Consider the following 57,546-nt stretch of genomic DNA (forward strand, 5'->3'; position numbering starts at 1 on the left):
AGTGCCCACACAGATTGCTTGATTCAAATTGTTAAAGAGCGTCACGCTTGTCGCGTTGAGGAGGCGCATATTACGCTCCTCACTTCGAAAGTCAAGCGATTGTTTTCGCTTTTCTTTCGGCGCCCACTTCACCAGGAAGCTGGCCCATCAGCTCGGCGTGTTCCGCCGTGCTGGTAGGGGCGCATTATAGGGAGCGGCGCTGCGATGACAAGACTTTTTTTGAAGAAAATCACGAAAATTTCAAATTATTCAATTAGAAACAGCTTATTCAGTGTATATATACAATGTTATCCACAGTCCGGTTATTTCACTCCCATTTTAGCGTCATTTATGTCGCCTTCAGTGACCTTGGGAATGCCATACTGGAGCCGATAACCTCTCCCGAGTGGTCCATGGTAGCGCCAATCAGGAAAGCTGGTTACCATGGAGGTGAATATAGTGTTGCACCTTTTTTGCTTTCATTTACAAAAGGTCTTTTAAGATGAATTTATCCAAGTTTCCCGTATATATGCAGGCCGCAATCCTTGCTCTGGTATTGGCAGTGGTTGGCTACCTGGTTGCCCAGGCCCTGCAGTTCTCTTTGAAAGCGGAAGTGATTTTTGCAGCAGGTCTGGCCATCGGCGGTTTCGTGGTACCGCTGTTCCTGAAGCGAACCCCGGCTAATGTCGCCGAGTCGATCGCCAATCAGGAGACTTGCACCTTATATGTAGGCAACCTGCCATATCGCGCCAATGAGATCGCAGTGCGCGAATTGTTTGCCGAACAGGGCCAGGTCATTTCCGTGCGGTTGATGAAGGACAAGGCAACCGGCAAGCGCAGAGGTTTCGGTTTCGTGGAGATGCCCGCCGCCGATGCCGCCAAAGCGATTGCCGCTTTGAATGATAAAGAGTACCAGCAGCGCACCCTCAAGGTGCGTGAAGCGAATGACAAACGTGATAAAGAGGAAAGAGAAGGTAGCGAAACTGACGCCTAACCGCTCGTCAGTACTTCACCTCTTCCAGTGATGACAGCCCCCATGCTTGCAAGGGGGCTGTCAGTTTTTGAGCCTCCCCATCCAGCCGGGTACAGTAAGCCCTGGCAATCACCTCTTCTATATGTACAGGCTGCACGGCAGAATGCCCGCCATTACTCAGCAACCAGGCCACCCGTTTGGCAACGGCACTGCCCGAGTCAACAAGCTGGCATTGCGGCATCAGTTGCCCAATCTCTTCATTGAGTAGCGGGAAGTGAGTGCAACCAAGCACCAGCGTGTCCGGCTTCTCTTCCCCCTCCAGCCAGTCGGCCAATACCTCGCGCAGCAGCGCAATATTGACCGGTAGGCCCGCCAGCTTGTGTTCGGCTTCTATGACCAGCTCGGTGGTGCCCTTGAGCAGCACCCGCTTGCCGGGAGCAAACTGGGCGATCAGTTCATGGGTATAGTCGCGGCTGACGGTGCCTGGAGTGGCCAGCAGACCGATACAACCGTTGCGAGTCTGTGCAGCGGCGGGCTTGATGGCTGGCACCACCCCCACCACGGGAATATCCAGTGCCTCGCGCAGGGCCGGCAGCGCTATGGTGCTGGCCGTGTTGCAGGCAATCACCACCAGATCGATATGATGACGGGCCACCATGGTGGTCACCAAGCGGGTGCAGGCAGCAATCAGGGCGGGCTCGCTCAATTCACCATAGGGGAAGTTGGCGTTGTCGAAGCAGTAGAAATAGTTGTGTGCCGGCAGAACGCGGCGGATCTCCCGGTAGATGGTCAGGCCACCCATACCGGAATCAAACACGAGAATATTGGCCACTTGAGCTCCCCTTTGGTGCAAGGCGGTGATCATACTCCCGCCTGCCGCCAATAGAAAAGGCCCTGCCAATGGCAGGGCCCCTGATTTTTCCGCTTGGCCGGGTCCGGCTTAGAGTGAGTAATCCATTGTCACGTAGTAAGCGCGCTCATCGGCAGGGTAACCCACCGCCGTCTGATAGTGCTTGTCCAGCAGGTTGTTGATCTTGCCCGATACCTTGAGTGCCGGCGTAACCTTGTAGCCGACCGCCAGATTCCACACGCTGTAGCCACCAAGTGTTGTGGTGTTGGCCACATCGCCATAGCGCTCACCCTGATAGATCCAGCTCAATGAACCATCAAACTGCTGCCACTGCGCCTGCGTCACCCACTTGGCCCCTTTGCGGGAGATCAGCTGCAACTGCTTGTCGGTTACCTTGTCTTTGGGATCCTTGTATTCGGCAGAGACCCTATGACTCACCCAGCCGGTATCAAACTCCCCTTCCAGCTCGATCCCTTCAATTCGCGCCTTGCCAACGTTCTGTGGTGTCCACATACCTTGGCTGTTGGGTGCCCACTGGATCATATGTTCGAAGTCGTTGCGATAACCGGTGGCTCGCCACTCCACGCCAGCGGTTTGACCGTCCAGCATCAGCTCGCTGCTCTTCGACTCTTCCGGCTTCAGGTTGGGATTGCCTGACCCCGGATAGTAGAGGTCGTTAAAGGAGGGGGCGCGGAAACCGGTGCCGTAGCGGGCACTCAGGCGGTAATCCTCGACAAAACGCCAGCCTGCGCCGGTCTGCCAGGTGTTGTGGCGGCCAAACTGCTCGTTGTCATCACTGCGGCCGCTCAGCTCGGCCTGCCAGGTCTGGTTGTCGAACTGGGCAAGGGCATAGAGGCCGGTATTGTCCCGCTCTTTGGCGTCGGCCGGATATGTGGCGCCGGAGGAGCGGGAGCGATCATCCAGTCGATCACTCTGCCAATCGGCCCCGCCTCCCAGCGTCCAGCTCTCGTTCAATTTCAAGCTGTTGACCCAGTTCAGGCTGTACTGGCGGGTGTAGGTTCGGTTATTGGCCTGATCACGGCCGCTATTGTCGAGATAGTCGTAGGCATCCTGTCTGGAGAAGGCGCCGCGCAGTTCGCTCAGATAGCGATCATCGTGATAGCGCGACCCCAGCTGATAGCTCTGGTTTTCAGTCCACGTTTCGGCTCGATGCGGCGCATAGTTTGTATCAGACCCCGCATACTGGGCCACATTGCGGAACCAGCGGGTCGTACCGAACAGATCCCAATTGCTGCCGAGCGCCTGCTGGTAGTCCAGCATGGCGTTGTAGCCCTGATGCCCGTGACGGTCACCATCGTTGATGCCGGGCAAGGGGTGTACGTTGTAACCCTCTTCATCATCAAAACCGCCAGCCACCTTGAGCTGACCCGCCTCACCTACCTGGCTGGCACTACTGAAAGCGGCCTGACGCTGTTGATGGGAACCAGCACCGATATTGAACTTGTGCTGATTTGTCCCCTTGTCGGGACGGGTAATGATGTTGATCACCCCACCGATAGCGTCGGAGCCGTAGATGGTGGCGCGCGGGCCGCGGATATACTCGATCCGCTCGACCTGATTGAGTGGCAGATTGTTCAGTTCGGTCATCCCGGCGGTCAAAGAGGCACTGCGCACCCCATCCACCAGCACCAGCGTCTGGGAAGAAGTGCCACCACGCACCCGCAGCGAGCTGAGCTGGCCTCGACCACCATTGCTGACCACTTCCACACCGGGCAGGGTCTTGACCACATCGGTCACGGTCTGGGCTTGCAGGCGATCGATCTCGTCCCGGGTCACCACATTGACCGGGGCAAGCACGCTGGAGGCAGGTTGGGCGACGCGGGTAGCGGTCACCACCATGGTGGGATTGACGGGAATGGTCAGCTGCTGGGCAAACGCTGCCGTCGGCAACAGGGCAGCCGCCAGAAATTTCTTCGACATGAGAGATCCTTAAGTTCGCGTAAGTATCTACTTCGTGGCCGGTTTCTCTCGGCCCGAAATACGAACTCTGGCAGGTCTTCGGGCTCGGGGGCTGATGGCCTACGGCGACGGCTTCCCGCCTGACGGCAGTGCCCTGATGTCGCTTCGTTCCCCCTTACCGCTGCGCGCCAGCTCCGGATTTTCACCGGATTCCCTATTAAGCATGATGCGCCAAAGCGGGAGGATTATAGGCAGAGCCAAGCTGGATGTATAGCCATCCAGATTTCTATTTCTTGCCAGCCAGCACCGTCAGCCGCAGCTGGGCCCCCTCCATTACCGCTTGTACCCCGGGATGGGAGAGATGGCGCCCTGCCGAGACCAGATAGTAAGAGAGTGTGACGTCGGTGAGGGTCGCAATCCGCTCCACTCCGTAGAGACGGCCAATCTCGTCAGCCATTGCCAGCGGTGCCGGGAAGATCCCCATCCCCGCCTTGCCGAACGACTTCATCAGGGTGGAATCATCAAACTGTCCCACCAGATGGGGATGAATACCCTGCTGGCGATACCACTCCAGCAGCCGATCGTGAGTGGCAGACTTCTCTCCGGGGATCAGCAGCGGCAAGCCCTCCAGCGAGGCGGGAAAACCGTCCCGCGCCCGCGCCGCCAACTCGGGGCTGGCAAACAGCGCCAGCGGGCTGCGCCCCAGCTCGTGGTTGTAGCCACGTACACCACTGTCGGGAGGAAGCGGGCGATCGATCAGCACCATATCCAGCTTGTGACGGGCCAGCTCGCTGAACAGCTGCTCGGCCCGCTCCTCGTGACACACCAGCCGCAGCGGCGTTGCCAGCGCCATAGCCGGAGCCAGCAGCTCGAACGCCAGGGTGCGGGGTACCGAATCGGCGATCCCCACCTGCATTGTCAGCTCCTGACTGGCGTGGCGCAGGGTGTGCTCCAGCTCGGCGCCGAGCGAGAAAATCGCCCCCGCCTGCTCCTGCGCCTGCCGACCCGCAGCGGTCAGCACCAGACGCCGCCCCACCCGGTTGAACAGCGCCACCCCGAGGGACTGCTCCAGCTCGGCCACCTGACCGCTGATGGTCTGCGGCGTGAGATGCAGCTGTTCGGCGGCCTGCGTCACGCTGCCGCAGCGCGCCACATGCCAGAAGTAGTAGAGCTGTTTGTAGTTGAGCATGCCGTTCCCTATCAGTTTTTACCGAACAACCATCAGCGAGAATCTGATTTTATCGAAACATTGCGGGCTCTAGCATGCAAACATTATCTGAACTGCCCTGCGAACCATCATGCTGGACGTTGTTGTACTCTTCTTTCTGTTTGGTCTGCTGGCCGGTTTGGTGCGCTCCGAGCTCAAGCTGCCGCCCGCCCTCTACGACACCCTCTCTCTCTTTCTGCTACTGGCCATCGGCCTCAAGGGCGGCGTCGGTCTGGCCCAGCAATCCCTGCAACCCCTGCTGCCGCAACTTGCGCTGGTGATCCTGCTCGGCGTGGTGCAGACCCTGCTCGGCTTTGCCGTGCTGCGCCTCAAGATGAACCGGGTGGATGCCGCCGCTACCGCCGCCCACTATGGTTCGGTCAGCGTCGCCACCTTTGCGGTCGGGGTGAACTGGCTCACCGAGCGGGGCATCAGCTTTGAATCCCAGCTCTCCATCTTCTTGGCTGTAATGGAGATCCCGGCCATTCTGGTGGGCATAGTGCTCGCCCGCGGCATCAGTCGCGAGACCCGCTGGCGCATGCTGGCCCACGAGACCTTCCTCGGCAAAGGGGTAACCCTGCTGCTCGGCGGCATGGCCATCGGCTATCTGGCCGGGCCGGACGGGATTGCCCCGCTCAAACCGCTGTTTGTCGACCTGTTCAAAGGGGCGCTGGCGCTGTTCCTGCTGGAGATGGGCCTTATTGTCGCCCGTCAGTGTCAGGACTTACGCAAGCATGGCTTCTTCCTGCTCGGCTTCGCCCTCTTGATGCCGCTCGCCTCGGCGGGACTGGGATTGGCAGCTGGCCAGCTGATGGGCCTCTCCCTCGGCGGACTAACCCTGCTGGCGACCCTGGCGGCCAGCGCCTCCTATATTGCCGTGCCGGCTACCATGCGCATCGCCGTGCCTCAGGCCAACCCGGGGCTGTCCCTCAGCGCCGTGCTGGGGGTCACCTTCCCGTTCAACATCATGCTGGGGATCCCGCTCTACCACAGCTGGGCCCGCCACTTCACGGAGTAGCCACATGCAGACCGAGACCCGCACCCTGCTGACCGTCATTACGGAAGCCAATCTGGAGCCGACCCTGCTGCGCACCCTCACCCGCGAGGGGCTGCGCGGCTACACCATCACAGATGCCCGCGGTCGTGGCGATCATGGCGAGCGCAACGCCAGCTGGAGCGAGAGCGGCAACATCCGGCTGGAGGCCATCTGCAGCCGGGAGCAGGCGGAGCGGCTGCTGGCCCATCTGCAGAGTCGTTACTACCCCGATTACGCCATGATCGCCTTTCTGCAACCGGTCGAAATCGTGCGACCCGAAAAATTCTGAGCCGGCTTGCCGGCTCTTTTTGTTTACCAAAAGCAAACGTTTAACAGCAAGGAACCAATACACATGAACACCCCTCCCCTGATCGGCTTGGTAATGGGCTCCGACTCCGACTGGCCCGTGCTGCAGGCCGCCGCCCGCATCCTCAAGGAGCACGGCGTGCCCTACGAGGCACAGGTGGTATCGGCCCATCGCACCCCGGATCTGCTGTTCGAGTATGCCGCCACTGCCCGCGAGCGCGGTCTGCGCGCCATCATCGCCGGGGCCGGTGGCGCCGCCCACCTGCCGGGTATGGTCGCCGCCAAGACCACATTGCCGGTGCTGGGGGTGCCCATCCCCTCCCGTCATCTCAAGGGGATGGACTCCCTGTTCTCCATCGTGCAGATGCCTAAAGGCGTGCCGGTCGCCACCTTCGCCATCGGCGAGGCGGGGGCTGCCAACGCCGCCCTGTTTGCGGTCTCCCTGCTCTCGGTCGCCCGGGATGACGACGCCCCCCACTACCGGCAGCAGCTCGACGACTTCCGCACCCGCGAGCGCGACCGGGTGCTTGCCCTCACGCTGGAGGAGCCGACATGATCCTGCCTCCCGCCACCCTCGGCATGCTGGGGGGCGGCCAGCTCGGCCGCTACTTCGTGATGGCCGCCCACCGCCTCGGCTACAAGGTGGTGGTGCTGGATCCCGATCCCGCCAGCATCGCCGGTGCCGCCGCCGATCATCATATTGTCGCCCCCTATGACGACACTGGGGCACTGGTCGAGTTGGCCAGCCGCTGCGAAGCCATTACCTGCGAGTTCGAGAACGTGCCCGCCGCCACCCTCGCGCTGCTCGAAAAACAAAAACCGGTACGCCCGGGCGCCAGCGCGGTGCGAATCTGTCAGGATCGCCGCGAGGAGAAAGCCTTTCTGCGCGGAGCTGACATCCCGGTCGCCCCCTATCTGGCGCTACTTCCGGAAGAGCCTATCCCCGCACAGGCCAGCGAACTCTTGCCCGCCATCCTCAAGACGGCCCGCGAAGGGTACGACGGCAAGGGACAGTGGCAGGTGAGTAATCTGGATGAGCTGGCGACGGCGCTGGCAGCTAGTGGCGTGCCCTGCGTGCTGGAACAACGGCTGGCGCTGGAGGGGGAGTTTGCCCTGACCCTGGCCCGCAGCCCGAGCGGCGCCATCAGCGCCCTGCCGCTGGTGCAGAACTGGCACAGCGGTGGCATTCTGGACCAGACCCGCTCCCCGGCCAATGTGCCAACGCTGGAGCGCGAGGCCAAAGGGATCGCTGAGCGACTGATTGCCGCCCTCGATTACGTCGGGGTACTGACGGTGGAGTTCTTTCTGGTGGAGGGGCGCCTGCTGGTCAACGAGCTGGCGCCCCGCCCCCACAACTCGGGTCATCCCAGCCTCGACAACGCCGCATGCAGCCAGTTCGAGTTGCAGGTGCGGGCCCTGTGCGATCTGCCGCTGCCGGAGCAAATCGCCGTGCGCCCCGCCCTGTTAATCAACCTGCTGGGGGATCTCTGGCAGAAGGGTACGCCAGACTGGGCCGCCCTGCTGGCGCTGCCCGGCCTGCATCTGCACCTCTACGGCAAGGGCGAACCCCGCCCCGGCCGCAAGATGGGCCATATCACGGTAACCGGTGATGAGTGGCCAACGGTGGAGGAGCGCTGCCGTCAGGCCCGCCAGCTGCTGGGGCTGGCGCCGTGCTGATCGACCATCGGAAATGCAAAGACCCGGGCATGGCCCGGGTCTCTGTTTTTGCTTGCTGTGGCAGGGAGACTTATCAGGCCCGCTCCACCGCTACCGGTGCCGGCAGGCGGATGGTGAGGGAGAGCACCAGCGCCACCACCAGCAACACCAGGATCAGGTGGAAGGTCGCCATAAAGCCGCCAAACAGGGAGGCCACGATGGAGCCGATGATGCTGCCCAGACCAAAGCCCAGATAGATGACGCCGTAGTTCTTGGTCAGGTTGTTGAGACCGAAGAAGTCGCTCACCAGCGAGGGGTAGACGGTGATGGTGCCACCGAAGCTGAACGCCACACAGGCCACCGCCACGAAGAAGAGGTTGGCATTGAGCGGCACGAACAGCAGCAGCGCCATGCCCGCCAGGGTAATCAGCTGGGCGATGGTGATGACCCGGATGCGGGACATCTTGTCGGAGAGGATCCCCAGCACCAGACGGCCACCCAGGTTGGCCATGGCGATGATGGCGACGGCATTGGCAGCGACCACGGCAGGCAGACCCACCATCTTCTCGCCGATATCCTTGGCCACGCCGATGACATAGAGGCCGCTCATGCAGGCGGTGAGGAACATCAGCGCCAGCATCCAGTACTGTGGTTTGCGCATCGCCTCGGCCAGAGTGAAGTCACGGCTCTCGCTCTGCTGCACGGAGGCGGCCTGCTTGGGCGCATCCTTCATCAGCATGCCGCCCACCAGCACCATGGACATCGCAATCAAGCCCCACAGCTGGAAGGTGGTCTCAAGGCCGGAGCTGGAGAGCAGCAGCAGGTTGATATATTTGAAACCGAGACTGCCGAGACCATAGGCACCGATGGAGCAGGCGGAGATCAGCCCCTTGCGCTCCGGGAACCACTTCACGCAGTTGGAGAGGGTCATCAGGTAGCCGGTACCGTCGGCAAAACCGACCAGAATGCCCGCGCAGAGGTAGAGCATGGCCAGATTGCTGGCATGGGCGGTGAGGAAGAAACCGATGCCGAGCAGCACGCCAGCCCCCAGGGTCACGTTGCGCACCCCGAACCGCTCCTGCAGTTTGCCCGCCATGGAGGAGGCGACCGCCAGCGACAGGCTGAGCAGGCCGAAGGCGAAAGCAACCTGACTCACCGGCTCGTCCAGCTTGTCGGAGAGCTGGGCGTTGAACAGGCTCCAGGTGTAGACAGAACCCAGTGCGAACTGGGTGATGATGGTACCGATCAGTGTCAGGTACCGGGTGCGGTTCATCTCTTTGGTCATGATGCGTCTCGGTCGATGGCCTTAAGGAAATTGAGGCCACTATAGGCAAGACGCAGTTCGCGCCGATCGATTAAGGCATGAAATGCAGATCGACGGGAATGAATGACAATCAGAGCCGCATCAGCTGACGGAACGCCTTGATGTTGCTGCGACTGACCGGCACCTCGAACGGCAGATCATGGAGCCGGATGAGATAGGTGCTGTTAAACCAGGGGACGATTTCGCGGATTTTGTTGATGTTGACGCAGTAGGAGCGGTGACAACGGAAGAAGCCCTCGGCAGGCAGGCGGCTGACAAACTCGCTGATGGTCATGGTCATCACGTAGCGATCATCGCGGGTGTAGACATAGGTGAGCTTCTCGTCGGCTTCCGCGTAGTAGATCTGCTCGCAGGGGGTGACGATGATGCGCTCCCCCTTCACCAGATTGACGGTGCGATTGTGCGGGCTGCTCCCCTCAGCGCCCGCCTCCCCCGTGGTGGCTGGTTGCGACTTGCCCGCATGCTCGAGCTTTTGCAGCAGATTGATGATGCGGGGCTCGTTGTAGGGCTTGAGGATGTAGTCGAACGCCTCCAGCTCGAACGCCTCCACCGCAAACTCCTTGTAGGCGGTGACGAAGACGATGTGGGGCGGATGACTCGACTTGTGCAGGTTCTTGGCCAGCAACAGGCCATCGATGGAGGGGATCTGGATATCCAGAAACACCACATCCACCTCATGATCCTGCAGGTATTTGAACGCCTCCAACCCATCCTCGAAGCTCGCAACTATCTCGATCTGGCTGTGCTGATTCACCAGATAGATCAACTCCTCGCGAGCCAGATATTCATCTTCGACAATAATGGCTTTCAGCATGACAACACCTCTCGCGGCACACACTTATCCTCAACCATGATGGCACTCAGCATGGCATCGACTCCTGATCCGGCAGATAGAAACTCACTTCGGTACCCGGCTCCAGCCGCTTGAGGTGCAGACCGTCGCCATAGAGCAGCTTGACCCGCTGATGCACGTTCATCAGACCGATGCTGCGGCTCTCCACCCGACCGGCGGCCACCCCGTCGATCACCGCCTGACTGATGCCGTAACCGGTGTCCCGCACCGCTACCCGGATGCCGCCCGCCAGCTGCTTCACCTCGATGGTGACCCGACCCGGCGCGCTGCGGGGCTGAATGCCGTGCAGGATGGCGTTTTCCACCAGCGGCTGCAACAGCAGGCTCGGCACCTGAATGTGTACATCGTCCACCTCGAACACCACCTCCAGCTTGTCGCCGAAGCGGGCCTGCTCGATGGCCACGTAGTCACGCACCTGCTGCAGCTCCTCCTGAATGTCGATGAGTTCATCCCCCTTGTTGAGGTTGTAGCGCAGGTAGTCTGCCAGATTGGCAATGAGCTGGCGCGCCTGCTGGGGGCGAATGCGGATCAAGGATGAGATGGCGTTGAGGGCATTGAACAGGAAGTGCGGGTTGATCTTGCTCTGCAGCGCGGTGAACTCCGCCTTGCGGGTCATCTCCTTGAGCTGCTCGATGCGCGACACCTCCATCTGGGTGGAAATGAGCTGGGAGAGGCCCACCGCCATCTCCCGCAGGGAGCTGGTGATGCTGTGGGTGCGGCGGTAGTAGATCTTGAGGGTGCCGCTCACCGCGCCGTTTTCCCGCAACGGAATTATGATGACCGAGTGGAAATCGGAGAGATGATACTGGCGCAGATCGTTGTTGATGATGATCTGGTCGAGCAGCACCGCCTGCTGGGTCATGCCGCTGATGGCGTGGTGCTCCTCCAGCTCGTAGTAATCCTTGCCCACCCCGACATAGGCCAGCACATCACGGGTGTCGGTAATGGCCACCGCGTCGGCACTGATCTCGCTGCGAATAATGGCGCAGACCTGGCTCAGGGAGTGGCGGTCGATGTTCTGGAAGAAGGGCAGCGTCTTGTTGGCGATATCGAGCGCCAGTTTGGCCTGCTTGGCGGCAATCAGCTCCTTCTCGTCATCCAGATCCTGCACCAGCTTGATGATGAGGCCGATGCAGAGTGCCCCGGCGATCATCGGGTAAGCGATATGGCTGACGATCTCGACGCCCACCTCGTGCGGCTCGGTCAGCAGCCAGATGAGCAGCATGGTGAGCCCTTCACACAGCATCCCCGCCAGAATGCCGTAGAGCCAGAGCCGCGACTTGCGGCAGCGCAGATGCAACCAGGTGGCGAGCAGACCGGCGATGATGCTGGCGATAAGGCACGGGATGGAGGTGTGGCCATCCATGTCGATGAGGTAGCGGTGCAGGCCGGAGATAACCCCGGCCGGAATGCCGACCCAGGGGCCAAACAGGATGCCGCCGGAGATGATGGCGATGATCCGCACATTGATCAGCGCCCCCTCCACCGGAATGCCGGTGTAGGTACTGAACACCGCAAACAAACAGAAGATGGAGGCTACCAGCACCAGCTCAGCCGGGGTGTGATCCCGCTTCTGGAACAGCCGCTGGAACGGCCGGGTGCGGGTCAGGAAGAAGAGGGTCATCAGCATCAGCGCCGCCCGTTCGAACACCGCCAGCAGCATCATCTGATTTTCAAGCAAGAGTGAGATCCCGTATCAATGGAAAAGAGATGTATCGAGGTGCAAGATCATACCCCTTATCTCCTGCTGGCTCATTGCCGAATATCAGCTGACGGGTTCAGCTTTCTGGAATGGTGGCCGATAAGAGTAGGCTCCCGCCAAGTGGAGCCCAGTCCGACACAGGAGATAACTATGTTTCAGAAAAACATGGTGCTGGCATTGATGATTGGCTGCAGCAGCGCCGCCGTTCACGCCAATGCGCAGGTGGGCCAGCTGAACTGGCAAGCCACCGCCAGCAAAGAGACCAACATGGAAGTATCCCTCACCCACCCCGGCTTCCAGCCCATCAACTCGGACCCGGTACAGGCCCCCGTCCAGAGCCTGGCTGCCGACCTCAGTCACCCGGATTTCAACACCACCTATCGACTGCAAGCCCGCAAACTCTATGGCACCCTGCCACAGCAAGACGGCAAAAAAATCCATTTGACCCTAAATGGACAACCGCTCTCCGAAACCCATCCCCTGCCCCTGACACAGGCGACCCGCTACTACCTGAGTTATCAGGCCCCCTCAGCCAGGCCGGACCAGGTGGGTGAGGCCGCCTATGAGCTGATGGTCTACTGGCTCGGTTGAGCAGTCTGAAGGCATGCCCCGCATGCCTTCAGGTTTACTCGTCCACGTTCTGGAGCCGAGTGGCGGCCAGCCTGACCACCTCGTAGTCCTGGCGCAGCCGTGCCAGCGCTGCCGGCAGCGTCTCTTCGTCGAGTGTCCAGGACTCTATCTCACCGCACGTGGCGACCAGTTTCAGGGTACCCATGATCCTGGCGCCGCCCTTGAGCCTATGCACCTTGTCCATGAAGCGGCCGACGTCCCCCGCCTGTGCCGCCTCCTGCAGACCCAGCAGGTCGTCATCACTGGCACGGACAAACTCGGCCAGCAGAGGCACCATCAGGGTCGACTGGTGCGCCGTCAGCGGCCCGAGGTATTGCCTTATCTCCCGCATGCAGGTGGCAATGTGGCTCTGATCTTCACGTTGCATATGTCGCCGCAGGCTCTGAGCGAGCGCCTCCAGTCCGATCGGCTTGAACAGGCAGTCATCCATGCCCGCCGACTGCCCCTCGTTGATCTGCTCCTGACGCGCATCGGCCGTCAGCCCGAGGATCACGCAGCGCGGCCAGCCTTGGCGCCGCTCCAGCGCCCGGTATTGCCGCGTCAGTTCGAAGCCGTTCATGCCTGGCATGTTGAAGTCGGTGATGACGACATCCACCCGGGTATCGGCAAGCTCCTGCAGGGCCTCCTCCCCCGAGGCCACGGCTTTGGCCTCATGCCCCAGATAGGCCAGTTGCTGGGTCACCAGCAGGCGATTGGCGGGGTGATCGTCCACCACCATAACCTTCAGCCTTCGCCCTTCCTCCACGGCCTGTCCCCGGTCGGCAGACGGGGGCGGCACCACGGCCGCGGCCATGGGCAACTTCATCTCGACGCAGACCAGGGTCCCCTGCCCGAGCTCGCTCTCCAGCACCAGGGAGCCACCCATGGACTCGCACAGGGAGCGCGAGATCATCAGGCCCAGACCGGTGCCGGACTGCTGAATGTGCTCTGGCTGGCTGGCCTGGCTGAACGGCTGGAACAGCCGAGCCTGCTCAGCGGGTGCTATCCCTATGCCGGTATCCCTGATGACGAGCTGCAGAGTACACCAGCCGTCGCTGACCCTGGAGCCCAACATCACCCTGACCGACCCCCGCTCGGTGTATTTGATGGCGTTGCTGATAAGGTTGGAGACGATCTGCTTGTAGCAACGGCCATCTATCTCTACCCAGTGCGCCTCTCCCGTCACCAGCTCCAGCCGCAGGTTTTTCTGCCTGGCCAGTGCGGTGAAGACGGTGACGACCGACTCGGTCAGGGCCACGATGTCGTGGGGCTCAGGCGCCAGCTCGAACCGGCCGGACTCTATCTTGGAGATATCTAGGATGTCGCCGATAAGGCTCAGCAGATCCTTTGCCGAGCCATGGGCAATGGTGAGGGACGCCTGATCCTCCTCGTGCAACCTACCCCGCTTGAGGGCCAGCTCCAGCAAGCCGATGATGGCATTCATGGGGGTGCGGATCTCATGGCTCATGGTCGCTAGGAAGGTGCTCTTGGCGCGGTTGGCCTCCTGGGCCTCCTGGCTGGCCACCGCCAGCTCATCCAGCAGGCGCACCCGTTCACTGACGTCGATCCAGCCCCCCACGCCCCCCTGCACCTTGCCTTCGAGATCGTAATAAGGCTGCACCCAGTGGTACACATCCACTGCGCCCGTTGGCATGATCAGGCGATGGTCTCCCTCCTGTGGAAGCCCGGTCTTCCGGGAGAGGGCCAGGTCTGCGAGCAGGGGGACAAGAAAAGGCCAGCGCGTTCGCACGTCATCCAGCCCCGTACCAAGCAGACTGACCTTGGGTTCCCCAAAGAAGCTCGCGTAACTGCTGTTGCACAGGACCAGCCCCCCTTCCAGATCCCGCGCATAGATGGGGTGGGGCGTCCCGTCCACCAGGTCGGCAATGAACTTGAGCTGGGTGCTCAGCGCCCCCTCCACCTGCCGCCGCTCACGCACCTGCTTGCGCAGCGACAATCCCCACAGGCCGACCCAAAGAGTCAACAGCAGGATCAGCGCGATGAAGCCCCCGAACTCCCGCACCAACTCCTGCCAGGAGATGGACTCCTGCTGGGCACTGACCCGCCAGCGGTTGGAGAGCCCCTCCAGCTCATCAGGAGGAATGATGGCGATGATCTTGTCTAGGATGTCCCGCAATATCTGATGATCGGGTGACACCGCAAAGGCGGCACCGATAGGAATGGATTCGAACAATTCCCCCGTGATGATCAGGCTGTCGGGGAATTTGCTGTTGATGTAGTACTTGGCCACCCGCAGCGGCAGCACGGTCACGTCGCACACTTCCGTTGCCACGCAGCGCAACGCATCTTCAATTCTGTCGAACTGCCGTGTCGTCAGCCTGCCGTAAGCCTCCGAGACAACTTGCGTCGTGATATACCCCTTGATCTCAGCCACGGTACCGGACTTGAGCAAGGTATCGGGCGATATGCCCTTGTGCCGCAGCCCCACCACGTAGGACAGGGGCTCGAGGACAAAGGCCCTGCTGAACAGATAGCGGTTCCTGCGATCCGCCGACGGACTCAGTACGCCTACGTCCACCAGACCGCCATCCAGCAGCTGGGTCATCTGCTCGGGCGTCTTGACGGGCACGACCTCGATCTCCACCCCCAGCTTAGCGCGAATGACCTGCAGCAGATCGGCGACCACTCCATGCATGGTGCCATTGACGTCGAGAAAGCTGAGGGGTGGCACGCCGCTGTTGACGGCAATCCGGATATTTTCCCGCCTGCCCAGCCATTCCCACTGCTCGCGGCTCAACCCGACCTTGCTGGCACCGATGGAGAGGCCTCCCCCATTCCAGCGCTTGGCCACTTCCGCCCGCTTGCTCTCTAGGATCTCCCCCAGCGCTATGTCTATTATTCTCTTGAGTCGCCGGTCTTTGGGATTGAGCGCAAAGGCAAAACCATTGGTATTGATATAAAGCGGCTTCAATAATTGAATGCTGCTCTGATAAAATTTGTTGACGATAAAGTTACCAGAGATCATATCCACCATGACAGCATCCGCCTGGCCATAAGCCACGGCGGAGAGCGCACTATAACGGGAGGGATATATTTTCACTTTATAATCTGACAAATAGCGCATGATGTCCGTATATGGCAAATAATACTCGGGGACTGCCACCGACTTTATTTCTCGTTCCCTTATAGCGATATTTTTATAAATGGCGGGATCATCTGCAATATATTTATCGGTCAACAGGAGTTGCTGCTCTTGCTCATAAGTGTTCGAGGCGCTCAGCAAGTCGATCTCCCCGCGCTTGAGCGCCTCGATGGCGGCCGCTCTGGAGGGGTATCCCTTCACCAGGATCTGGATATGCAGTAAATGGGTGAGCATGCCGACGATGTCGGCCGTCACCCCCTCATAGGCATTGGCACGAAGGGTGATGTCCATGGGGGGATTATCGGGTCTTGGCACCCCCAGGATCAGCCGCTCACGCTCCTGCAGCCAACGCCACTCCTCCCCGTGCAGCGGCAAGGGGCTGGCATCTAGGTACTCCCCGCCATCCCGCGAATAGACTTGCAGCAGCGGCTCTGCTTGCGCCCTGGCCGACAATGGCCAAGCACAGATCAGAACGAGCAGTAACAGCAGTGGTTTCATCGCGCTCACAACAGCTTCTGCCGTCTGGCCAGACTGATCAGATCGACGATGTTGGTGATGTTGAGTTTCTTCATCAGCCGGGTCTTGTAAGTGCTGACGGTTTTCTCGCTCAGCAGCATGCTCTGGGCAATCTGCTTGTTGGCATGGCCCTGGCAAATCTGCAACAGCACGCTCATCTCCCGGGAAGAGAGGCTGGAGAGCAGATCCTCGCGATCGACGGTATGGGCATGTCTGGCGCCGGCAATTACCTCACGAGGATAGTAGAGCAGCTTCTTTTCTATTTTTGCTATCGCATCCTTCAATAAAGACAAATCATCCAGCTTGGACAAAAAACCCTCAGCACCGGCTTGCAGACAACGCACCATAATATGGTGGGTCGATTGGGCAGACAGCACCAAGATCCGGGTACCTATATCCAGCAGCTTGAGTCTTTTAATGACTTCGATACCATCCAGCTTGGGAATTCCAATATCAAGAACCACGATATCGGGTCGGTTTATCTTGGCTGCAGAAATAGCATCAACACCATTATCAACCTCTGCTAAAACATGATGTCCATCCTGTTCAAGCAGCATTTTCACAGCCATTCTTATTGCTGGGTGATCATCTACAATCAATATCTTTGACATATATAAACCTGCTGTTTAGTCCTTCCCAAGTAGTATATTAACTATAAATCAAGCAGCTATACCATACAGCCCCCTTGATGTTCATAAGATGTTAAAAACTAATAAATCACAAATTTTAAAGCTGGCGCTGATTATATCCTTATTATTTTTCATATATTTATCAATCGGTTATTTATTCTGTACTTCGTTTACCCTCTCTGCCAGCCGAGTTTACTACGGCGGATTCCTAGCTCCCCATCACTACCTCCCCACCCCTTTAAGATTTTTCCTACGCAGCAATCAATCGATCCAGGCAAGTCCTATCGCTATCTTAGTCGAAGAAAAAACGAGCTGGTCCGAGGAACAACATGTTCCAAGGCCGGCTGCCTCCCTTGGTCAAATCGTCACCGGGGGCAATGAGATGCCCATGGCGGGCAATCAATCAACTAGGTGGCCTGCGCCGCCTATCAGAAAACATATAGGAAATATCGTAATGAAGAAGACTCTGATTGCACTGACCATCGCTGGACTGGGCTTTGCCGCTACCGCTCAAGCTGCCGTGGAAGCCTCCGCCGTAGCTACCTGGCAGGCCACCGCAAAGAAAGACACCACCTCCGAGCTGGTGGTAACCCCGCTCTCCAGCCTCTCCTTCCAATATGCAGAAGGGATCAAGGGGTTCAACACCGTCAACGGCCTGTTCGATGTCGCCATCAAGGGGGATGCCAGCGCCACCTCCTTCACCCTGAAGGCGAAAAAGCTCAACGGCACTCTGAATCACCTGGGTGGCGATTCCACTGTCGACGTGGGCGTGCTGTGGGGCGGCGCACCGGTCAGCACCACCGCCTATACCACGCTGATCGACACGGCGGCCGGCATCACTGGTGGCAACCTCTCCCCCATCGCCAACGGCTTCCAGAACGATGCGCAGCGCACCACGGCCCAGGGTTCTTTCACCTTCAACATCGAGAGCGCCACCGCCAACGGCAGCACCACCACCTTTGATGCCCTGCCGGATGGCCTGTGGAGCGGCGAAGTCAACGTCGAGTTCGTTGCGAACTGGGTCTGAGTCATTCACCGCATACCATTCGGGGCCCTGCGGGGCCCTTTTTACTCTCGAGACATCCCATGAATCTGAAAATCATAGCCATATGGTTGCTGCTCATTCCCGGCATCAGCCAGGCAATCAATGTCGGCGCCGTGACCACCTTCATCGACGCAGACAGCCAGGAAGTCGCCAAGCAGATCGAAAATGGCAGCGACCAGGCCAGGCTGGTCACGGTCACGGTCACGCGCATCTCCTCCCCGGAAGAGGGGGGACGGGAGATCCCCATGGAGGTGAGCGGTGAACTGATGCTGTCGCCCAGCCGGATGATGCTGCCCGCCAATGCCAAAAATAACGTGAGGTTCTTTTACAAGGGCCCACAAGATGACAAGGAGCGTTACTACCGCATCCGCTGGCTGGACACCGCCCTCTCCGCAGACGATCAGCGTAGCGAACGTCGGCAGGCGGTCGCCACCACCTCGGCCCAGATAGGCACAATCCTGGTGGTGACGCCGCGCCAGCAGCGATTTTCCTACGACCTGAAGGGCGACACCCTGACCAACAAGGGCAATGCCTCCTACCGCACCGTGGCGTACGGCCCCTGCCTGAAAAGCCAGGAGTTGTGCAAGGAGACCTACTACGACCTACCGGGCAAGCAGCGCCGGTTCAAGCAGGTCGACATGCATGACAAAAAGAGCCACTTGGGCCTGTGGCTGGGTCAGGAATTCGTCATCGTCAAATAACCTCTTTTTACCGGTACTGTCCTCGCCCCTCGCAGGGTGACGAGGCCCCGTTGCCGACATCTGGAACCATGGTGCTCGATATGTTGAAGAAAGCCTGGCTGTTGCCACTCTCATGGCTGATCGTGCTGTCAGCCCCGGCCAGCGCCACAGCCCCCCTCAGGATCGCCAACGTCATCATTCCCGCCAGCTTTGCTAGTGCACTGGAAGAGGGGCTGGCGGTGCCGGTGCGCCTCCAATACACGGATGAGGACAATCGGATCGACACCCTGACCGATGGCTCCATCGGCAACGCCACCCTTTTGCTCCAGGACGGCAAACTGCATTTGCTGCACCTTGATTTCAGTGCCGGCCAGCAGCAAGGACTGCTAAACGACGCCCTCACTGCCATGCTCTCCAGCAAACAGCAACGCACCTTTTCTGCAGATGGCAGCCTGCGGCTCGATGCCAATGCGAGCATGCAGCTGGACCTCGTAGCCATGCTGTTGACCATTAGGGTCTCGCGAGAAGCATTTGGCCAGGCCAAGCAGCCAGACAACCGGGTGGCATTGACCCCGACGGTCGATACCTTGACGGGGGTGCATCGCTACAACTTGGGCTACTCCTTCATCAGCAACCCGCAAAGCGGTCACAGCGACTCCAATTTCCTGCAACTGGACAGCACCGTCGGGCTAGGTGCCCATCATGTCGCCATGGACGCCTCCCTTTACAATCTGGGTAAGCCTGAGCAGACCGGAGATATCTACCGCGCCATGTACGAACGGGATCTCGATGATCGCCGCATCGCGGCAGGCATGGTGTCAACGTGGGACCTGCAGACCCTGGGGGTGGTGACGGGCCTGACCACGGGCCGCATCTACGGGGCGTCCTATGGCAACCAGGCGCAGTCTCGCAAACAGACGGCCAACGAATCGACCACGCCGGTACAAGTTTTCATGCCCGCCAATGGCGAGGCCAGAGTCTATAGGGATGGACGCCTGATCGGCCTGCAAAACCTGGCTATCGGCAACCAGAGCCTTGATACCTCTGCTTTCCCCAACGGTGTCTACAACGTCACGGTCGAAGTCCATGTGGATGGACGGCTGACCAGCACCACGACACAGCGTGTCACCAAGCTCGGCGGCAACCTCGGTTTTACCAAGGAGTGGGGCTGGCAATGGTGGGGAGGCATGATGGAAGGTACCCAAAACAGCGGCGATTCCCCCCTGTTTGGCGTATCGCTGGCGCGTTCGCTGGGCACCATTGAACTAGCCACCACTACCTATGCCTTCAAGGAAGCTGCGGTAGGCGAGGCGCGCGCAAGCTGGCAGGTCACCGATCGCCTCGGCACACAGCTGCAAAGCATGCTGGCTTCGGATCGTTCGTGGCGATTGGCCTCCAGCCTCTCCCTGCAGGCCCACGACTACGCCTCCTTGTGGATCAGCCAGGAGAAGCTGAAGACTGGCAGCACCCTGATGGTGGGCGATACCGAGCTCTACTCCGCCGGCATCACGCTCAACCTGGGTGGCTGGATCAGCGGACTGGGTCAGCTGACCTTCAACACCCAGCACGATCGCCAGATGAACAGCGATCGCAGCTATGCAGACTACTACCAGCACCTCTATGCGGGTCGATACGGCAACCTGTCGCTGCGCGCCAGCCTGCAGAGTGACAGTGGCACCCTCAATGGCTTCAGTAACAAGAGTGTCACCCTGGATTATTCGATTCCGTTCGACAACCTGTTCAGCTTTGGCATGAGCAGCAACGAACAGGGTCAGACAACGGCCAACCTCAGCTACCAGAAACGCATGGACGGCGTCATCAATCTGGCGGCATTCAATGCCTCGCGCATGGTGCACGGCAGCGATGAGCACAATACGGCTCTCTCCGGCACCCTGGGTTTCGAGCACAGTGCCATGGGCGGCACCATGACGCTGGGCCGCGGCCATGGCGGTGACATCAACGGCAACCTCATTGCACGGGGCGCCCTGGCCACCACGGAAAATGCCGTGACCGCATCGAGCCGGAGTGCCTCGGGTGCGGGCTTGATCATCAATACCGGGATCGCCCGTGAAGGGAAGATGATCGCCAAGGTGAATGGGCAGGACTACCCCCTGCAAGGGGAACAGACCTTCCTCGCCCTCTCCCCATATCAGGAATACGAGGTTGAGCTGCTCAACAGCAAGACGGGGAAAGACAGCTATGACATCAATACCGGCAAGCAGCGCTACACCCTGTTCCCCGGCAACGTCGCCACCCTGGATGCAAGCGATAGCGTCAAGGAGATGATAACTGTCTTCGGCGTACTCAAGGCAGAGGATGGCTCACTGCTGGCCAACGCCCGCATTGACAACCATATCGGGACCACGGTTACTAACGACGCTGGCGAATTTTCTCTGGATGTGGACAAGGCCAATCCCTTGCTGACCTTCCGCCAGGGGAGTGACTTCTGTGAAGCCGAGCTGGATCTTGCAAGACACACGGGCGCGGCCTGGGTCGGAGTCGTAACCTGCCAGGGACTGCCCACCTATGCCATGGTGAGGAAATATTGATCATGAAAATCACACACAGACTGCTATTGGTCATTGCGCTTGGTACTGGCTGGGCTCAGCAGGGCAGTGCAGCTGTCTCCAAAACCGTCTGGCCGAATGCACCACTTCGCAATTTCCTGTTCATTGAAAACCAGGAAGACAACAACCTGTTTGTTGCGCCAACCGATGCACTGGATCCACGACTGACCGGTGCGAATGCCTGGACCTCGCTCAAAGGAAATGGACAGGTGAGTCTGGCGTACGTTGATAACGGGTACAACACCGATATCAACAACTGGAACGTCGACATGTGGGAGAACGGCCCCATCCGTCGACCTTATGTCAACCAGCGGTGCATCATGACATATACCCGTTGCGATCCCGACACGGCAGAGGCAGTCAACAAGCCGGCCGTTGTCGATGATCTCGGCTTTTTCGGGCTCATGGGGGCATCCGCTGGATGGGGCCATGGCAAGCTGAGTCCAGGCTTCTTCGACTATCTGCGGGTAATGCCCGTTGGGGCTATTCTGAACAGGGAAATGAATCTGTGCAGGACCACGCTCAAATATGATGCTGCTGCGGGAGAACGCTGTGTCGATCAGAACAGCGGTAATTGGTATGTGAGGAACATGCAGCACAAGAAGGCCGGACATTTACGCTTCATACAAACCAACGCAATTAGCGAGGTGATCGTAGACAGCAATGGAACACCTTACGTATTGCCGGGTTCACAGGGTTGCGAGAACTACAGGCTGGGTACTCGAGACGGTATTTTGTGTCGATTTCTTGATTACAATTTCAATGAAGATGGTAGCCAGAGCTATAGCGAGCCTTATATGTATACCAATGTTAAAAACAGCTCGCTAAATAGCGCCATAGGCACAGCCGACCTGCAAATGAGCGCAGATCTAAAGAACTGGGCAAATAAGGGTTCTCGTTACAATATCAGTTACTTAAGGGGGCAACAGTCTGTCTACCTTTTCTTGTCTAGCAACTTTTTCAAGCAGGTCGTGAGACTGGGTTTACAAGAGCAGCTCACTCGCAGCCTGATCAACTTCAATATGAAAAACGGATATGCTCCAGAGAGTGGATATTATGAGTTCAGCGGTACAACTGAGATTCATATCAAACCACGGGATTTCAGCGTCTCGATCCTATCTTCGGATGGAGTAACCAATCCTTACAGGGAAGGCAGCGTCGGTAAAGATGTATTGAGCTTCCCATACAATATTTCGGATAGTGGCCCCATCAGTGCCGATCTGCTTGAGATCTCCATATCACAGGATAAGGGTGCCCCTTACCAGGGGTATTGCACTTTTTATCCTACCGGAACGTTCACCTCCGAACAGGCCGTACCAATACCGACCAGGCTGGTATTCGATTCGGCGACGCATGGTGCCGCCTCCCGACATGCCATTCGCTGTGATCGGACCCCGGTAGATATTCGCGCATTGGGCATACAAGACAGCCAGCCACCGCAGGAATGGAACGATCCGATCAACGGCAAAGGCATTACGCGGTTCTATCAACTGACGCTGGAATTTGACCTGACCGATCCCAGGGTACAGCGCACCGTCAACGATGAGATATGGGAGGGTGCGGTAGAGCAAAGCGGCACCATTAACATCAAGGGAACCTGGCGCTGAGAATGGAGCACAACATGCATCGTCTTCTTTGGCCCTTGCTGGCCAGCCTCTTTGCCTCACAGGCCACGGCCATCGACATCGGGGCGATGACGGTTGCCATGGACCAGAAGGAAGAGTTCACCACGCGTACCGTGACCAACAACAGTGGCGCACCCAAGGTGTACGAAGTGCAGATGGAGAAGATCAGCGATCCCACGGCCAGAGGGCGCGCGGTGCCCACCATACCCGGTGAGCTGTTGTTTGCCCCCAAGCGCTTCACGCTGCACGGCAGGCAGGCACAGAACGTCAAGCTCTACTACAAGGGACCGGCGGATAGCCAGGAGCGTTACTATCGCATAACCTTCACCGAGTCGCCGGCAGCCCAGGTGGATGAAGGCGGTCAGGCGCAGCGCCGGGGAACCGTAGAGGTGAAGCTGGCTCTGCAATCCATCTTGGTCGTGCGCCCGCGTCAGTCACGTTTTGAATACCAGCTGGATCCGGCAAAGGGCAGCATCACCAATACCGGCAATACCTACTTCGAGTTCATGGTCAAACAGGGTTGTCAGCAGGCGGACAGCGAGGCCGACAGCAAGTACCTGCTGCCCGGCGAGACCTATCACAACTCCAGGATCGGTCAGCCGGGCAATCAGAAGCTGATCGTCTATCAATCCAGATTCATCCAGGTTGGCAAGGAGTGCTGGCCAGACTAGAGGCGCCCGGCACCGGGTGCCCGGGGTCCTGCCACCCTTCAAGGTTCAGGAGGAGAGGGTCGCAAGCGGGTGATCTGGATCTCCATCCTGGTCTATGCCTAGGATCTGGTCCCCGGCAAGGTCAGCACCATCTCTGGCCTCTTGTTCGGTTTCGCCTTCAGCATGGGGGTATAGGGGCGGCCCTTCTGGGCTGGCTAGTGGATCGCCCGCGAGGAATGCCGACCATAAAAAACGCGGCCTGAGAGGCCGCATCTGAAGTGGATGAGAACAAGGGCAGCTCAGCAGTACTGGCCAGCTACCCAACCGGAAGACCAGGCCCACTGGAAGTTGTAGCCACCGAGCCAGCCGGTCACGTCCACCACTTCGCCGATGAAGTAGAGGCCCGGCACCTTGCGCGCTTCCATGGTCTTGGAGGAGAGCTCGTTGGTATCGACGCCACCCAGGGTCACTTCTGCGGTGCGATACCCCTCGGTGCCGTTGGGCAGGATCTGCCAGTCACCCAGCAAGTTGGCCACCGCTTCCAGCTCCCGCTCGTTGTACTGACGCATCGGCTTGCTGACCAGCAGACCCAGTTCCACCAGCTTGTCGACGAAGCGCTTGGGCAGCTCGCGCCCCAGCACGGTTTTCAGCTCCTGCGCCGGGTGCGCCTGCGCCCATTCACGCAGGGCAGCCGGAATATCCAGCTCCGGCAGCAGGTTGATGTGGATCTTCTCGCCGGCATGCCAGTAGGAGGAGATCTGCAGGACGACGGGGCCGGAGAGGCCGCGATGGGTGAACAGCATCGCCTCCTTGAAGCGGGTGCCATCCTCGGCGGTCACCGCTACCGGCAGGCTGATGCCCGCCAGATCGGCAAAGGCCTCTTTCTCCGCCTGATGGAGGGTAAAGGGCACCAGACCGGCACGGGTCGGCAGCACCTTGAGACCGAACTGCTCCGCCAGCTTGAAGCCATACGGGGTCGCGCCCAGCTTGGGCATGGAGAGACCGCCGGTCGCCACCACCAGCGAGTGGCAGCCGATCTCACCCTTGCTGGTGGTCAACACAAAGCCTTCGTCCTGCTTGCTGACGGTGAGGATCTCGGTCTGGAACTGCAGGGTCACCCCGGCCCAGTCACACTCGGTGAGCAGCACATCGACGATATCCTTGGCACTCTCGAGACAGAACAGCTGCCCCAGGGTGCGCTCGTGATAGTTAACCCCGTGGCGATCCACCAGATCGATAAAGTCCTGCTGGGTGTAGCGAGCCAGCGCCGACTTGCTGAAGTGGGGATTCTCCGACAGGTAGGCGTGAGCACCAGCCTGATGGTTGGTGAAGTTGCAGCGGCCACCGCCACTGATGAGGATCTTGCGGCCCGGCTTCTTGGCGTTGTCGAGCACCAGCACGGAGCGGCCACGGTAGCCCGCCTGCGCCGCACACATCAATCCGGCCGCACCGGCCCCGATCACCACCACATCGACCTGCTTCATCATCACTCACTTATCAAAATAGAAACGGCACCTGGCCAGAACCGAGATTGCCTCTGGCGGAACAGAACCATAGTGGCTGCCCACCAGAATAAACAACGGCCCTTAAAAGGGCCGTTATTGTACTGGCTGAACACTAAGTGTCCACGACTATCAGGCGTTGCTGTCCATGATGCTGGCCGGGGCGCCCTTGGCCAGTTCGGCCAGCTCCTTGTCGATGAAGTAGAGGCCTTTGCCATCTTCACCCACCAGACCGAGACGGTCGACGATGCTCTTGAACAGCTTCTCCTCTTCATGCTGCTCGGCCACATACCACTGCAGGAAATTGAAGGTGGAGTAGTCCTGGGTAGTGAAGGCTACGTGAGCCAGACCATTGATGCACTTGGTGATGTGATACTCGTGCTCCAGGGTGGTACGGAACACATCGCCCAGCGACTTGAACTCGTGGGGAGGGGCATCGATGGCACCCAGCTTGGGCATGGCGCCAGTCTCGCTCACGTAGGTGAACAGACGCTCCATGTGCTGGCGCTCCTCGACCGCGTGCTGGCGCAGGAAGGTCGCCGCCCCTTCAAAGCCCTTGTCTTCGCACCAGGCGCTCATCTGCAGATAGAGATTGGAGGAGTAGAACTCCAGGTTAATCTGCTCGTTCAACTTCTCGATCATGGCTTGGGCCAGCATCTTGTTTCTCCTCAGTGATTTGGTATCGATTGTCGCCACACTCCCGCCGCGAATCAACCCGCCAACGAGAGGGAGATCCCGTTTCTTTGAGCTCAGGGGGTCAGCTCGCCAAGGGAGGCGACATCCACCGGCGCTGCATAATCGACGCCCGGCAGCTCGAAGCCGTTGAGCTGCATGAAATCCTGCCGCAGCCCTGCAAAGTCCCCCAGCGCGTGGAAATTCTCCGGCGTCACCTTGGGCCAGAGCGCCGAAACGGCAGCCTGAATGGCCGGGTCGAGCTCGTGGTCATCCATCCGGATCAGCCGGTTACCATCGGCCACCACCCCATTGGGCCCGTACATCTTGGCGGCGAACAGTCGCTGCATCTGCTCGATGCAGCCCTCATGGACGCCACGCTCCTTCATCACCCCCATCAGCAGGCCGAGATAGACCGGCAGCACCGGGATATAGGCGCTCGCCTTGGTCACCAGCGCCTTGCAGACCGACACCCAGGCGTGACCACCAATCTCGGCCAGCTGCAGGTTGATGGTCTCGGCGGTGGCGTGCAGATGCTCCTTGGCATAACCGATGGTGCCATCCCGATAGAGGGGATAGGTGGATTCCGGGCCGATATAGGAGTAAGCGACGGTTTGCGCACCGGGGGCAAGACAATCGGTCTGCTGCAACGCCTGCATCCAGAGCTGCCAATCCTCGCCCCCCATCACGGTGACGGTATCGCGGATCTCCTCCGGCGTTGCTGGCGCCAGCGACTGCTGCACCAGGGTATCGCGCTCCAGATCCAGCCCCCAGCCGCTAAATGGCTGGCCTGTTGTCTTGAGCACCGAGCGCACTTGCGTGCCATCGGGCAGCACCCGGATGCCGCTTGCGAGCGAATAGATCACCAGATCCACCTGCCCCAGCTGCTGGCGGATGGTGTCGATGGCCTGCTGGCGCATGCCATCGGAGAAGGCATCGCCAATCAGGTTGATGGCGATACGCCCCTCCTGCTCCGCCTCCTTGCGAAACCAGATGTTGTTGTACCAACCGGCGCTGCCCAATCCTTTGTCGGAAGGGCCGCGCTCGAAGGAGATGCCGATGGTGTCGGCACCAGCCCCGAAGGCGAGTGCAATGCGCGACGCCAGTCCAAACCCGGAGGAAGCCCCCAGCACCAGCACCCGCTTGGGGCCGTTGAACGGGCCAGCGGCCTTGATCCGTTCGATCTGCTGCTGCACGGCGGCGCGACAGCCGATGGGGTGACAGTTGCGGGCAACACAACCTTGAATCTGGGGATGAATGATCATGGGAAGGCCTCCAAAGAAACTGGCTACAGCATAACCAAATCGAAGGAGATTAACTTGATGCCGGATCGCTATCAGTCAGAAAATCAGCGGGAATTGAGGCAGAAAAACAAAAGGGAACACGTGGCTCCCCAAAGCGGTATTCAGATGCTTTTTGTTGTTTTGTGTTCATTGCGAAGCACGGGCCCATCCTATGCCTCTCCCCCCTGATCGGCAAGCCGAGGGGTGTGACCGGCGTCAAACTCTTGTTTAATTTATAGGCAAATAGTGGTTAATAACTGAGTGGCTGACCCTGTGTCACACGTCATTAAACTCATTTAAATCCCAAAACTGTGCCTGAGGCACCATTTTAGTTTCAGCAGAGATTGGTATAGTGGGCTGAAGGATCGGTAAGGAGAACCCCCATGAGTGGAACAACCTATTACAAGCATATTCTGGCTGCGATCGACCTCTCTGAAGACAACCGCAAGGTGATCGACAAGGCGGTGGACAGAGCCCGCTCCAACGGCGCCAAGCTGTCGGTTATCCATGTCGATGTGGACCTCAAGGATCTCTACACCGAGATGATCGATATCGATATCGACAACGTGCAGGATCAGGTGATCGCCGAAGCGAAAGAGAAGCTGGAGGCATTTCTGGCCTCGGTGGACTATCCCATCGAGAAGAAGCTGGTGATCTGCGGCGATCTGAGCGAGCGGGTCAATCAGGCGGTCAAGGAGTACGAGATCGACCTGCTGGTGTGCGGCCATCGCCAGAGCTTCTGGAGCCTGCTCACCTCCAGCGCCCGTCAGCTGATGAATACGGTGCCCTGCGATCTGCTGGTCGTCCCCTTGCAGAAGTAATGAAACCGGCGTAGTTTGATTTGCTATGAATATGACCGCATTCAATCACAACTACTGGTGGTGCTGCTCCTAAACAGGCGGCACCGCGTTTCTATTGTAAATTTCCCAAAGAAAACACCGTGACCGCCGAGAGGCGGTCAACTGTTTTTATCCCTTTGTCGCCTCCCGGCTCACCCAACTGGAGAGAGTGACATGCACAACCCCGTTATCCTGACTGGCGATCGTCCCACCGGCAAACTGCACATCGGCCACTATGTCGGCTCCCTGCGCCAGCGCGTCGAAGCCCAGCACCACTACCGTCAATTCGTGATGATCGCCGACTTGCAGGCGTTGACCGACAACGGCCACAACCCGGCCAAGGTGACCGACAACGTACTGGAGGTAATGGCCGACTATCTGGCGGTCGGCCTCGACCCGGCCAAGACCACCTTCTGTCTGCAAAGCGCCCTGCCCGCCCTCGCCGAGCTCACATGCTACTACCTCAATCTGGTCAGCGTCGCCCGGCTGGAGCGCAACCCCACCGTCAAGGCGGAGATCCAGCAGAAAGGGTTCGAACGCACGCTGCCGGCCGGTTTTCTGGTCTATCCGGTCAGTCAGGCCGCCGACATCACCGGCTTTCGCGCCAGCCACGTGCCGGTCGGGGAAGATCAGCTGCCGATGCTGGAGCAGACCAACGAAATCGTCCGCCGCTTCAACTCGCTGGTAGGCAAAGAGGTGCTGACCGAGTGCCAACCGATCCTGAGTGACACCGGCCGCCTGCCCGGCATCGACGGCAAGGCCAAGATGTCCAAATCCCTCGGCAACACCATAGAACTGGGCATGTCGGCGGAAGAGGTCAAACAGGCGGTGTTCGCCATGTATACCGACCCCAACCACCTCAAGGTGAGCGATCCGGGTCAGGTGGAGGGAAATACGGTGTTCGCCTATCTCGATGCTTTCCACCCCGACAAGGCGCTGGTCGCCGAGATGAAGGCCCACTACCGACGAGGCGGACTGGGGGACATGCGCTGCAAACAGGTGCTCAATGACTGCCTGCAAACCCTGCTCGCCCCGATGCGGGAGCGCCGTGCTGCGGCCATCGCCGACAAGAAGATGCTGCTGGAGCTGCTCTATCAGGGCACCGAGCAGGCTCGCATCATCACCGATGAGGTCTTGGCAGAGGTGAAAAGCGCCATGGGGCTCGACTACTTCGCCAGCATCCGCTGAGCGGGAGTCCCGAGCGCATCGTCGCCGTAGAGGTCGAACACCAGCTGGTGCAACAGGCTCTTGAACCAGCCTATCGCCTCGTCGTGGGCGGTGAGCGGGTGCCCCGCCATCAGGTAGACGATGGGGATGGCGGGGTCGAGCTGGTGCATCCGCAGCGGGTAGTAGCGGCAGAAGTGGCGCCCGATCATCTCGGGCACCACCACCAGATAGCGGCCGGTCGCCATCAGCGGCGGCACCGCCATAAAGCTCGGCAACCGCACGCCCAGCTCCCGCTCCACCCCGAAACGGGCCAGCCAGAGCTCCACCATCGCCTGACTGTGACCCCAGCTGGAGGTGTGGATGTGGGGGCGGCTCACCAGCTCAACCGGCGTCAGTACATCGGGCAACTCGCTGCCGAGTGGCGACAGGCAGACCAGCGGGTTGTTGAACCACTCCTCCCGCCACAAGCGGGGTGAGAGGTGATTCGCCCCGGCGAAACCGATCACCAGATCCAGCTCCCCCTTCTCCAGCTCCCGCTCGTAGTTGCTGTCGGCCAGCTCGCACACCTCCAGCCGACAGTGAGGGGCCTGCCGATGGAGCCTCTCCACCAGCACCGGCACCAGCCCGTGCTCTACCGAACCCGGGGTGGCGATGCGGAAAATCCGCCGCGCAGTGGCGGGATCAAACCCCTTGGCCTGCCGCAATCCCTGCTCCAGCATCGCCAGCGCCTGGCGAACCGGACCGGCCAGCGCCTTGGCTCGCTCGGTCGGCATCATCTCACGCCGACTCATCACAAACAGCGGGTCATCCAGCGCCACCCGCAGCCGCCCCAAGGCGTGACTGACGGTGGATTGGGAGAGATGCAGCCGTTCGGCGGCACGGGTGACGTTGCGCTCCTGCATCAGCATGTCGAATACGGCGAGCAGGTTGAGGTCGAGACGGGCGAGCGAGCTATCCATCGATATTAGCCATAGTTAAATGCCAACAATTCATTTTTACCATAGTAACAGATTGCCTAGAATGCGCTGGCTTAATACATCGGAGATTCAAATGCGTAGCTATCTGTTACTGCTGGCCATTGGCCTGCTGTGGGGTTCCCAGTTCATTTTCATGCACCAGGCCGTTGCCGAGTTGCCCCCCATTCTGGTGGCTGCCGGTCGTGCCTTGTGCGGCAGCCTGACCCTGGGTCTGCTCTGCCTGTTCATGCGGCTCAAGAGTGAGCACACCCCGTGGCGCACCTATATGCTGATCGCCCTGCTGGATGCCACCATCCCCTTCATCATGGTCGCCTGGGGCCAACAGTATGTGGATAGCGCCATCGCCGCCGTAGTCATGGGTTGTATCCCGTTTGTGACCATTCTGGCTGCACCGCTGTTTATTTCTGGTGAAAGAATCACCAAAACCGGTCTGCTTTCCGTGATCATCGGCTTTGCCGGTGTACTCACCCTGTTCTGGCCGAAACTCTCCCAGGGCATGAACGCCGGTCTGCTCGGTGCCATGGCCATCCTGCTGGGTGCCAGCTGCTTCGCCATCGGCCTGCTGATGATCAAGCGCTTCGCCAAGGACCATCCGGTCGTGGTCGCCCGCAATATCCTGATCTCCTCGGCAATCCAGTTGCTGCTGGTCGCCCCCTTCATGGTTGACCTCAGCAGCCTGACCCTGCCGAGCACCCAGGCCTTGAGCGCGATCACCGTGCTGGGTACCCTCTGTACCGGTCTGGTCTACTTCCTCTACATGGCCCTGATCCAGAAGGCCGGCCCGACGTTCGCCTCCTTCAGCAACTATCTGGTGCCGCTGTTCGGCGTGATGCTGGGTGCCCTGTTCCTCGGCGAGCAGATCCACCCCACCACCGGCGTGGCCCTGGCCCTGATCCTCGGCTCGGTCGCCATGAACCAGTGGGCGCAACAGCGTCGCATGCAGCGCGAGGTCTCCCTATGTCAGGCATCCTGACCACACTGTGCGGTGGTCTGGTACTGATTGCCGGCTGGCAGTATCGCCAGCGACTGGCCGGGATCCTGGGCCTGCTGATGGTACTGCTGCCCTGGTTCTTCGATAGCAAGCTGCAAGCCATGCTGAGCTATGCCCTGAATGCCTGAAGTCCATCTCTGAATGTGTGACGAGAGTCTATCTCTCCTGTTTTGGGACTGTTTTAAAAAACCTCCGATTTGTCCCCCGCTACCGGCGCTCTGCGCCGGTTTTTTTATGCCTGCCAGCCGGCATCAGATCAGATAGCGATAGCTGAGTCGCTCGTTCTTGCGCGGCCCGGTGATCTGCCAGCTCAGCAGAAAACCACCGTCGATCTCGGTCAACTCGGCACTGTAGTGATCCGCCCCGCACAGATGGGGCTCGGCGGTCAGCCAGCGGCCATCCCCCTGCGGCAGCAGCTCGAACAGTTCGACCGGTGCTTGATAACGCAGATGGGAGAGACGGATCCCCCGCGCACTGCGCTGCCACCAGAAGCGGTTATGCATGGCGAGCTCCCTGCCATGAGGCGTGGTGTAGCGACCCAGCTCATTAAACAGCCAGCCACCCTGATGATCGGTCACCTGCACACGCCCCTCGCCGCGACCATTCCAGTCGGTCGCCGACCCCTCGCCATTGCTGGCGGTAAAGGAAAATGCTCCGACCTGTGGCAATCGCCCCCATAAACGCTGGATTGCCGCTTCCATCTCGGCCATCATAGCCCCCTTAAAATTGACAACTGACGATAAATCAAACACATGAACTACTTGATAGGGGTCACCCTGCTCTGGTCATTCTCCTTCAGCCTGATCGGGGTCTACCTCGCTGGTCAGGTCGATGCCTACTTCTCGGTGCTGACCCGCATCGCCCTCGCCAGTCTGGTGTTTCTCCCCTTCCTACGCCGCCGCTGGCTGCGCCCCGATCTGGCGGCCAAGCTGATGGCGCTGGGCGCCATCCAGCTCGGCATCATGTATCTCTTCTACTACCACTCCTTTCTGCTGCTGACGGTGCCGGAAGTGCTGGTCTTTACCATCTTCACCCCCATCTACGTCACCCTGCTCCACGACCTGCTGGAAGGGCGCTTCAAGCCCACCTATCTGTGGGGCGCCCTGCTGGCGGTGCTCGGGGCTGCCGTCATCCGCTTCGATGGCCTGACCGAAAGCTATGTGCTGGGATTTATGGTGGTGCAGGGGGCCAACCTCTGTTTCGCCCTGGGTCAAGTGGGCTACAAGGTACTGCTGGCACGGGAGGCGAAGCAACCGCCGCAACTGGCGGTGTTCGGCTGCTTCTATCTGGGAGCGCTGGTGATCGCATTGCCCGCCTGGTGGCTGCTGGGCAAGCCGCAATACCCAACGTCAGGGTTGCAGTGGGGCATTCTGCTCTGGCTGGGGGTGGGTGCCTCCGGCCTAGGCTACTTCCTCTGGAACAAGGGGGCGACACTGGTCACCAGCGGGGTGCTGGCCATCATGAACAATGCGCTCATTCCGGCCGGCTTGCTGGTCAATCTGCTGCTCTGGGGCAAGGATACCGACCTGACCCGACTAACCATCGGCGGCCTGCTGATGCTGGCCTCGCTCTGGGTCTGCCAGCGTGACAAGCGCGGCCAACCCTGACCTCACTCAGCCGACGACGGTGTTGTGCTCCCGTCTGGCCTGACTGTGACAGCTGGCCAGCCGGGCCAGCAGATGATCGAGCTGCTCGCCAGCCTGACTCTGCACCAACCCGATGCTGACGGTGACCGGCCGCTGTGACAGCAGGCTGGCATCGGCAATCTCGAGGCGCAGCCGCTCGGCGATCTCCAGCGCACTCATCCGCTCGGTCTGGGAGAGCATCAGGATAAAACCGTCCTCATCCCAGCGGGCAAAGGGATCTTCCCGCCGCAGTTCGTGGCGTACGATACGCGCCAGCTTGGCCAGCATGGCGTCGCAAGCCGCTTCGCCAAACAGTTGCTGGATTTTGGCCATGTGATCGACCGAAAACTGCAGCAGACTGAAAGTGCCACTCTCGGTCGCCAGCCGCTCCTCCAGCAGTTGCTCGAAACGGCCACGGCTCTCCAGACCGGTCAGCGGATCGGTGCCATGTCGCTCCTCCACCAGCACGGCAGCGGGATCGAGGTGACGGACGACCCCCAGCAGATAACCCCGCTCATCGCGACGCATCCGCTCTTCCAGCCGGATGTAGTGACCGTGATGATGCAGAATGCGGTATTCGAGGCGCAGACCGCTGCTGCGGCCGCTCTGGCAGGCGAGCAGGGCATCCTCCAGCCGGGCAACATCGTCGGGATGAACCCGATCCAGCCAGCCGAGATCATCCGGCCAGCACTCTCCCAATCCCAACAGGCGCAGGCAGGAGGGATCACGCTGCAGTCCGTGTTGGGCTGACCAGCTCCAGATCCCCGCCTCCAGCAGCGCCATGGCATCAGACAGCAGACCCGGATCAAGCCGGGCAGTCACATCGACCAAAGGTGTCTTGAGCATTTCCATGGGGCGCCTCGAAACAGGATCTGAATACCTGCTCAATAAGTAACATTGGCGTTCACGCCGAGCAACAGGGTCAGATCGCTTTTCCCTGATACCCGTTCATCAAGGTCTGCCAGTTCTCCGGTACGAAGTGGAAACTGGTATGCAGTTGAGACTCTTTATTGAATGAACGGAGCAAGCGTTCCAGATTGGCCTTCTGCCATTCGCCGGGGGAGCGGATCGCACCCTTGTCAAAATCGATCACCCACACCTTGCCCTCTTTATCGAGCAGCAGGTTGTGGCTGTTGAGATCGGCGTGATAGACCCCGGCATCGTGCAGCTGACGCACTGTCTGACCTATCTTGTGCCACACCTCGGTCGCCACCGGCCCCTGCTTGAGCAACGCCACCATATCCTTGGCACCGCGAATTCGCTCGATCAGGATATCGGCACGATAGAAGGGTCCCTGTTTGACCATTCGGGCACCAAACGGACGCGGCACCGGCAGCCCCAGCTCGCACAGCTTGGCCAGCAGGGTGTATTCGGCCATGGCGCGGCTCGACTCGACCCCTTCGAACCAGAAGCGATCCCGCACCACCTTGCCCACCATGCCGCCGCGATAGTAGTGGCGCAGCACCAGATGGCGGGACTCATCCTTGACGAACCAGGTCACCCCCCGCCCGATGGAGGTTCCCACCACCTGACGGTTGTTCTGCCACCAGGCAGGATCGAATAACTGGGGAGAGGGGTCGCGAAAGGCCCCTTCGGCATACCAGCAGATCTGGTTGTGTTCGGTCTGTACTCGCATCGTGGAGATCCCGCTCGGTGGGTCATGGATCGCAATTTTTCAATTGGCGATGAGGCTGCCGCTCTGGCATGCCCGTAATAGTGGCCTTTAATCAACGACGTGCAGAGACAGGTCATGGCGCTGGGCCCGGCCTATCCTGGCTGACGATTGTGCGCAATTTTACAATCCAGAGGGGAGTTTGCATAATGCCATCCACCCTTTTTGCCAGCCGTGCGCCACAACATGCCGCTATTTCAAACGCCCCCCTCCTCCATCTGCATCCTGCGGCTCTCCGCCATCGGGGATTGCTGTCACGCACTGGCGCTGGTGCGCGTCATCCAGCGGGAGTGGCCACAGACCCGTATCACCTGGATCACCGGCAAAATCGAGGCAACCCTGTTTGCCGATCTGCCCGGCGTCGAGGTGATCCCCTTCGACAAGAGCAAGGGGTGGCGCGGCTATCGCGATCTCTGGCAGACCCTCAAGGGGCGCAAATTCGATGCCCTGCTCCACCTGCAGGCGGCGATGCGGGCCAGCATCGCCACCCTCGGCATCAAGGCCAAGGTCAAACTCGGGTTTGATCGGGAGCGGGCCAACGACGGCCAGTGGCTGTTCACCAACCACAAGGTGCCATCCCCTGCCTCTCCCCACGTGCTGGACGGTTTCCTCGCCTTTGCCAAAGAGCTCGGCATCAAGGATCTGACCCCGGATTGGCAACTGCCCATCAGCGCCGAACACCAAGCCTGGGCAAAGGAGAAAACTGGCGGCAAACCGACCCTGCTGATCTGCGCCGCCGCCAGCAAGGCGTTCAAAAACTGGACGGCTGCGGGTTATGCCGCACTGGCGGATCACGCTGCCAGCAAGGGTTTTCAGGTCTATCTCTGTGGCGGGCCGGCCAAACTGGAGCGGGATCTGGCTGCCGAGATCCGGCAACTCAGCCAGAGCAAGCCGGTCGATCTGGTTGGCCAGACCAACCTCAAGCAGCTGTTGGCGCTGATTGGCGAGGCGAGTCTGGTACTGGCCCCCGATACCGGCCCCACCCACATGGCGACCCTGGTCGGCACGCCGGTGATCGGCCTCTATGCCCACCATAATCCGGCCCGCACCGGCCCTTATCTGTGCCGCGACTACGTGGTCAGCGTCTATCAGGAGCTGGTCGAGCAGGAGACCGGCAAGCCGCTGGCCGAATTGAGCTGGCGCACCCGCCTCAAGGACCCGGAGGCCATGGCCAAGATCACCCATGAGCAGGTGATCGCCGCCTTCGAACGTCTCTGCGCAGATCGTCAGCTGCCGAACTGACAGGGTAACTCGGGAATTCCGAGCCATCAGGCAGGGATAACCCGATAGCCTCAGCCCCCAGCCAAAGGCACAATGCAGGCTGATGTGGGTTACGCTCCCGCAGCAAGCTACGAATACTTTGATCGGCTGGAATATGATTCCGGCCGTTTTTTTATTCGCCGCATTCTGGTAAAATTCGCCGCCTTTACATCCTCCTGACTCAAGAATTTTCCGCGTTTTGCGTTTGGCTGTCTCCCTTTCGGGCACAAGACGGCGGTCTCTGCTACAACCAAAACAGCGGTTTCGATTAAAGGTAATAATATGGCGCAACAAGGCACTCTCTATATCATCTCTTCTCCGAGCGGCGCTGGTAAATCCAGTCTGCTCAATGCCTTGCTGACCAACCACAATCAAGCTGGCAAGATGCAGCTATCGGTTTCCCACACCACTCGCGCCACCCGCCCTGGCGAAGAGCACGGCGTCCACTACCACTTCGTTCAGGTGGAAGAGTTCAAGGCACTGATCGAGCGTGGTGATTTTCTGGAGTGGGCCGAAGTGTTCGGCAACTACTACGGCACCTCCCGCGCCGCCATCGAAGCCTGTCTGGCCAAGGGGATCGACGTATTCCTCGACATCGACTGGCAAGGTGCCCGCCAGATCCGCGAGCAGATGCCGACCAAATCCATTTTCATCCTGCCCCCCAGCCGCGAAGAGCTGGAGCGCCGCCTGATTGGGCGCGGTCAGGACAGCGCCGAAGTGATTGCCGGCCGGATGGCGAAAGCCATTGCCGAAATGGTGCACTACGACGAGTATGACTATGTCATTATCAACGAAGACTTCGAGCAGGCGCTGTTCCAGCTCAGGTCCATTATTGAGTGCCAACGGCTGGAGATGCGTCACCAGCAACAGGCTCAAAAAAACTTGCTGCAACAGCTACTGGCAGAGTAAGCCAAAAACAAGTAAACTTTTGCGTCATTTTTAAACACTGCTTTTCTAAATACAGAAAGCCCAAACACTGGAGTCCTGCATGGCACGCGTTACTGTAGAAGATGCTGTAAAACAGGTAGGTAACCGTTTTGACCTGGTGCTGGTCGCCGCGCGCCGCGCTCGTCAAATCGCGGTACAAGGCAAAGATCCCCTGGTCGACGAAGAGAACGACAAGCCGACTGTGATCGCCCTGCGTGAGATCGAGCTGGGTCTGGTGAACAATCAAGTGATGGACACCCAGGACCGCTACGAACAGCAAGAGCAGGAAGCCGCCGAGCTGGCTGCCGTTGCTGCCATCGCCGAAGGCCGCGGTTAAGTTATTCCTCCGGTTGGCACCCGCCCGGGTGCCGACTGTTCATCCCCATTTACAACCGCTCGAAAACCTCGCAAACTCAGGGCTATACCCTCAATTCCACGAATTGCCGTTTCACCGCTGCGGGGACTGTCTTGTATTTATTTGAAAACCTTAAAGAAATAGCCAGTTCCTACCTGCCACCAGAGCAGGTTGAGAAGCTCAAGCAAGCCTATGTGGTGGCCCGTGATGCCCACCAGGGCCAGATGCGTTCCAGTGGCGAACCCTACATCACCCACCCTGTTGCCGTTGCCCGGATCCTGGGTGACATGCGCCTCGATCATGAAACCCTGATGGCCGCCGTGCTGCACGACGTCATCGAAGACACCTCTGTCACCAAGGCCGATCTGGCCGAACAATTCGGCAACGCGGTTGCAGAACTGGTGGCCGGGGTCTCCAAGCTCGACAAGCTGAAGTTTCGCGATCGCAAAGAGGCGCAGGCCGAGAACTTCCGCAAGATGGTGATGGCGATGACCCAGGATATCCGGGTCATTCTGATCAAGCTGGCCGACCGCACTCACAACATGCGCACCTTGGGCTCCCTGCGCCCTGACAAGCGCCGCCGCATCGCCCGAGAAACCCTCGAAATCTTCGCCCCCATCGCCAACCGCCTCGGTATTCACACCATGAAGAACGAGCTGGAAGAGCTGGGCTTCGAGGCGCTCTATCCGATGCGATCCCGCGTGCTGCGCGAATCGGTGCGCCGCGCCCGTGGCAATCGCCGCGAGATCATCGACTCCATCCAGAGCGAAATCAGCGGTCGCCTGAAGGAGGCGGGGATCGAGCATCAGGTCAGTGGCCGTGAGAAGAATCTCTTCTCCATCTACAACAAGATGGAGAAAAAAGAGCTGCAATTTCATGAGGTAATGGATATCTACGCCTTTCGGGTCAAGGTGAAGGACATAGATACCTGTTACCGGGTGCTGGGGCAGATGCACAGCCTCTACAAGCCGCGCCCCGGCCGCTTCAAGGATTACATCGCCATCCCCAAGACCAACGGTTACCAGTCGCTGCACACCTCGCTGGTGGGGCCGCACGGGGTACCGGTAGAGGTGCAGATCCGCACCGAATTCATGGATCAGATGGCCGACAAAGGGGTTGCTGCCCACTGGGCCTACAAGCAGGATGGCGACAGTTCGGGTACTACCGCCCAGATCCGCGCCCAGCGCTGGATGCAGAGCCTGCTGGAATTGCAGCAGAGCGCCGGCAGCTCCTTTGAATTTATCGAAGGGGTCAAAACCGACCTGTTCCCCGACGAGATCTACGTGTTCACGCCGGAAGGACGAATCATGGAGCTGCCCGCTGGCGCCACGCCGGTGGACTTTGCCTATACGGTGCACACCGACATCGGCCACGCCTGCGTCGGTTCGCGGGTCGACCGCCACCCCTACCCGCTCAGCAGCCCGCTGCACTCGGGCCAGACGGTGGAGATCATCACGGCGCCGGGGGCTCGCCCCAATGCAGCCTGGCTCAACTTCGTGGTGACCACCAAGGCTCGCTCCAAGATCCGCCAGTTCCTCAAGAACCTGCGCACCGAAGAGTCGGTGGTGCTGGGTCGCCGCCTGCTCAACCATGCGCTGGGCGCCAAGAATATCGAAGACATCCCCGAGCCGCGCATCAAGCAGGTGCTCGCCGATACCAAACATGAGAATCTGCAGGGACTGCTGGCCGATGTGGGCCTCGGCAACGCCATGAGTGTCATGGTGGCGCGCCGCATGCTAGGGGATGAACTGCCGCCGGAAGAGCAACCCAAGTCCAGCAGCAAGAAGATGCCGATCAAGGGTGCCGACGGCATGCTGGTCACCTTCGCCAACTGCTGCCGTCCGATCCCGGGAGATGCCATTATCGCCCATATCAGTCCGGGCAAGGGTCTGGTGATCCACCAGGAAGCCTGCCGCAACATCAAGGGCTACAGCAAGGAGCCGGACAAGTACCTGCCGGTGCAGTGGGAAGTGGACAAGGAGCAGGAACAGGAGTTCCGCACCGGTATCAGCATCGAGATCGTCAACCATCAGGGTGCGCTGGCCGAGCTGGCCAACGTGATTGCCGCCACCGGCGCCAATATTCACGCCATCAGCACCGAAGAGAAGGATGGCCGGGTCTATCAGGTCAGCCTGCTTATCACCACCAAGAGCCGCATCCACCTGGCCAACATCATGCGCAAGATCCGCGTAATGCCCAACGTGCTCAAGGTGAGCCGACAGAAGAACTGAACACAGGCGGCGCAAGCCGCCTGCTGCTTTTATAGAGACAAGCCATGACCCCCGAACGCTTCAAGCGCATCACCGACATGCTGGCCCAGCGTCAGCTCGATTTGACCGTCTGTATGGAAGAGGTACACAAACCTCACAATCTGGCTGCCATCGTGCGTACCGCCGATGCCATCGGCATCCACCGGGTACACGCCGTCTGGCCCAAAACCTGGATCCACAAGCGCAAGGGCACCGCCCGAGGCAGCCAGAACTGGGTGGATGTAAAACTGCACCCGGATATCGGCACAGCCGTTGCCGAGCTGAAAGCTTCAGGCATGCAGATCCTGGCAACCCACCTCTCCGACAGCTCCGTCGATTTTCGCGCCATCGATTACACCAAACCAACCGCCATTCTGGTGGGTCAGGAGAAGCACGGCATCGGTGAAGAGGCGCTGGCGCTGGCCGACCACCATATCGTCATCCCCATGGTGGGCATGGTGCAGTCCCTCAACGTCTCGGTGGCTGCCGCCGCCATCCTCTACGAGGCGCAGCGCCAGCGCGAGCTGGCCGGCTGCTATCAACGCGGCTGCCCGCTCACGCTGGAGGAGCAGAACAGCATCCTGTTCGAGGGGGGTTATCCTATCTATGCCCAGCTCTGCAAAGAGAAAGAGATGCCCTACCCCCAGCTCGGCCCGGCCGGTGAAATTCTGGCGGACGAAGAGTGGTGGCAGCGGATGCAGCTGACCCGCAAAGGGTGGGCGCAGCAGAGCGAGCAGGACGACCTACAGGAGGAGTGATGGAGAACCCTTTTGGCAGCTGGCTGGAATCGCAAATCATCCGGGATCACCTGACCAACCCGAACATAGAGGCCGGCGACTACAGCTACTACTCCGGCTACTACCACGGCAAGCCATTCGAGGATCACTGCGTCCGCTACCTGCTCGGCGATGGCTCGACCCGCGACACCTGGGAGAGCGGCCTCTGGGGCGAGGTGGATCGGCTGATCATCGGCAAGTTCTGCTCCATCGGCTCGGGCGCCACCTTCATGTTGGCGGGCAATCAGGGCCACCGGCTGGATTGGGTCTCCACCTTCCCGTTCAACCCCGACACCTTTGGCGAAGGGGCCCGCAGCGGCTTTCAGCGCAAGGGAGACACCCGGATTGGCAATGACGTCTGGATCGGCTCGGAAGCGATGATCATGCCCGGCATCACCATAGGTGATGGCGCCGTCATCGCCACCCGCGCCGTGGTGACCAAAGATGTGGCCCCTTACACCATAGTCGGCGGCAACCCGGCCCAACCGATCCGCCGTCGCTTCAGCGATGAGCACATCCTCATGCTGCAAGAGATGCTGTGGTGGGACTGGCCCTTGCCCCGCTTGCAAGCCAGCATGGCGCTACTCTGCTCGGGGGATATCGCCGCCCTTTATCACCATTGGCAACAGGAGTGTGCCTGATGAACCCCCTCTCTCTTTCCCTGTTGGCCCTGACCCTGTTTTCTGCCGGAGCCCTTGCCGTGACCAATACCTATCAGCTCACCAGCGAAGCCGATGTACCCAGCCTCTACCAGCAAACCCTACCCGACTTCTGGCGCCAGCATGCGGTGGAAGGAGAGTTCAAGGGCAAGGACGGGGTGACCATCCGCTATGCCGCGCTGCGGCAGGAGAAGGTTGATCGCGCCATCCTCATCGTCAATGGCCGGGTCGAAAGCTACCTCAAGTATCAGGAGCTGGCGTGGGATCTCTGGCGTCAGGGCTACAGCCTCTATCTCATCGACCATCGTGGTCAGGGGATGTCTGGCCGGATGCTAAATGACCCGCAGAAGGGATATGTCGACCAGTTCGACGATTATGTGGTCGATCTCAAGCAGTTTCACGACCAGATAATCATGGCGGACCAGCCTGCCAAGCTGTTCCTGCTGGCCCACTCCATGGGCGGCGCCATCTCGGCCCGCTATCTCGAGCGCTGGCCCGATGATATCAAGGCGGCCGTGCTCTCCTCCCCCATGCTGGGCATCAATCTCGGCGGTCTGCCCAAGTGGCTGGCCAAGGGATTGGCGAGCACCATAGGCACGGTCGGCGGCTGGCTTGACGAGCCTCCCTACGGCCCCGGTCAGGGCGCCTATCAGGATCACGGCTTTGCCGATAACGAACTGACTCACAGCCAGCCCCGCTATCAAGCCTTCCGCCAAATCTACGAGCAGCACCCGCAAATCAAGCTGGGTGGCGCGACCGCCCACTGGATTTATCAGGGGATCACCGGTGCCGATGCCGCCATCGCCGATGCGGGCGCCATCAAGACGCCGCTGCTGGTGCTGCAGGCTGGCAACGACAGCGTGGTGGAAAATGCCGCGCAGGATCGCTTCTGCACCATTGCCAAGTGCGAAGGGGGCAAACCGCTGCGCATCGAGGGAGCCTGGCACGAACTGTTTATCGAATCCGATGACAAACGCCAGCCCGCCCTGACCGCGATGGTCGACTTTTTCGCCCGCTTCTGAGCTGGCTATTTTTTGTAACCCTAAATAAATGGGGTGACAGTGCGGGCTAAGGTAAACTGCCCCTGTTTTCAATCGATGCCGAGGTAATGATGTTCAAGGTAGTTGTATCCGATCTCGATGGCACTCTGCTCAACAAGCAGCACCAGATCTCTCCCCGTACCCGGGATACCCTGCACCGCCTGGTAGAACAAGGTGTGAAATTCGTGGTCGCCACCGGCCGTCATCACGTTGACGTTCGCAGCTTCCGCGATGCGCTGGGGATGGACATCTACCTTATTACTTCCAATGGCGCCGTGGTCCATGACAAACAGGATCAGCTGATTTTCAACCAGCCGCTGCCGACCGAGATCGCCGCCGAACTGATTGCGCTGGAGCGCGACCCCTCTATCCACCTCAATGTCTATCAGGGTGATGACTGGGTGGTGGAAGAGGAGCTGCCCTGGTTGCTGCAGTTCCACGATGAGTCAGGGTTCACCTACCGTCTGGTCGATGACCTGAAACAGGAGCCGAAAGAGCAGATCAACAAGGTGTTCTACATCGGCGACCACGAAAAGCTGCTGAAGATCGAGGCGCACCTCAACCAGCGCTATGGCGACCACCTCAACGTCACCTTCTCCCTGCCGGACTGCCTCGAAGTGATGCATGCCGGGGTACACAAGGGAAATGCTGTGCGAGCCGTGCTGGAGCAGAACGGGTTCGATATGTCGGAGGCGATCGCCTTCGGCGATGGCATGAACGACTTCGAGATGTTGACCATGGTGGGACGCGGTATCGTGATGGGCAACGCCCATGACCGCCTGAAAATGGCGCTGCCGGAGTACGAGCAGACCCTCACCTCCGACGAAGATGGCGTCGCCGTCTATCTGGAGAAGCTGTTCAAGCTGGAGAGCGTCAGCGCAGCCTGAGCCTCTTCATACCGACATTCGATTCAGCAAAGCCTCACCATGTGAGGCTTTGTTTTTTCAGGGTTTCCAGCCAGGGATTGGGCCGCTGCCAGCTGAAGCTCTGATTCGCCCCGCCGTAGCATTCAGCCAGTCGCAGCGGCGTGCCGGGGGTATGGCGTCGCCCGGCCACATCGAGGCAGCGAGAGACCTTGCTGTTGAAAAGCCTGTCTTTCTGCCACTCCCACTGCGCCTGACCGTCACAGGGTGCCAGCATCACTTCGCTGTCGCTTTTGGCTTGCAAACAGAGATCCTGCAGGCGCAACTCGCCCAGATCCCACTCGAACAGTTGATCGTCTTTTCCGCTGCAAGGTTGTGCCAACACCTTCTGTTGGGACACCGCAACGCAAAAATCACCGCTGGTCAGCAAAGGGGAGAGAGAACGCTCCTCCTGCGGTTGTGAAGCAATGGAGCCCATCATCACATCGGTGGATGGCGGCTTGATGGTACAGCCACCCAGCAGCAAGGCAGCCAGCAGGGCGGGAGAGCAAGCAAAGGAAATTTTGTTATTCATGGAAAAATGCCTGAAATGGGCCGATGACATCCGGTTGTCAGTGACTCGAGGCTGAAGCATAACCGAAAGGTGGGGCGCGCTGCCCAAATAGAGTGTAAACAGACGTAACAGGGAGAGAGTACTGGCACGGCGGAGGCCAGAAAGCAAAAAACCCCGCCGAAGCGAGGTTTTTCTAAATGTGGTCGGTGATAAAGGATTCGAACCTTTGACCCTCTGGTCCCAAACCAGATGCGCTACCGGACTGCGCTAATCACCGAGGCTATTTCTTTCAAAATAGTTTACTTCAAAAAAACAAAGACGACCTGATGGTCATCCTCGTCATACAGCAAGTATGGTGCGAAGAGAGGGACTCGAACCCTCACACCCGGGGGGCACTAACACCTGAAGCTAGCGCGTCTACCAATTCCGCCACCTTCGCGTACCTGACAAGCTGTAAAATGGGGTGGCTGATGGGGCTCGAACCCACGACAACCGGAATCACAATCCGGGACTCTACCAACTGAGCTACAGCCACCACAGCTGTTTTCGTTCCACAACAACGCCCGTTTAACCGACGCACTTTTGATGGTGCGCCCGACAGGATTCGAACCTGTGACCTCTGCCTCCGGAGGGCAGCGCTCTATCCAGCTGAGCTACGGGCGCTACGCTGTCGAACGGGGCGCATTATTAATGATGGTTGCGGGTTTGTCTACACTTTTCTGTCACCGCAGCACTGTTCGTTGTTTTTTCAAGCACATTGCGCACTTTTCTTCCACTATTCCCCTGCTGCCAGCCGAAAAGGGGCAGATCGCAGTCGCAAATCGCCTTGCTGCCTTGACTTGATTTGATGCCCATCTAGAATGAATGAACGTTCATTCAATCGAAAGTCACACTGATGATTCTGGATAAAAAAGAGAGCATCTTCAACGCGGCCCATGAGGTACTGGGTGAACGGGGTTTTCATGGTCTGTCGATTGCGGAAGTCGCCAAGAAGGCCAATGTTGCCACCGGCACCATCTATCGCTACTTCGGCGACAAAGATGATCTGATCCGGCAACTGCACCAGCACACTATCTTGCAGTGTGTGCCCATGGTCATGGCCGATGTAGCAATCGATAAAGTTTCATTTCAACAATTTCGCCAATTATGGCTCAATATTCATGCCATTTTTGTTAACGAACCCAACGCTATCCGGTGCAAATTGCAGTACGAGAGCTCTCCGCTAGGGGCAGAATTGGAGACCAATCCTGTCATTCTGGCTGCCTGGGAGCCTCTGGACCGATTTTTTGAACAGGGCGTTGAACAAGGATTGTTTATTGATTTACCGATACGGGCACTCCAGGTGTTGAGTCTGGACAGTGTCATGCATCTGGCCCTGCAGTGCAGGGTGCACAACATCACGCTGACCGAATCGCAGTTGGAAACCGCGATCCGGGCCAGCTGGAATGCCATTTTATCCCCCAATCTTTCCACCTCAGGAGCCTGTTCATGAAAAAGTGGATGGCCATTATGTTGCTGATAGCGATCGCCTTGTTTGGCAGCGTCATCGGCTTCAATTTGTTCAAACAGAAGATGATTGCCCAATACATGGCCAACCGGCCGGAACCCGAGTTCCCCGTCACCGCCATGGTGACCAAGGCGCAGGATTGGGTACCGACCATCGAAGCGATCGGCTTCATCGAGCCGAATCAGGGGGTGACCCTCTCCACCGAACTGGCAGGTACCATTGACGCCATCACCTTCGAGTCAGGCAAACCGGTCAAGGCAGACCAGCTGCTGCTGAGCCTGGACTCCACCGTAGAGCGGGCTAATCTGCGCGCCTCCCAGGCCAAGCTGCCGGCGGCAAAAGCCAAGTTCGATCGTTTCCAGAACCTCTACAAGACCAGCTCCATCTCCAAAGAGCAGCTGGATGAGGCGGAAGCGGCCTATCGCTCACTGGAAGCAGATATCGAGAGTCTGAAGGCGACCATTGCCCGTCGTGAAGTCCGTGCGCCCTTTAGCGGCGTGGTCGGCCTGCGCAATGTGTTCCTCGGTCAGTATCTGCAGCCGGGCACAGATATCGTGCGCCTGGAAGATACCAGCGTGATGCGCCTGCGCTTCACCGTGCCCCAGACCGATATCTCCAAAATCAAGCTGGGCCAGACCATCAAGATCAATGTGGATGCCTATCCGCAAACCCAGTTTGACGGTCATATCACCGCCATCGAGCCTGCGGTCAACTTCCAGAGCGGCCTGATCCAGGTACAGGCAGACATTCCGAACAACGACGGTCAGCTGCGTTCCGGTATGTTCGCCCGCGCCAGCATCATTCTGCCGACGGTGAAAGATCAGATCGTGATCCCGCAGAGCGCTATCTCCTTCACCCTTTACGGCCAGAATGTCTACGTGCTCAAAGAGGGCGAAGAGACAGACAAAGAGGGTAACAAGGTGAAAGTGCTGCGAGCCAAGCAGGTAGTCGTCAAGGCAGGTGAGCGCCGTGGCAACGATGTGCATGTGCTCTCTGGCATCCAGGCCGGTGACCAGATCGTACTGTCGGGTCAGGTTCGCCTGAGCAACGACACCAAGGTGCATGTGGTCGAGAACGATGCCCTGGCCGTTCCGGCACAAACCCCGATGCTGTAAGCGCGGAGATCTGCGATGCGATTTACTGACATATTTATAAAACGGCCTGTGCTGGCGATCTCGCTCAGCTTCCTGATCGCCTTGCTGGGCTTTCAGGCCATCTTCAAGATGCAGGTACGGGAATACCCCGAGGTGACCAACACGGTGATCACCGTCAGCACTGGCTACTATGGCGCCAGTTCTGATCTGATCCAGGGGTTCATCACCCAGCCGCTGGAACAGGCGGTCGCGCAAGCCGACAACATCGACTTCATGACCTCCTCCAGCCAGCTGGGTAGCTCCACCATCACTGCATACATGAAGCTCAATACCGACCCCAACGCCGCGCTGTCCGACATACTGGCGAAGGTGAACTCGGTGCGCTCTCAGTTGCCGAAAGAGGCGGAAGACCCCTCGGTCACCTCCTCCACCGGTTCAACCACGGCGGTGCTCTACCTCGGCTTTACCAGCCCGGAGCTCAACTCCAGCCAGATCACCGACTATCTGGAGCGGGTTATCAAGCCGCAGCTCTTTACTGTCGGCGGGGTCTCCAAGGTTGACCTCTACGGCGGTGTCGAGTTTGCCCTGCGGGTATGGCTGGATCCGGCCAAGATGGCGGCCTTCAACCTGACTGCCAGCGACGTGATGACGGTGCTCAACAGCAACAACTATCAGTCCGCGACAGGTCAGGCGACCGGTTACTTCACCCTGTTCAATGGCAATGCCGAGACCCAGGTCAAGGATGTCGACGAGCTGAAGCGACTGGTGGTGGCTACCCGCGACGGCAAGGTGATCCGTCTGGCGGACATCGCCAAGGTAACCCTCGAGAAGAGTCACGATGTCTATCGTGCCAGCGCCAATGGTCGCGAAGCCGTGGTCATGGCGGTCAACGCCGCCCCGACAGCCAACCCCATCAACATCGCCCGCGATGTGCTGGCACTGCTGCCGAGCCTTGAGCGCAATATGCCGAGCACCATGCGTCTCAACGTGATGTATGACTCCACCGTGGCGATCAACGAGTCCATCCACGAGGTTATCAAGACCATCCTGGAGGCAGCCGCCATCGTTCTGGTGGTCATCACCCTGTTCCTCGGCTCGTTCCGCGCGGTCATCATCCCGATCATCACCATTCCGCTCAGTCTTATCGGCGTGGTGATGATGATGGATATGTTCGGCTTCTCGATAAACCTGATGACCCTGCTGGCGATGGTGCTGGCGATCGGTCTGGTGGTGGATGACGCCATCGTGGTGCTGGAGAACGTTGACCGCCATATCAAAGAAGGTGAAGAGCCGTTCCGGGCCGCCATTATCGGTACCCGTGAAATTGCGGTGCCGGTCATCGCCATGACGGTTACCCTGGCTGCGGTATACGCGCCTATCGCCCTGATGGGGGGCATCACCGGCTCCCTGTTCAAGGAGTTTGCCCTGACCCTGGCTGGCGCCGTGTTCGTCTCGGGCATCATCGCCCTGACCCTGTCACCGATGATGTGTTCCAAGATGCTCAAGGCCAACGAGCAGCCGGGCAAATTCGAGAGCACGGTCCACCACCTGCTGGAACGGATGACCGATCGCTACGACAGCATGCTGCACGCCGTGATGAAAAAGCGCCCCGTCATCGTGGTGTTCGCCGTCATCGTCTTCGCCAGCCTGCCGTTGCTGTTCAAGTTCATCCCGAGCGAACTGGCACCGTCAGAGGACAAGGGGGTAATGGCCGTGCTGGGTACCGCACCGTCCAACGCCAACCTGGACTACATCGAAAACACCATGGCGGATGTGAACAAGATCCTGGACGAGCAGCCCGAGATCGCCTTCTCCCAGGTCTTCTCAGGGGTGTTCAACGCCAACCAGGCGTTCGGTATCGCCTCCATGGTGCCCTGGAGCCAACGTGAAGCGAGCCAGAAAGAGGTGCTGGATCGGGTCGCCAATCTGGTGAAAGACATCCCGGGTATGGCCATCACTACCTTCCAGTTCCCGGAACTGCCGGGAGCATCGAGTGGTCTGCCGATCCAGTTCGTCATCACCACCCCGAACAGCTTCGAAAGCCTGTTCCTGGTGGCCGGTGAAATTCTGGCCGCGGCGCAGAGTAACGGTCAGTTCGTCTATTCGGATCTCGATCTGAACTACGACTCCGCCACCATGAAGATCCGCATCGACAAGGACAAGGCGGGTGCCTACGGCATCACCATGCAGGATATCGGTATCACCATGGGCACCATGATGGCGGACGGTTACGTCAACCGTATCGACCTGGATGGCCGCTCCTACGAGGTGATCCCGCAGGTCGAGCGCAAATACCGTCTCAATCCGGAGTCCATCAAGGGCTACTACGTGCGGGCCGCAGATGGCAAGTCGATCCCGCTCGGCAGTCTGATCAGCATTGAAGTGGTTGGCGAGCCCCGTGCCCTGCCCCACTTCAACCAGCTGAACTCCGCCACCATAGGCGCTGTTCCGGCTCCGGGCGTGGCCATGGGTGATGCGATCAACTGGTTCCAGACCACCGCTGACGAGAAGCTGCCGCAAGGCTATCGTTACGACTTCATGGGTGAAGCCCGTCAGTTCGTCACCGAAGGCAATGCGCTCTATGCCACCTTCGCGCTGGCACTGGCCATCATCTTCCTGGTGCTGGCAATCCAGTTCGAGTCGGTGCGTGACCCGCTGGTCATCATGGTCTCTGTACCGCTCGCCATCAGCGGGGCCTTGATTGCCTTGGCTTGGGGACTGGCGACCATGAACATCTACTCCCAGGTGGGCCTCATCACCCTGGTGGGTCTGATTACCAAGCACGGCATCCTGATCTGTGAAGTAGCGAAGGAAGAGCAGCTGCTGCGCGGCATGAACCGGATGGAAGCCGTGATGCAAGCCGCCAAGGTGCGTCTGCGTCCGATCCTGATGACCACCGCCGCCATGATTGCCGGTCTGATCCCGCTGCTCTACGCCGCAGGCGCCGGTGCAGCACAACGGTTCAGCATCGGTATCGTCATCGTGGCAGGCCTTGCCATCGGTACCCTGTTCACCCTGTTCGTACTGCCGGTGATCTACACCTATTTGGCTTCCGAGCACAAACCCTTGCCGGTATTCGATGAAACCATTCCGCCCAAGGCAAACGGCGGACACTGATCATCAATCACTTACCAAGGCCCCGATACGGGGCCTTTTTTATGGTTCGCAGGAAAGACGACATAAGTCCATGAAGCAGTTAAACTAAAAAACACCACATCCAGACCGCAAGGACGCCATGTCAGGACTCATCTCCAAGACCGCCGAGGCCGTAGGCCGCAACGGACTCTCATACCGCCTGCTCTCCTATATTCTGGTGTGTAGTACCGTATTGGCGATGATCATTACGGTGCTGCAACTCGCCTGGGATTACCGCAAGGATGTCGCCGTCATCGAAGACAGCATCGGCCAGATCGAAGCCTCCTTTTTGCAACCTATTGCCGCCAGCTTGTGGAACCTCGATGAGGAGCAGGTCAAGGTGCAGATCGAAGGGATCATGAACCTGCCCAACATGCAGTTTGTGATGGTCAAGGAGATGCTCGGCAACTCCGAAGTGCCACTGTTGACCCAGGGAGTGGAACGGGAAAGCTATGACATCTCCCAGGAGTTCAATCTCACCTATCAGGGGGAAATTGTCGGCAAGCTGTTTGTCGCCGCGTCGCTGGAGCAGATTTACCAGCGTCTGATTGAGAAGTCAGTGCTGATCATGGTCAGCCAGACCATCAAGACCCTGGTGGTCTCATTTTGTATCCTGATCATCATTTACTATCTGGTGGTCAGACACATCAACCGCATCGCCAACTACGCCCAGAAGTTCAACCTCGATCGGCTCGACATGGAGCTGGTGCTGGAGGGGCGTCCGCAACCACGCAAGAAACCCGACGAACTGGATACCCTGGTCTCCACCCTCAACCAGATGCGCACCCGACTGCGTGACGAGCTGGTCGCTCGTCATCAGGCGGTGGAACAACTGCAACAGGAGCGGGATTTCTCCGCCACCCTGATCAACTCGGCCAACATGGTCATCTGCTGTATGGAGCCGGATCTCACCATCGCCAGCATCAATCCGGCAGCCATCCTGCTGACCGGTTATCACCAACAGGAGCTGCTCCAGCACAACTGGCTGGATCTCTTCGTCAGCCCGACCCAGCGGGAAGAGCTGAACAATATCCTGAACGAAGAGGGGTCACTGGCAGACAAAGAGGTCATCATGCATGACCAGCAGGCCCACGAGCTGGTGCTGCAGTGGACCTTCGTACCCTTCTATGAAGGGCCGAACCTCAAGTACCAGATCGGGTTCGGCTACGACATCACCCAACTGAAAAAGGTCGAGCGGGAGATTATCCAACTCAATGAGCAGCTGGAAGGAAAAGTGGTGGAACGTACCCGCAGCCTGAGTGAAGCCAACAACCAGCTGGGCAAGGCGTACGACGACCTGAAACAGGCCCAGCAAACCCTGGTGGAGTCGGAGAAGATGGCCTCCCTCGGCTCGCTGGTGGCCGGGGTGGCACATGAGATCAATACCCCAATCGGCATCAGTGTGACCGCCTCCTCCTACCTGCAGGAACGGGTTGCCGATTTCAAATCTCATATAGAGTCAAAACAGCTGTCGCGTTCCTATCTCAACGAGTTCACCGTCAACCTCGACGAGTCGATGCAGCTGCTGCAGAGCAACCTGCGCCGCGCCTCTGAGCTGATTGCCAGCTTCAAGCAGGTAGCTGTCGACCAGTCATCGGAAGCACGCTACAACTTCAGCCTCGCCGACAACCTCCATCAGGTGGTGGTCTCGCTTGGCCACAAACTGAAGAAGAGCCAGTGCGAAGTGGATATCCAGTGCGATCCCAAGCTGTCAATCTTCTCCTTCCCGGGCAGCTTTACCCAGATCTACTCGAACCTGATCCTCAACTCCATCAACCACGGGTTCGACAGCTGGGACAAACCGAAGAAGATCACCATCAAGGTGGAACAGCAGGGAGAGGAGCTGTTTATCGACTATTCGGACAACGGCCGCGGCATCCCGCCCGAAATCTTGCCGCGCATCTTCGATCCCTTCGTCACCTCCAAGCGGGGTCAGGGTGGCAGCGGTCTGGGCACCCACATTATCTACAACCTGGTGGTGCAACTGCTGAAAGGCCGTATCAGCTGTGCCAGCGAACCGGGCCAGGGCGCCCAGTTCCATATTCGCCTGCCGATCCAACATAACTGAGCGCTGGCTCTTGTGAGCCAGCCGCTTTATCCCCATCATGCTGTGATTGCATTCTTAATGAGCGGAGAACCTCGCAATGGCACAGCATTTTGACTATATCGCCATCGGCGGCGGCAGCGGCGGTATTGCGTCTGCCAACCGGGCTGCCATGTACGGTAAGAAAGTTGCCCTGATTGAAGCCAAAGAGTTGGGTGGAACCTGCGTCAACGTAGGCTGCGTACCGAAGAAGGCCATGTGGTATGCCGGCCAGATCGCCGATGCCCTGAAATATGGCGCCGACTACGGCTTTGACACCACCCTCAACCACTTCAACTGGGCCAAGCTGGTCGAGTCCCGCCAGGCCTACATCGGCCGCATTCACCAGTCCTATCAAAACGTGCTGGGCAAGAACCAGATCACCGTCATCAAGGGCTTCGCCCGCTTCGTCAGCAGCAACACCATCGAGGTCAATGGCGAGCACTACACGGCCGATCACATCCTGATCGCCACCGGTGGCCGCCCGGAAATTCCGGCCATCCCGGGTGCCGAGCTGGGTATCGACTCCGACGGTTTCTTTGACCTGCAAAGCCAGCCCAAGCGGGTTGCCGTGGTGGGTGCTGGCTACATCGCAGTCGAGATCGCTGGCGTGATGCAGGCACTCGGCTCAGAGACCCATCTGGTGGTGCGCAAGCACGCGCCGCTGCGCAACTTCGACCCCATGATCCACGAGACTCTGGTCGAAATCATGGCGCAGGAAGGGCCCAAGCTGCACACCCACGCCATTCCCAAAGCCGTGCTCAAGAACGCTGACAACAGCCTTACCCTGCAACTGGAAGATGGTCGCCACCTCACCGTTGACTGCCTGATCTGGGCCATCGGCCGGGTACCGGCTACCGACAACCTCAACCTGGCTGCCGCTGGCATCACGCTGGACGAGAAGGGCTTTATCCCGACCGACAAGTTCCAGAACACCTCCGTCGCCAACATCTATGCAGTGGGTGACAACACGGGGCGCATCCAACTCACCCCGGTGGCTGTCGCCGCGGGCCGTCGCCTCTCCGAACGGCTGTTCAACAACAAGCCGAACGAGCACCTCAACTACGATCTGGTGCCGACCGTGGTGTTCAGCCACCCGCCCATCGGCACCATAGGCCTGACCGAACCGGAAGCCATCGCCGAATACGGCGAGGACCAGGTGAAGGTCTACCGCAGCCAGTTCACCGCCATGTACTCGGCACTAACCCAGCATCGCCAGCCCACCCGGATGAAGCTGGTCTGTGTCGGCCCGGAAGAGAAGGTGGTCGGTCTGCATGGTATCGGCTTTGCGATGGACGAGATCCTGCAAGGCTTCGGCGTCGCCATGAAGATGGGCGCCACCAAGGCTGATTTCGACAACTGCGTGGCGATCCATCCGACCAGTGCAGAAGAGTTCGTCACTATGCGCTAAGGGCAGATGAAGTTGACCTTTCACGAGGAGCCAGCTTCGACAACCATCTAACCCCTTCTCCCAAACCCGGCTCAGGCCGGGTTTTTTGATCCCTCCTCGCTATTTCTCTCGCAAATCCGCCGTTCTTTACGCCGATTTTACGCCTGCCACATGGCGCTTTATGGCGCCTTTACGCCTGTTTTACATACCCTTTTCAGCGTCAATGACACCAACAGAGTCGATATGGTCTTACATCGGCTCTCGCAGCTAATTATCTCAATGGAGTCGATATGAATTGGCTATATCTGCTGCTCGTCCTCGCCTTGATGGCCTATCTGATGCGCGCACTCACGCGCAGTCACGAGTGAGGGACTACCTATATGCAGCAAGAAATTATCTACCCGGTGGCCAGCAAACTGCCGAGCCTCGTGAGCAATCCAATGCGTGCCCTGACGCACCGTGACCACGAGTGAGGAACTAGAACATGTGGCAAGAAATAATCTATCCGGTGGCCTTCGTGCTGCTGGTTCTGCTGCCGGCACCGCTGCTGGGTAACTACATCTACCGGGTATTTGAAGGCAAAATCCGCTGGCTGGCACCGGTCGAGCGCGCCACGCTGGCTTGCTGTGGCACCGATGGACGAGAGCAGGACTGGAAGTCCTACGCCCTCAGCCTGCTGGCCTTCAACGGCGCCGGTTTCGGTCTGCTGTTCCTGATCCTGATGGCGCAGGGGTTGCTGCCCCTCAACCCGCAACAGCTGCCGGGTCTGAGCTGGCAACTGGCATTCAACACCGCGGTCAGCTTTATGACCAACACCAACTGGCAAGCCTATTCCGGTGAGGCCAGCCTCTCCTACTTCAGCCAGATGGTAGGCCTGACCACCCAGAACTTCGTCTCCGCAGGGACGGGCGCTGCCGTCGCCATTGCCCTGTTCCGCGGTATCGCCCGTCAGCAGACCATCAACCTTGGCAACTTCTGGCAGGACCTGGTGCGTTTCTGCCTCTATGTGCTGCTGCCCATCGCGCTGATCATGGCGCTGGTGCTGGTGTGGCAAGGGGTGCCGCAAAGCCTCTCCGCCTATCTGCCGTTCCACGGTGTGGAGGGTCAGGAGCAGCTGCTGCCGCTCGGCCCGGCAGCTTCGCAAATTGCCATCAAGCAGCTGGGCTCCAACGGCGGTGGCTTCTTCGGCATCAACTCGGCACATCCGTTCGAGAACCCGACAGCCCTCTCCAACTGGCTGGAGATGGTCGCCCTGCTCACCATCGCTGCCGCCATGGTCTTTACTCTGGGCCGCTATGTGAAGGACATGGCCCACAGCCGCGCCATTCTCGGTGCCATGACCCTCATGCTGGTGCTGGGGCTCTTCGTCTCCCTCTCCCAGGAGCTGAAACCGGATCCCGCCCTCGCCCAACTCACCACTGACGCCAGCAACATGACTGGCAACTGGGAAGGCAAGGAGAGCCGCTTCGGCCCTGTGCTCTCCAGCATCTGGGAAGTGGCGACCACTGCCGCCTCCAACGGTGCCGTCAACGCCATGCACGACAGCTTTACTCCGCTCGGCGGCATGGTGGGCATGATCAACATGCTGCTGGGTGAGGTCATCTTCGGCGGGGTCGGCTCCGGTATCTACGGCATGATGCTGTTCGTGCTGCTGACCGTATTCCTGTGCGGCCTGATGGTGGGACGCACCCCGACCTATCTGGGCAAACGGCTCGGCATCACCGAGATGAAGTGGGTGGTCGCCAGCATGCTGGTGATGCCGGTGGGGGTTTTGGTGATCGGTGGTGTCACCCTGTTGATGCCAGATGCCAGCACCATCATCGGCCATGATGGCCCGCACGGTCTGTCACGCCTCATCTATGCCTACGCCTCAGCTGCCGGCAACAACGGCTCCGCCTTCGCCGGTTTTGCCGCCGGTGACAACTGGCAGTGCATCGCCATCGGTCTGGCCATGCTGCTCGGTCGCTTCGGCTACATCATTCCGGTACTGGCCATAGCCGGTCAGCTGGCCCGCGCGCCCCGTCAGGAGACGAGCGAAGGGGACTTCCCCATCAGCGGTCCGCTGTTCGTTACCCTGCTGATCATCACCGTCCTGCTGATAGGTGGTCTCTCCTTCCTGCCGGTGCTGGCACTGGGCCCGGTGGCCGAACATCTGAGCCTGATCGGAGGGGCACTCTGATGAACCTGACCCTGTCGATCACCATCCGGATGCCAATGGCCAACTATCTGATGCTGGGAGCTTTCCAATGAGCAAGTCCACTGCAATGAGCACCGACACCATGTTGGTGAAGGGCAAAAAACAGAAATCACAGATCATCCAGGCAATGGTTGAGGCCCTCTATCGCTTCAATCCCAAGGCGCTGTTTGGCAGCCCCATCCTGTTCACCCTCTGGCTGGCCGCAGTCATGGCGACCGTGGAGTCCCTGCTGGGGCAACCTTTCTCCGGCGTCGCCCCCTCGCTGGCCTGGCAGCTGACCGCCTGGCTCTGGCTCACCCTCTGGTTTGCCAACTTCGCGGAAACCCTGGCCGAGGGGCGCGGCAAGGCGCGAGCCGACAGCCTGAAGGCGGGCATGAGCCAGCTCAAGGCCCGTCGTGTGGCGAATGCCAAAGATGGTCAGGGCAAGTGGGTACCCGCCACCAGCCTGATGAAGGGGGACCTGGTGCTGGTACGCAGCGGCGAGATGATCCCGGCCGACGGCGAAGTGATCGCCGGCATCGCCTCGGTCAACGAGGCGGCCATCACCGGTGAATCCGCCCCCGTCATCCGCGAGTCGGGTACCGACCGCAGCGGCGTGACCGGCAACACAACTGTGGTTTCCGACGAGATCTGGGTGCGCGTCAGCAACAATCCGGGCGAGAGCACGCTGGATCGGATGATCGCACTGGTGGAAGGGGCCAAGCGCCAGAAGACCCCCAACGAGATGGCACTCGATGCCCTGTTGGTGGGTCTGACCCTGATCTTCCTGCTGGTGGTCGCCACCCTGCCCTGGTTCCTCGACTACAACGGCACCCAGGTACCGCGTCTCTACCTGATCGCTCTCTTCATCACCCTGATCCCGACCACCATCGGCGGCCTGCTCTCCGCCATCGGCATTGCCGGTATGGATCGACTGGTGAAGCTGAACGTCATCGCCAAGTCTGGCCGTGCCGTGGAAGCGGCCGGTGACGTGCGCACCCTGCTGTTGGACAAGACCGGCACCATCACCTTCGGCAACCGGATGGCCGACGAGTTGATCCCGGCCCCCGGCGTCGACCCCGCCCTGCTGGCACAAGCGGCCATGCTGGCCTCGCTGGGTGACAACACCCCGGAGGGCAAATCCATCCTGACTCTGGCCAGCAAGAGCATGGCCAAGCCGAGTCAGCTGGAGAGCGACAAGGTGATCCCCTTCAGCGCCGAAACCCGGCTGAGCGGACTGGATCGCAACGGTCATCAATATCGCAAGGGTGCGGTAGATGCCGTGCTGAACTACCTCAGCCTCGACCGCAAGGCGGTACCTGAGCTGGTGCTCAAGTCAGTCGACAGCATCGCCCGTCAGGGTGGGACTCCGCTGCTGGTCTGTACTCAGGAGAAACTGCTGGGGGTGGTCTACCTCAAGGACATCATCAAGCCCGGTATCAAGGCTCGCTTCCAGATCCTGCGCCATATGGGGATCCGTACCGTGATGATCACCGGCGACAACCCGAAAACCGCCGCAGCCATCGCCGCCGAAGCCGGGGTGGATGACTTCATCGCCGAAGCGACGCCGGAGAAGAAGCTCGCCTATATCCGGCAGGAGCAGGCCGATGGTCGTCTGGTCGCCATGTGCGGCGACGGTGCCAACGATGCACCGGCACTGGCACAGGCTGATGTGGGTCTGGCCATGAACGAGGGTACCCAGGCCGCCAAGGAGGCGGGCAATCTGGTGGATCTCGACTCCAACCCCACCAAGCTGCTGGATGTGGTGCTGGTCGGCAAACAGCTGCTGGTGACCCGTGGCGCCCTGACCACCTTCTCCATCGCCAACGACGTGGCCAAGTACTTTGCCATCCTGCCAGCCCTGTTCATCGCCGCCTACCCGCAACTGGGGGCACTGAACCTGATGCAGCTGGGCAGCCCGCAGAGCGCCATCCTGTCGGCCATCATCTTCAACGCCCTGATCATTGTGGCGCTGGTGCCGCTGGCACTGCGTGGTGTCGACCTGAAAGGCTCGGCCGCCAGCCTGCTGCGCCGCAACCTGCTGATCTACGGTGTCGGCGGCCTGCTGGTGCCGTTTATCGGCATCAAGCTGATCGATCTGGTCATTACCGGCCTGGGTCTGGTGTAACGACATAACCGGGATGCGGGTCAGACCCGCATCCCCAACCATCCTTTTGGAGCAAGAGAATCATGATAGCAATCAGAACCCTGTTGACCCTGACCCTGCTGCTGGGCGTGGGTTATCCGCTGGCGGTGACCGGGCTGGCCCAACTGCTGTTCCCCTGGCAGGCCAACGGCAGCCAGCTGACCGACAGTAAACAGCAACTCATCGGTAGCGCCCTGCTGGGGCAGAAATTCGAGCGAGCTGACTACTTCCATCCCCGTCCCTCCGCCAGCGATTTCAACACCATTGGCGGCAGCGCCAGCAATCTGGGGATGAGCTCGCCACTGCGGGCAGAGTTTGCCGAACAGGCAGCCAAGGCACAGCCGGGAACCAGCTCCCCCGCCATGCTGACCCGCTCCGCCTCCGGCCTCGATCCCCACCTGCCGCTGGATGCGGTGCTGGCTCAGGTCAACCGCGTCGCCAAAGAACGTGGACTGGATCCCGCCCAACTGACGGAGCAGATCAAGTCGGCCACACAAGCTGGTATCCTTGGCCCGCAGGTGGTCAACATTCTCCAGCTGAATCTGCAACTGGATCATAAAAAGGGCGCCTGATGGCGCCCATTCTGGTTTGGTGATGACCTCGATTTTCGCAACGGGCGGTTGGCTCGATAGGGATAACAATGGCTGATGTAGCAAGCGCTGATGCCCTGCTGACGAGTCTGATGCAGGAGCATGGGGATGCGTGATGAGGTAAGGGCCGACGCCCTGCTGGCGAGCCTGGAACAGGAGCACAAGGGCAAGCTGAAGGTGTTTCTCGGGGCCGCTCCCGGCGTGGGCAAGACCTACGCCATGCTGCAGGCGGTGCGGGAACAGGCCAAGGAGGGGGTCGACATCCTGATCGGCGTGGTGGAGACCCACGGCCGGCAGGAGACCCTGGCTCTGCTCGACAAGCTCGCCATCATGCCGCGCAAGATCCACATGCACCGCCAGCAGCGACTGGAGGAGATGGATCTCGACGGCCTGCTCGCCCGCAAACCGGCCATCGCCGTGGTGGACGAGCTGGCCCACAGCAACGCCCCCGGCAGCCGCCACGAGAAGCGCTGGCAGGATGTGGAGGAGCTGCTCAACGCCGGGATCGACGTCTACACCACCCTCAACGTGCAGCATCTGGAGAGCCTCAACGATCTGGTGTGGCAGCTCACCGGGGTCAGGGTGAAAGAGACCCTGCCCGATCAGGTGCTGCTGGAGGCCGACAGTCTGGTGCTGATCGACCTCCCCCCCAAGGAGCTGCTCGGCCGCCTCAAGGAGGGCAAGGTCTATGTGCCCCATCAGGCCAAGGCGGCGCTGCAATCCTTCTTCTCCCTCAACAACCTCACCGCATTGCGGGAGCTGGCGATGCAGACCGCCGCCAGCCA

The 57,546-nt window shown here is 59.6% G+C and carries 49 protein-coding genes, 4 tRNA genes, 1 pseudogene and 1 riboswitch (1 of these 55 only partly in view); of the genes and pseudogenes, 34 read left to right on the plus strand and 20 right to left on the minus strand.

The window, feature by feature from the left end:
* Positions 1-481: 481 nt before the first annotated feature.
* Positions 482-973, plus strand: coding sequence for an RNA recognition motif domain-containing protein (locus G5315_RS14515; RefSeq protein WP_005339200.1), 492 nt, complete (start codon positions 482-484; stop codon positions 971-973).
* A gap of 7 nt (positions 974-980) precedes the next feature.
* On the opposite strand, the gene murI is transcribed toward G5315_RS14515, so the two are convergent.
* The 3 genes from murI to G5315_RS14530 form a co-directional block, all read right to left on the minus strand.
* On the minus strand, positions 981-1,784 hold the full coding sequence (gene murI / locus G5315_RS14520; RefSeq protein WP_421333272.1) for a glutamate racemase: 804 nt from the start codon (positions 1,782-1,784) through the stop codon (positions 981-983).
* Positions 1,785-1,892: 108 nt separating this feature from the next.
* Positions 1,893-3,743, minus strand: a complete 1,851-nt coding sequence (locus tag G5315_RS14525; RefSeq protein ID WP_421263629.1) for a TonB-dependent receptor domain-containing protein — start codon at positions 3,741-3,743, stop codon at positions 1,893-1,895.
* Between the two features lie 51 nt (positions 3,744-3,794).
* Positions 3,795-3,973: riboswitch (cobalamin riboswitch) on the minus strand.
* A 35-nt stretch (positions 3,974-4,008) separates the two neighbouring features.
* Entirely contained in the window at positions 4,009-4,911 is a 903-nt protein-coding gene (locus tag G5315_RS14530; RefSeq protein WP_421209856.1) for a LysR family transcriptional regulator, read from the minus strand.
* Between the two features lie 109 nt (positions 4,912-5,020).
* On the opposite strand from G5315_RS14530, the gene G5315_RS14535 reads away from it, so the two are divergent.
* The 4 genes from G5315_RS14535 (at position 5,021) to G5315_RS14550 (ending at position 7,948) form a co-directional block, all read left to right on the plus strand.
* Positions 5,021-5,947 (plus strand): sodium-dependent bicarbonate transport family permease, encoded by a 927-nt coding sequence (locus tag G5315_RS14535; RefSeq protein WP_040069609.1) that lies wholly within the window; start codon positions 5,021-5,023, stop codon positions 5,945-5,947.
* 4 nt (positions 5,948-5,951) lie between these two features.
* On the plus strand, positions 5,952-6,254 hold the full coding sequence (locus G5315_RS14540) for a P-II family nitrogen regulator (protein ID WP_005321666.1): 303 nt from the start codon (positions 5,952-5,954) through the stop codon (positions 6,252-6,254).
* Positions 6,255-6,317: 63 nt separating this feature from the next.
* Positions 6,318-6,827 carry a 5-(carboxyamino)imidazole ribonucleotide mutase gene (purE, locus tag G5315_RS14545; protein ID WP_421209854.1) on the plus strand — a complete coding sequence of 170 codons (510 nt, stop codon included), beginning with the start codon at positions 6,318-6,320 and terminating at the stop codon, positions 6,825-6,827.
* Positions 6,824-7,948 (plus strand): 5-(carboxyamino)imidazole ribonucleotide synthase, encoded by a 1,125-nt coding sequence (locus tag G5315_RS14550; RefSeq protein WP_421209852.1) that lies wholly within the window; start codon positions 6,824-6,826, stop codon positions 7,946-7,948. Before purE ends, G5315_RS14550 begins: the two co-directional genes overlap by 4 nt.
* 73 nt (positions 7,949-8,021) lie before the next feature.
* Here G5315_RS14550 and G5315_RS14555 read toward each other — a convergent pair whose 3' ends face one another.
* The 3 genes from G5315_RS14555 to G5315_RS14565 form a co-directional block, all read right to left on the minus strand.
* Positions 8,022-9,212, minus strand: a complete 1,191-nt coding sequence (locus G5315_RS14555; protein WP_040069602.1) for an L-lactate MFS transporter — start codon at positions 9,210-9,212, stop codon at positions 8,022-8,024.
* Positions 9,213-9,321: 109 nt separating this feature from the next.
* Complete coding sequence (locus tag G5315_RS14560) at positions 9,322-10,065, minus strand: LytR/AlgR family response regulator transcription factor (protein WP_157161710.1); 744 nt, start codon at positions 10,063-10,065, stop codon at positions 9,322-9,324.
* Positions 10,066-10,111: 46 nt separating this feature from the next.
* A complete protein-coding gene (locus tag G5315_RS14565; RefSeq protein ID WP_198303871.1) occupies positions 10,112-11,785 on the minus strand; it encodes a sensor histidine kinase in 1,674 nt (557 codons plus the stop codon).
* 171 nt (positions 11,786-11,956) lie between these two features.
* Here G5315_RS14565 and G5315_RS14570 point away from each other — a divergent pair, with 171 nt between their 5' ends.
* Positions 11,957-12,397 (plus strand): hypothetical protein, encoded by a 441-nt coding sequence (locus tag G5315_RS14570; protein WP_252656574.1) that lies wholly within the window; start codon positions 11,957-11,959, stop codon positions 12,395-12,397.
* 34 nt (positions 12,398-12,431) lie between these two features.
* Here G5315_RS14570 and G5315_RS14575 read toward each other — a convergent pair whose 3' ends face one another.
* Both G5315_RS14575 and G5315_RS14580 read right to left on the minus strand, forming a co-directional pair.
* Positions 12,432-16,016: an ATP-binding protein gene (locus tag G5315_RS14575; protein WP_421333273.1), complete on the minus strand. Its 3,585-nt coding sequence runs from the start codon at positions 16,014-16,016 to the stop codon at positions 12,432-12,434.
* A gap of 5 nt (positions 16,017-16,021) precedes the next feature.
* A complete protein-coding gene (locus G5315_RS14580; RefSeq protein WP_236302647.1) occupies positions 16,022-16,645 on the minus strand; it encodes a response regulator transcription factor in 624 nt (207 codons plus the stop codon).
* A 472-nt stretch (positions 16,646-17,117) separates the two neighbouring features.
* Between G5315_RS14580 and ecpA the strand changes: the two genes are divergently transcribed.
* The 6 genes and pseudogenes from ecpA to G5315_RS14610 form a co-directional block, all read left to right on the plus strand.
* Entirely contained in the window at positions 17,118-17,690 is a 573-nt protein-coding gene (gene ecpA, locus G5315_RS14585) for a common pilus major fimbrillin subunit EcpA (RefSeq protein WP_421209844.1), read from the plus strand.
* 59 nt (positions 17,691-17,749) lie between these two features.
* Positions 17,750-18,409 carry a fimbria/pilus periplasmic chaperone gene (locus tag G5315_RS14590; RefSeq protein WP_421209842.1) on the plus strand — a complete coding sequence of 220 codons (660 nt, stop codon included), beginning with the start codon at positions 17,750-17,752 and terminating at the stop codon, positions 18,407-18,409.
* Between the two features lie 80 nt (positions 18,410-18,489).
* Entirely contained in the window at positions 18,490-20,937 is a 2,448-nt protein-coding gene (locus G5315_RS14595) for a CS1-pili formation C-terminal domain-containing protein (RefSeq protein WP_421209840.1), read from the plus strand.
* A gap of 2 nt (positions 20,938-20,939) precedes the next feature.
* Entirely contained in the window at positions 20,940-22,562 is a 1,623-nt protein-coding gene (locus G5315_RS14600; RefSeq protein WP_421333274.1) for a hypothetical protein, read from the plus strand.
* A 14-nt stretch (positions 22,563-22,576) separates the two neighbouring features.
* On the plus strand, positions 22,577-23,251 hold the full coding sequence (locus G5315_RS14605) for a fimbrial biogenesis chaperone (RefSeq protein ID WP_323911218.1): 675 nt from the start codon (positions 22,577-22,579) through the stop codon (positions 23,249-23,251).
* Between the two features lie 81 nt (positions 23,252-23,332).
* Positions 23,333-23,454: pseudogene (locus G5315_RS14610) on the plus strand (MFS transporter); the annotation flags it as partial.
* 75 nt (positions 23,455-23,529) lie between these two features.
* Here G5315_RS14610 and G5315_RS14615 read toward each other — a convergent pair.
* The 3 genes from G5315_RS14615 to fabV form a co-directional block, all read right to left on the minus strand.
* Positions 23,530-24,714, minus strand: coding sequence for an NAD(P)/FAD-dependent oxidoreductase (locus tag G5315_RS14615; RefSeq protein WP_421209864.1), 1,185 nt, complete (start codon positions 24,712-24,714; stop codon positions 23,530-23,532).
* A gap of 150 nt (positions 24,715-24,864) precedes the next feature.
* On the minus strand, positions 24,865-25,389 hold the full coding sequence (ftnA, locus tag G5315_RS14620) for a non-heme ferritin (protein WP_005339225.1): 525 nt from the start codon (positions 25,387-25,389) through the stop codon (positions 24,865-24,867).
* 92 nt (positions 25,390-25,481) lie between these two features.
* Positions 25,482-26,669: an enoyl-ACP reductase FabV gene (gene fabV, locus G5315_RS14625; RefSeq protein ID WP_421209836.1), complete on the minus strand. Its 1,188-nt coding sequence runs from the start codon at positions 26,667-26,669 to the stop codon at positions 25,482-25,484.
* Between the two features lie 401 nt (positions 26,670-27,070).
* Between fabV and G5315_RS14630 the strand changes: the two genes are divergently transcribed.
* Together G5315_RS14630 and trpS are read left to right on the plus strand one after the other, a co-directional pair.
* Positions 27,071-27,508, plus strand: coding sequence for a universal stress protein (locus G5315_RS14630; RefSeq protein WP_005339229.1), 438 nt, complete (start codon positions 27,071-27,073; stop codon positions 27,506-27,508).
* A 192-nt stretch (positions 27,509-27,700) separates the two neighbouring features.
* Positions 27,701-28,714, plus strand: coding sequence for a tryptophan--tRNA ligase (gene trpS / locus G5315_RS14635; RefSeq protein WP_421263638.1), 1,014 nt, complete (start codon positions 27,701-27,703; stop codon positions 28,712-28,714).
* Here the strand turns inward: trpS and G5315_RS14640 are convergent.
* Entirely contained in the window at positions 28,693-29,652 is a 960-nt protein-coding gene (locus tag G5315_RS14640; protein WP_005339232.1) for a LysR family transcriptional regulator, read from the minus strand. The two genes, trpS and G5315_RS14640, sit on opposite strands and share 22 nt — an antisense overlap.
* A gap of 91 nt (positions 29,653-29,743) precedes the next feature.
* On the opposite strand from G5315_RS14640, the gene G5315_RS14645 reads away from it, so the two are divergent.
* Both G5315_RS14645 and G5315_RS14650 read left to right on the plus strand, forming a co-directional pair.
* Positions 29,744-30,643, plus strand: coding sequence for a DMT family transporter (locus G5315_RS14645; RefSeq protein ID WP_005355734.1), 900 nt, complete (start codon positions 29,744-29,746; stop codon positions 30,641-30,643).
* Positions 30,628-30,789, plus strand: coding sequence for a hypothetical protein (locus G5315_RS14650; RefSeq protein ID WP_005339236.1), 162 nt, complete (start codon positions 30,628-30,630; stop codon positions 30,787-30,789). Before G5315_RS14645 ends, G5315_RS14650 begins: the two co-directional genes overlap by 16 nt.
* 123 nt (positions 30,790-30,912) lie before the next feature.
* Here G5315_RS14650 and G5315_RS14655 read toward each other — a convergent pair whose 3' ends face one another.
* Positions 30,913-31,374 (minus strand): DUF6314 family protein, encoded by a 462-nt coding sequence (locus G5315_RS14655; protein WP_416035001.1) that lies wholly within the window; start codon positions 31,372-31,374, stop codon positions 30,913-30,915.
* A gap of 39 nt (positions 31,375-31,413) precedes the next feature.
* On the opposite strand from G5315_RS14655, the gene G5315_RS14660 reads away from it, so the two are divergent.
* Entirely contained in the window at positions 31,414-32,268 is an 855-nt protein-coding gene (locus G5315_RS14660) for a carboxylate/amino acid/amine transporter (protein WP_421333275.1), read from the plus strand.
* A 6-nt stretch (positions 32,269-32,274) separates the two neighbouring features.
* Here the strand turns inward: G5315_RS14660 and G5315_RS14665 are convergent, their stop codons facing one another.
* Together G5315_RS14665 and G5315_RS14670 are read right to left on the minus strand one after the other, a co-directional pair.
* The gene (locus G5315_RS14665; RefSeq protein ID WP_040069586.1) at positions 32,275-33,138 is read right to left on the minus strand and encodes a GGDEF domain-containing protein; all 864 of its coding nucleotides are present in this window, start codon (positions 33,136-33,138) and stop codon (positions 32,275-32,277) included.
* 70 nt (positions 33,139-33,208) lie between these two features.
* Complete coding sequence (locus G5315_RS14670; protein ID WP_005357122.1) at positions 33,209-33,922, minus strand: 3-deoxy-D-manno-octulosonic acid kinase; 714 nt, start codon at positions 33,920-33,922, stop codon at positions 33,209-33,211.
* 222 nt (positions 33,923-34,144) lie between these two features.
* On the opposite strand from G5315_RS14670, the gene G5315_RS14675 reads away from it, so the two are divergent.
* From G5315_RS14675 to G5315_RS14710, 8 genes are all read left to right on the plus strand, one after another.
* Entirely contained in the window at positions 34,145-35,200 is a 1,056-nt protein-coding gene (locus G5315_RS14675) for a glycosyltransferase family 9 protein (RefSeq protein WP_421263639.1), read from the plus strand.
* 300 nt (positions 35,201-35,500) lie between these two features.
* Complete coding sequence (gene gmk, locus G5315_RS14680; protein ID WP_005339253.1) at positions 35,501-36,127, plus strand: guanylate kinase; 627 nt, start codon at positions 35,501-35,503, stop codon at positions 36,125-36,127.
* Positions 36,128-36,206: 79 nt separating this feature from the next.
* Positions 36,207-36,482, plus strand: coding sequence for a DNA-directed RNA polymerase subunit omega (gene rpoZ / locus G5315_RS14685; RefSeq protein WP_005307060.1), 276 nt, complete (start codon positions 36,207-36,209; stop codon positions 36,480-36,482).
* Positions 36,483-36,613: 131 nt separating this feature from the next.
* Positions 36,614-38,731, plus strand: coding sequence for a bifunctional GTP diphosphokinase/guanosine-3',5'-bis pyrophosphate 3'-pyrophosphohydrolase (spoT, locus tag G5315_RS14690; protein WP_019446267.1), 2,118 nt, complete (start codon positions 36,614-36,616; stop codon positions 38,729-38,731).
* Between the two features lie 44 nt (positions 38,732-38,775).
* On the plus strand, positions 38,776-39,507 hold the full coding sequence (gene trmH, locus G5315_RS14695) for a tRNA (guanosine(18)-2'-O)-methyltransferase TrmH (RefSeq protein WP_005355744.1): 732 nt from the start codon (positions 38,776-38,778) through the stop codon (positions 39,505-39,507).
* On the plus strand, positions 39,507-40,166 hold the full coding sequence (locus G5315_RS14700; protein ID WP_421333276.1) for a CatB-related O-acetyltransferase: 660 nt from the start codon (positions 39,507-39,509) through the stop codon (positions 40,164-40,166). Before trmH ends, G5315_RS14700 begins: the two co-directional genes overlap by 1 nt.
* Positions 40,166-41,206 carry an alpha/beta fold hydrolase gene (locus G5315_RS14705; protein ID WP_421333277.1) on the plus strand — a complete coding sequence of 347 codons (1,041 nt, stop codon included), beginning with the start codon at positions 40,166-40,168 and terminating at the stop codon, positions 41,204-41,206. The genes G5315_RS14700 and G5315_RS14705 overlap by 1 nt, the downstream gene beginning before the upstream one ends.
* Before the next feature lie 89 nt (positions 41,207-41,295).
* On the plus strand, positions 41,296-42,111 hold the full coding sequence (locus tag G5315_RS14710; protein ID WP_421333293.1) for a Cof-type HAD-IIB family hydrolase: 816 nt from the start codon (positions 41,296-41,298) through the stop codon (positions 42,109-42,111).
* A gap of 34 nt (positions 42,112-42,145) precedes the next feature.
* Here the strand turns inward: G5315_RS14710 and G5315_RS14715 are convergent, their stop codons facing one another.
* The 5 genes from G5315_RS14715 to G5315_RS14735 all read right to left on the minus strand — a co-directional run bounded on the left by G5315_RS14715 (position 42,146) and on the right by G5315_RS14735 (position 43,303).
* On the minus strand, positions 42,146-42,661 hold the full coding sequence (locus G5315_RS14715; RefSeq protein ID WP_421273625.1) for a ricin-type beta-trefoil lectin domain protein: 516 nt from the start codon (positions 42,659-42,661) through the stop codon (positions 42,146-42,148).
* A gap of 179 nt (positions 42,662-42,840) precedes the next feature.
* Positions 42,841-42,917: transfer RNA gene (locus G5315_RS14720), tRNA-Pro, on the minus strand.
* Between the two features lie 76 nt (positions 42,918-42,993).
* A tRNA-Leu gene (locus tag G5315_RS14725) sits at positions 42,994-43,079 on the minus strand.
* Positions 43,080-43,099: 20 nt separating this feature from the next.
* Positions 43,100-43,175, minus strand: a tRNA-His gene (locus tag G5315_RS14730).
* Positions 43,176-43,226: 51 nt separating this feature from the next.
* Positions 43,227-43,303 (minus strand) — tRNA-Arg (locus tag G5315_RS14735).
* Positions 43,304-43,535: 232 nt separating this feature from the next.
* Here G5315_RS14735 and G5315_RS14740 point away from each other — a divergent pair.
* The 9 genes from G5315_RS14740 to G5315_RS14780 form a co-directional block, all read left to right on the plus strand.
* Positions 43,536-44,132 carry a TetR/AcrR family transcriptional regulator gene (locus G5315_RS14740; RefSeq protein ID WP_005339267.1) on the plus strand — a complete coding sequence of 199 codons (597 nt, stop codon included), beginning with the start codon at positions 43,536-43,538 and terminating at the stop codon, positions 44,130-44,132.
* Positions 44,129-45,262, plus strand: coding sequence for an efflux RND transporter periplasmic adaptor subunit (locus G5315_RS14745; protein WP_005339268.1), 1,134 nt, complete (start codon positions 44,129-44,131; stop codon positions 45,260-45,262). The genes G5315_RS14740 and G5315_RS14745 overlap by 4 nt, the downstream gene beginning before the upstream one ends.
* Positions 45,263-45,277: 15 nt before the next feature.
* Positions 45,278-48,358: a multidrug efflux RND transporter permease subunit gene (locus G5315_RS14750; RefSeq protein WP_040069574.1), complete on the plus strand. Its 3,081-nt coding sequence runs from the start codon at positions 45,278-45,280 to the stop codon at positions 48,356-48,358.
* A 118-nt stretch (positions 48,359-48,476) separates the two neighbouring features.
* The gene (locus tag G5315_RS14755) at positions 48,477-50,444 is read left to right on the plus strand and encodes an ATP-binding protein (RefSeq protein WP_421172830.1); all 1,968 of its coding nucleotides are present in this window, start codon (positions 48,477-48,479) and stop codon (positions 50,442-50,444) included.
* A gap of 76 nt (positions 50,445-50,520) precedes the next feature.
* On the plus strand, positions 50,521-51,870 hold the full coding sequence (gene gorA / locus G5315_RS14760; RefSeq protein WP_213388107.1) for a glutathione-disulfide reductase: 1,350 nt from the start codon (positions 50,521-50,523) through the stop codon (positions 51,868-51,870).
* A 463-nt stretch (positions 51,871-52,333) separates the two neighbouring features.
* Complete coding sequence (gene kdpA / locus G5315_RS14765) at positions 52,334-54,028, plus strand: potassium-transporting ATPase subunit KdpA (protein ID WP_100652169.1); 1,695 nt, start codon at positions 52,334-52,336, stop codon at positions 54,026-54,028.
* 67 nt (positions 54,029-54,095) lie between these two features.
* Positions 54,096-56,153, plus strand: a complete 2,058-nt coding sequence (gene kdpB, locus G5315_RS14770; protein ID WP_421333278.1) for a potassium-transporting ATPase subunit KdpB — start codon at positions 54,096-54,098, stop codon at positions 56,151-56,153.
* A gap of 62 nt (positions 56,154-56,215) precedes the next feature.
* The gene (locus G5315_RS14775) at positions 56,216-56,743 is read left to right on the plus strand and encodes a potassium-transporting ATPase subunit C (protein WP_421333279.1); all 528 of its coding nucleotides are present in this window, start codon (positions 56,216-56,218) and stop codon (positions 56,741-56,743) included.
* A 126-nt stretch (positions 56,744-56,869) separates the two neighbouring features.
* Positions 56,870-57,546, plus strand: the beginning of a protein-coding gene (locus tag G5315_RS14780) for a sensor histidine kinase (RefSeq protein ID WP_005355773.1). It continues 1,912 nt past the right edge of the window; only the first 677 of its 2,589 coding nucleotides appear in the window; the start codon lies at positions 56,870-56,872; its stop codon lies off the right edge, out of view.

Origin of the sequence: Aeromonas sp. 603607 (genome assembly GCF_049171595.1) — a bacterium.
GTDB classification, from domain to species: Bacteria; Pseudomonadota; Gammaproteobacteria; order Enterobacterales; family Aeromonadaceae; genus Aeromonas; species Aeromonas veronii.

Bases quoted from the DNA above. Each gene is read 5' to 3' on its own strand.
- G5315_RS14590 (WP_421209842.1), top strand. From the start codon at position 17,750: ATGAATCTGAAAATCATAGCCATATGGTTGCTGCTCATTCCCGGCATC.
- kdpA (WP_100652169.1), top strand. From the start codon at position 52,334: ATGTGGCAAGAAATAATCTATCCGGTGGCCTTCGTGCTGCTGGTTCTG.
- G5315_RS14650 (WP_005339236.1), top strand. From the start codon at position 30,628: ATGTCAGGCATCCTGACCACACTGTGCGGTGGTCTGGTACTGATTGCC.
- ftnA (WP_005339225.1), bottom strand. From the start codon at position 25,389: ATGCTGGCCCAAGCCATGATCGAGAAGTTGAACGAGCAGATTAACCTG.
- gorA (WP_213388107.1), top strand. From the start codon at position 50,521: ATGGCACAGCATTTTGACTATATCGCCATCGGCGGCGGCAGCGGCGGT.
- G5315_RS14535 (WP_040069609.1), top strand. From the start codon at position 5,021: ATGCTGGACGTTGTTGTACTCTTCTTTCTGTTTGGTCTGCTGGCCGGT.
- gmk (WP_005339253.1), top strand. From the start codon at position 35,501: ATGGCGCAACAAGGCACTCTCTATATCATCTCTTCTCCGAGCGGCGCT.
- kdpB (WP_421333278.1), top strand. From the start codon at position 54,096: ATGAGCAAGTCCACTGCAATGAGCACCGACACCATGTTGGTGAAGGGC.
- G5315_RS14515 (WP_005339200.1), top strand. From the start codon at position 482: ATGAATTTATCCAAGTTTCCCGTATATATGCAGGCCGCAATCCTTGCT.
- G5315_RS14600 (WP_421333274.1), top strand. From the start codon at position 20,940: ATGAAAATCACACACAGACTGCTATTGGTCATTGCGCTTGGTACTGGC.
- G5315_RS14555 (WP_040069602.1), bottom strand. From the start codon at position 9,212: ATGACCAAAGAGATGAACCGCACCCGGTACCTGACACTGATCGGTACC.
- G5315_RS14660 (WP_421333275.1), top strand. From the start codon at position 31,414: ATGAACTACTTGATAGGGGTCACCCTGCTCTGGTCATTCTCCTTCAGC.
- G5315_RS14550 (WP_421209852.1), top strand. From the start codon at position 6,824: ATGATCCTGCCTCCCGCCACCCTCGGCATGCTGGGGGGCGGCCAGCTC.
- G5315_RS14530 (WP_421209856.1), bottom strand. From the start codon at position 4,911: ATGCTCAACTACAAACAGCTCTACTACTTCTGGCATGTGGCGCGCTGC.
- trpS (WP_421263638.1), top strand. From the start codon at position 27,701: ATGCACAACCCCGTTATCCTGACTGGCGATCGTCCCACCGGCAAACTG.
- trmH (WP_005355744.1), top strand. From the start codon at position 38,776: ATGACCCCCGAACGCTTCAAGCGCATCACCGACATGCTGGCCCAGCGT.
- G5315_RS14745 (WP_005339268.1), top strand. From the start codon at position 44,129: ATGAAAAAGTGGATGGCCATTATGTTGCTGATAGCGATCGCCTTGTTT.
- G5315_RS14560 (WP_157161710.1), bottom strand. From the start codon at position 10,065: ATGCTGAAAGCCATTATTGTCGAAGATGAATATCTGGCTCGCGAGGAG.
- G5315_RS14670 (WP_005357122.1), bottom strand. From the start codon at position 33,922: ATGCGAGTACAGACCGAACACAACCAGATCTGCTGGTATGCCGAAGGG.
- purE (WP_421209854.1), top strand. From the start codon at position 6,318: ATGAACACCCCTCCCCTGATCGGCTTGGTAATGGGCTCCGACTCCGAC.
- G5315_RS14775 (WP_421333279.1), top strand. From the start codon at position 56,216: ATGATAGCAATCAGAACCCTGTTGACCCTGACCCTGCTGCTGGGCGTG.
- rpoZ (WP_005307060.1), top strand. From the start codon at position 36,207: ATGGCACGCGTTACTGTAGAAGATGCTGTAAAACAGGTAGGTAACCGT.
- G5315_RS14570 (WP_252656574.1), top strand. From the start codon at position 11,957: ATGTTTCAGAAAAACATGGTGCTGGCATTGATGATTGGCTGCAGCAGC.
- G5315_RS14700 (WP_421333276.1), top strand. From the start codon at position 39,507: ATGGAGAACCCTTTTGGCAGCTGGCTGGAATCGCAAATCATCCGGGAT.
- G5315_RS14605 (WP_323911218.1), top strand. From the start codon at position 22,577: ATGCATCGTCTTCTTTGGCCCTTGCTGGCCAGCCTCTTTGCCTCACAG.
- G5315_RS14630 (WP_005339229.1), top strand. From the start codon at position 27,071: ATGAGTGGAACAACCTATTACAAGCATATTCTGGCTGCGATCGACCTC.
- G5315_RS14705 (WP_421333277.1), top strand. From the start codon at position 40,166: ATGAACCCCCTCTCTCTTTCCCTGTTGGCCCTGACCCTGTTTTCTGCC.
- G5315_RS14645 (WP_005355734.1), top strand. From the start codon at position 29,744: ATGCGTAGCTATCTGTTACTGCTGGCCATTGGCCTGCTGTGGGGTTCC.
- G5315_RS14675 (WP_421263639.1), top strand. From the start codon at position 34,145: ATGCCGCTATTTCAAACGCCCCCCTCCTCCATCTGCATCCTGCGGCTC.
- G5315_RS14710 (WP_421333293.1), top strand. From the start codon at position 41,296: ATGTTCAAGGTAGTTGTATCCGATCTCGATGGCACTCTGCTCAACAAG.
- G5315_RS14665 (WP_040069586.1), bottom strand. From the start codon at position 33,138: ATGGAAATGCTCAAGACACCTTTGGTCGATGTGACTGCCCGGCTTGAT.
- G5315_RS14615 (WP_421209864.1), bottom strand. From the start codon at position 24,714: ATGAAGCAGGTCGATGTGGTGGTGATCGGGGCCGGTGCGGCCGGATTG.
- G5315_RS14575 (WP_421333273.1), bottom strand. From the start codon at position 16,016: ATGAAACCACTGCTGTTACTGCTCGTTCTGATCTGTGCTTGGCCATTG.
- G5315_RS14715 (WP_421273625.1), bottom strand. From the start codon at position 42,661: ATGAATAACAAAATTTCCTTTGCTTGCTCTCCCGCCCTGCTGGCTGCC.
- fabV (WP_421209836.1), bottom strand. From the start codon at position 26,669: ATGATCATTCATCCCCAGATTCAAGGTTGTGTTGCCCGCAACTGTCAC.
- G5315_RS14540 (WP_005321666.1), top strand. From the start codon at position 5,952: ATGCAGACCGAGACCCGCACCCTGCTGACCGTCATTACGGAAGCCAAT.
- G5315_RS14525 (WP_421263629.1), bottom strand. From the start codon at position 3,743: ATGTCGAAGAAATTTCTGGCGGCTGCCCTGTTGCCGACGGCAGCGTTT.
- G5315_RS14750 (WP_040069574.1), top strand. From the start codon at position 45,278: ATGCGATTTACTGACATATTTATAAAACGGCCTGTGCTGGCGATCTCG.
- G5315_RS14580 (WP_236302647.1), bottom strand. From the start codon at position 16,645: ATGTCAAAGATATTGATTGTAGATGATCACCCAGCAATAAGAATGGCT.
- G5315_RS14640 (WP_005339232.1), bottom strand. From the start codon at position 29,652: ATGGATAGCTCGCTCGCCCGTCTCGACCTCAACCTGCTCGCCGTATTC.
- G5315_RS14655 (WP_416035001.1), bottom strand. From the start codon at position 31,374: ATGATGGCCGAGATGGAAGCGGCAATCCAGCGTTTATGGGGGCGATTG.
- G5315_RS14740 (WP_005339267.1), top strand. From the start codon at position 43,536: ATGATTCTGGATAAAAAAGAGAGCATCTTCAACGCGGCCCATGAGGTA.
- G5315_RS14595 (WP_421209840.1), top strand. From the start codon at position 18,490: ATGTTGAAGAAAGCCTGGCTGTTGCCACTCTCATGGCTGATCGTGCTG.
- G5315_RS14755 (WP_421172830.1), top strand. From the start codon at position 48,477: ATGTCAGGACTCATCTCCAAGACCGCCGAGGCCGTAGGCCGCAACGGA.
- ecpA (WP_421209844.1), top strand. From the start codon at position 17,118: ATGAAGAAGACTCTGATTGCACTGACCATCGCTGGACTGGGCTTTGCC.